This window comes from Streptomyces sp. NPDC002817 (assembly GCF_053592055.1).
Genome location: NZ_JBSFUY010000001.1, coordinates 1 through 57671, shown reverse-complemented (window position 1 = coordinate 57671; position 57671 = coordinate 1). Strand labels below are relative to the sequence as shown.

44 protein-coding genes, 1 rRNA gene and 2 pseudogenes (1 of these 47 running past the window's edge) are annotated in these 57671 nt (G+C 70.9%); 23 read left to right on the top strand and 24 right to left on the bottom strand.

The window, feature by feature from the left end; all coding sequences use genetic code 11:
• The 3 genes from ACWD3I_RS00235 to ftsE form a co-directional block, all read right to left on the bottom strand.
• Positions 1-943: the 5' portion of a S41 family peptidase gene (locus tag ACWD3I_RS00235; protein WP_365401947.1), read on the bottom strand. 227 nt of this gene lie to the left of the window's left edge; only the first 943 of its 1170 coding nucleotides appear in the window; its start codon is at positions 941-943; its stop codon lies off the left edge, out of view.
• Positions 944-1010: 67 nt separating this feature from the next.
• Positions 1011-1928 carry a permease-like cell division protein FtsX gene (gene ftsX, locus ACWD3I_RS00230; protein WP_365401950.1) on the bottom strand — a complete coding sequence of 306 codons (918 nt, stop codon included), beginning with the start codon at positions 1926-1928 and terminating at the stop codon, positions 1011-1013.
• A 34-nt stretch (positions 1929-1962) separates the two neighbouring features.
• Positions 1963-2652, bottom strand: a complete 690-nt coding sequence (ftsE, locus tag ACWD3I_RS00225; RefSeq protein ID WP_030780423.1) for a cell division ATP-binding protein FtsE — start codon at positions 2650-2652, stop codon at positions 1963-1965.
• A gap of 231 nt (positions 2653-2883) precedes the next feature.
• Here ftsE and ACWD3I_RS00220 point away from each other — a divergent pair, with 231 nt between their 5' ends.
• Positions 2884-3075, top strand: a complete 192-nt coding sequence (locus ACWD3I_RS00220; protein ID WP_046260948.1) for a hypothetical protein — start codon at positions 2884-2886, stop codon at positions 3073-3075.
• A gap of 97 nt (positions 3076-3172) precedes the next feature.
• On the opposite strand, the gene ACWD3I_RS00215 is transcribed toward ACWD3I_RS00220, so the two are convergent.
• From ACWD3I_RS00215 to ACWD3I_RS00200, 4 genes are all read right to left on the bottom strand, one after another.
• The gene (locus ACWD3I_RS00215; protein WP_365401954.1) at positions 3173-3778 is read right to left on the bottom strand and encodes a hypothetical protein; all 606 of its coding nucleotides are present in this window, start codon (positions 3776-3778) and stop codon (positions 3173-3175) included.
• A gap of 289 nt (positions 3779-4067) precedes the next feature.
• Complete coding sequence (gene prfB, locus ACWD3I_RS00210; protein ID WP_365401957.1) at positions 4068-5171, bottom strand: peptide chain release factor 2; 1104 nt, start codon at positions 5169-5171, stop codon at positions 4068-4070.
• Between the two features lie 81 nt (positions 5172-5252).
• Complete coding sequence (locus tag ACWD3I_RS00205) at positions 5253-6491, bottom strand: serine/threonine-protein kinase (protein ID WP_365401960.1); 1239 nt, start codon at positions 6489-6491, stop codon at positions 5253-5255.
• Between the two features lie 133 nt (positions 6492-6624).
• Positions 6625-8292 carry a serine/threonine-protein kinase gene (locus tag ACWD3I_RS00200; protein ID WP_365402059.1) on the bottom strand — a complete coding sequence of 556 codons (1668 nt, stop codon included), beginning with the start codon at positions 8290-8292 and terminating at the stop codon, positions 6625-6627.
• A gap of 330 nt (positions 8293-8622) precedes the next feature.
• Between ACWD3I_RS00200 and ACWD3I_RS00195 the strand changes: the two genes are divergently transcribed.
• The 6 genes from ACWD3I_RS00195 (at position 8623) to ACWD3I_RS00170 (ending at position 20215) form a co-directional block, all read left to right on the top strand.
• Positions 8623-12432 (top strand): FtsK/SpoIIIE domain-containing protein, encoded by a 3810-nt coding sequence (locus ACWD3I_RS00195; RefSeq protein ID WP_365402062.1) that lies wholly within the window; start codon positions 8623-8625, stop codon positions 12430-12432.
• Between the two features lie 173 nt (positions 12433-12605).
• Complete coding sequence (locus ACWD3I_RS00190; RefSeq protein ID WP_365401963.1) at positions 12606-13979, top strand: ABC transporter substrate-binding protein; 1374 nt, start codon at positions 12606-12608, stop codon at positions 13977-13979.
• A gap of 4 nt (positions 13980-13983) precedes the next feature.
• A complete protein-coding gene (locus tag ACWD3I_RS00185; protein ID WP_365401966.1) occupies positions 13984-15336 on the top strand; it encodes a carbohydrate ABC transporter permease in 1353 nt (450 codons plus the stop codon).
• The gene (locus tag ACWD3I_RS00180) at positions 15333-16214 is read left to right on the top strand and encodes a carbohydrate ABC transporter permease (protein ID WP_365401969.1); all 882 of its coding nucleotides are present in this window, start codon (positions 15333-15335) and stop codon (positions 16212-16214) included. Before ACWD3I_RS00185 ends, ACWD3I_RS00180 begins: the two co-directional genes overlap by 4 nt.
• Positions 16215-16378: 164 nt before the next feature.
• Entirely contained in the window at positions 16379-18643 is a 2265-nt protein-coding gene (locus tag ACWD3I_RS00175) for a bifunctional glycosyltransferase/CDP-glycerol:glycerophosphate glycerophosphotransferase (RefSeq protein WP_365401972.1), read from the top strand.
• A 183-nt stretch (positions 18644-18826) separates the two neighbouring features.
• Positions 18827-20215: a hypothetical protein gene (locus ACWD3I_RS00170; RefSeq protein WP_365401975.1), complete on the top strand. Its 1389-nt coding sequence runs from the start codon at positions 18827-18829 to the stop codon at positions 20213-20215.
• Here ACWD3I_RS00170 and ACWD3I_RS00165 read toward each other — a convergent pair.
• On the bottom strand, positions 20205-20618 hold the full coding sequence (locus tag ACWD3I_RS00165; protein WP_266891637.1) for an organic hydroperoxide resistance protein: 414 nt from the start codon (positions 20616-20618) through the stop codon (positions 20205-20207). The genes ACWD3I_RS00170 and ACWD3I_RS00165 overlap by 11 nt on opposite strands.
• A gap of 140 nt (positions 20619-20758) precedes the next feature.
• Between ACWD3I_RS00165 and ACWD3I_RS00160 the strand changes: the two genes are divergently transcribed.
• The 4 genes and pseudogenes from ACWD3I_RS00160 to ACWD3I_RS00145 all read left to right on the top strand — a co-directional run bounded on the left by ACWD3I_RS00160 (position 20759) and on the right by ACWD3I_RS00145 (position 24171).
• On the top strand, positions 20759-21226 hold the full coding sequence (locus ACWD3I_RS00160) for a MarR family winged helix-turn-helix transcriptional regulator (protein WP_365401978.1): 468 nt from the start codon (positions 20759-20761) through the stop codon (positions 21224-21226).
• Between the two features lie 155 nt (positions 21227-21381).
• A pseudogene (locus ACWD3I_RS00155) lies at positions 21382-22038 on the top strand (glycosyltransferase family 2 protein); the annotation flags it as partial.
• Between the two features lie 162 nt (positions 22039-22200).
• Positions 22201-23199, top strand: coding sequence for a UDP-glucose 4-epimerase GalE (gene galE, locus ACWD3I_RS00150; RefSeq protein ID WP_365401982.1), 999 nt, complete (start codon positions 22201-22203; stop codon positions 23197-23199).
• 39 nt (positions 23200-23238) lie between these two features.
• Entirely contained in the window at positions 23239-24171 is a 933-nt protein-coding gene (locus tag ACWD3I_RS00145) for an ADP-ribosylglycohydrolase family protein (RefSeq protein ID WP_365401985.1), read from the top strand.
• Here the strand turns inward: ACWD3I_RS00145 and ACWD3I_RS00140 are convergent.
• Positions 24156-24431 carry a YciI family protein gene (locus ACWD3I_RS00140; protein WP_365401988.1) on the bottom strand — a complete coding sequence of 92 codons (276 nt, stop codon included), beginning with the start codon at positions 24429-24431 and terminating at the stop codon, positions 24156-24158. The two genes, ACWD3I_RS00145 and ACWD3I_RS00140, sit on opposite strands and share 16 nt — an antisense overlap.
• 115 nt (positions 24432-24546) lie before the next feature.
• Here ACWD3I_RS00140 and ACWD3I_RS00135 point away from each other — a divergent pair, with 115 nt between their 5' ends.
• On the top strand, positions 24547-25263 hold the full coding sequence (locus ACWD3I_RS00135) for a Crp/Fnr family transcriptional regulator (protein ID WP_365401991.1): 717 nt from the start codon (positions 24547-24549) through the stop codon (positions 25261-25263).
• A 14-nt stretch (positions 25264-25277) separates the two neighbouring features.
• On the opposite strand, the gene ACWD3I_RS00130 is transcribed toward ACWD3I_RS00135, so the two are convergent.
• Positions 25278-25904, bottom strand: a complete 627-nt coding sequence (locus ACWD3I_RS00130) for a TetR/AcrR family transcriptional regulator (RefSeq protein WP_365401994.1) — start codon at positions 25902-25904, stop codon at positions 25278-25280.
• Between the two features lie 197 nt (positions 25905-26101).
• Between ACWD3I_RS00130 and ACWD3I_RS00125 the strand changes: the two genes are divergently transcribed.
• Positions 26102-27031 carry an ABC transporter permease gene (locus tag ACWD3I_RS00125; RefSeq protein ID WP_266891623.1) on the top strand — a complete coding sequence of 310 codons (930 nt, stop codon included), beginning with the start codon at positions 26102-26104 and terminating at the stop codon, positions 27029-27031.
• Positions 27024-27872, top strand: coding sequence for an ABC transporter ATP-binding protein (locus ACWD3I_RS00120; RefSeq protein WP_365401998.1), 849 nt, complete (start codon positions 27024-27026; stop codon positions 27870-27872). The genes ACWD3I_RS00125 and ACWD3I_RS00120 overlap by 8 nt, the downstream gene beginning before the upstream one ends.
• Here ACWD3I_RS00120 and ACWD3I_RS00115 read toward each other — a convergent pair.
• Positions 27869-28330, bottom strand: a complete 462-nt coding sequence (locus ACWD3I_RS00115) for a GtrA family protein (RefSeq protein WP_365402001.1) — start codon at positions 28328-28330, stop codon at positions 27869-27871. The two genes, ACWD3I_RS00120 and ACWD3I_RS00115, sit on opposite strands and share 4 nt — an antisense overlap.
• A 125-nt stretch (positions 28331-28455) precedes the next feature.
• Positions 28456-33387: an NAD-glutamate dehydrogenase gene (locus tag ACWD3I_RS00110; RefSeq protein ID WP_365402004.1), complete on the bottom strand. Its 4932-nt coding sequence runs from the start codon at positions 33385-33387 to the stop codon at positions 28456-28458.
• A 509-nt stretch (positions 33388-33896) separates the two neighbouring features.
• Between ACWD3I_RS00110 and ACWD3I_RS00105 the strand changes: the two genes are divergently transcribed.
• Positions 33897-34463 (top strand): DJ-1/PfpI family protein, encoded by a 567-nt coding sequence (locus ACWD3I_RS00105; protein WP_266826265.1) that lies wholly within the window; start codon positions 33897-33899, stop codon positions 34461-34463.
• Positions 34464-34595: 132 nt separating this feature from the next.
• Here the strand turns inward: ACWD3I_RS00105 and ACWD3I_RS00100 are convergent, their stop codons facing one another.
• Positions 34596-35270 carry an HAD family hydrolase gene (locus ACWD3I_RS00100; protein WP_365402008.1) on the bottom strand — a complete coding sequence of 225 codons (675 nt, stop codon included), beginning with the start codon at positions 35268-35270 and terminating at the stop codon, positions 34596-34598.
• A gap of 69 nt (positions 35271-35339) precedes the next feature.
• Complete coding sequence (locus ACWD3I_RS00095) at positions 35340-35855, bottom strand: DUF6912 family protein (protein ID WP_365402011.1); 516 nt, start codon at positions 35853-35855, stop codon at positions 35340-35342.
• Between the two features lie 320 nt (positions 35856-36175).
• Here ACWD3I_RS00095 and ACWD3I_RS00090 point away from each other — a divergent pair, with 320 nt between their 5' ends.
• The gene (locus ACWD3I_RS00090) at positions 36176-36793 is read left to right on the top strand and encodes an Rv3235 family protein (protein WP_365402014.1); all 618 of its coding nucleotides are present in this window, start codon (positions 36176-36178) and stop codon (positions 36791-36793) included.
• Positions 36794-36933: 140 nt separating this feature from the next.
• Here ACWD3I_RS00090 and secA read toward each other — a convergent pair whose 3' ends face one another.
• Positions 36934-39771: a preprotein translocase subunit SecA gene (gene secA, locus ACWD3I_RS00085; RefSeq protein WP_365402017.1), complete on the bottom strand. Its 2838-nt coding sequence runs from the start codon at positions 39769-39771 to the stop codon at positions 36934-36936.
• Between the two features lie 270 nt (positions 39772-40041).
• On the opposite strand from secA, the gene ACWD3I_RS00080 reads away from it, so the two are divergent.
• Together ACWD3I_RS00080 and ACWD3I_RS00075 are read left to right on the top strand one after the other, a co-directional pair.
• Positions 40042-40626: a GNAT family N-acetyltransferase gene (locus tag ACWD3I_RS00080; RefSeq protein WP_365402020.1), complete on the top strand. Its 585-nt coding sequence runs from the start codon at positions 40042-40044 to the stop codon at positions 40624-40626.
• 160 nt (positions 40627-40786) lie between these two features.
• Positions 40787-41959, top strand: a complete 1173-nt coding sequence (locus tag ACWD3I_RS00075) for a winged helix-turn-helix domain-containing protein (protein ID WP_365402023.1) — start codon at positions 40787-40789, stop codon at positions 41957-41959.
• A gap of 25 nt (positions 41960-41984) precedes the next feature.
• Here the strand turns inward: ACWD3I_RS00075 and ACWD3I_RS00070 are convergent, their stop codons facing one another.
• The 8 genes and pseudogenes from ACWD3I_RS00070 to mtnA form a co-directional block, all read right to left on the bottom strand.
• A complete protein-coding gene (locus tag ACWD3I_RS00070) occupies positions 41985-42731 on the bottom strand; it encodes a response regulator transcription factor (protein ID WP_365402026.1) in 747 nt (248 codons plus the stop codon).
• A 201-nt stretch (positions 42732-42932) separates the two neighbouring features.
• A complete protein-coding gene (hpf, locus tag ACWD3I_RS00065; protein WP_451083998.1) occupies positions 42933-43625 on the bottom strand; it encodes a ribosome hibernation-promoting factor, HPF/YfiA family in 693 nt (230 codons plus the stop codon).
• Between the two features lie 311 nt (positions 43626-43936).
• Positions 43937-44503: a ComF family protein gene (locus tag ACWD3I_RS00060; protein ID WP_451084018.1), complete on the bottom strand. Its 567-nt coding sequence runs from the start codon at positions 44501-44503 to the stop codon at positions 43937-43939.
• 675 nt (positions 44504-45178) lie between these two features.
• Positions 45179-45529, bottom strand: a pseudogene (locus tag ACWD3I_RS00055) (ComF family protein); the annotation flags it as partial.
• Positions 45530-45665: 136 nt separating this feature from the next.
• On the bottom strand, positions 45666-47510 hold the full coding sequence (locus ACWD3I_RS00050; protein WP_365402032.1) for an LpqB family beta-propeller domain-containing protein: 1845 nt from the start codon (positions 47508-47510) through the stop codon (positions 45666-45668).
• Complete coding sequence (gene mtrB / locus ACWD3I_RS00045; protein ID WP_365402035.1) at positions 47500-49545, bottom strand: MtrAB system histidine kinase MtrB; 2046 nt, start codon at positions 49543-49545, stop codon at positions 47500-47502. The genes ACWD3I_RS00050 and mtrB overlap by 11 nt, the downstream gene beginning before the upstream one ends.
• Position 49546: 1 nt before the next feature.
• The gene (gene mtrA, locus ACWD3I_RS00040) at positions 49547-50236 is read right to left on the bottom strand and encodes a two-component system response regulator MtrA (protein WP_199924729.1); all 690 of its coding nucleotides are present in this window, start codon (positions 50234-50236) and stop codon (positions 49547-49549) included.
• Positions 50237-50434: 198 nt separating this feature from the next.
• On the bottom strand, positions 50435-51577 hold the full coding sequence (mtnA, locus tag ACWD3I_RS00035; RefSeq protein WP_365402039.1) for an S-methyl-5-thioribose-1-phosphate isomerase: 1143 nt from the start codon (positions 51575-51577) through the stop codon (positions 50435-50437).
• Positions 51578-51717: 140 nt separating this feature from the next.
• Here mtnA and ACWD3I_RS00030 point away from each other — a divergent pair, with 140 nt between their 5' ends.
• From ACWD3I_RS00030 to ACWD3I_RS00010, 5 genes are read left to right on the top strand one after another with little or no spacing between them, the layout of a single operon-like run.
• On the top strand, positions 51718-53046 hold the full coding sequence (locus ACWD3I_RS00030; RefSeq protein WP_365402042.1) for a hypothetical protein: 1329 nt from the start codon (positions 51718-51720) through the stop codon (positions 53044-53046).
• Positions 53047-53089: 43 nt separating this feature from the next.
• On the top strand, positions 53090-53812 hold the full coding sequence (locus tag ACWD3I_RS00025; protein WP_365402045.1) for a DUF4129 domain-containing protein: 723 nt from the start codon (positions 53090-53092) through the stop codon (positions 53810-53812).
• Complete coding sequence (locus ACWD3I_RS00020) at positions 53809-54999, top strand: DUF4350 domain-containing protein (RefSeq protein ID WP_365402048.1); 1191 nt, start codon at positions 53809-53811, stop codon at positions 54997-54999. The genes ACWD3I_RS00025 and ACWD3I_RS00020 overlap by 4 nt, the downstream gene beginning before the upstream one ends.
• On the top strand, positions 54999-55988 hold the full coding sequence (locus ACWD3I_RS00015) for an AAA family ATPase (RefSeq protein ID WP_365402050.1): 990 nt from the start codon (positions 54999-55001) through the stop codon (positions 55986-55988). The genes ACWD3I_RS00020 and ACWD3I_RS00015 overlap by 1 nt, the downstream gene beginning before the upstream one ends.
• A complete protein-coding gene (locus ACWD3I_RS00010) occupies positions 55988-57298 on the top strand; it encodes a DUF58 domain-containing protein (protein ID WP_365402053.1) in 1311 nt (436 codons plus the stop codon). The genes ACWD3I_RS00015 and ACWD3I_RS00010 overlap by 1 nt, the downstream gene beginning before the upstream one ends.
• Before the next feature lie 92 nt (positions 57299-57390).
• Here the strand turns inward: ACWD3I_RS00010 and rrf are convergent.
• Positions 57391-57507: ribosomal RNA gene (gene rrf, locus ACWD3I_RS00005) — 5S ribosomal RNA — on the bottom strand.
• Positions 57508-57671: the final 164 nt, after the last annotated feature.

The following is a 57671-nucleotide window of genomic DNA, read 5'->3' as shown; positions in this document are numbered from 1 at the left end:
CCTGCAACGCACCCGTGAGCAGCTCGGCCGCGCTCATCGTGCCGCCGTCGACGAGCGCGACCAGGGGTCTGGTGGTGTCGCCGCCGAGGTCGGCGTGCAGGGCCTGCTGGGCGCCGTCGACGTCGTAGGTGGCGACGAGGCCGCCGTCGAGGAAGGCGGAGGCGGCGGTGACGGCCTCGGTGACCAGGCCGCCGGAGTTGCCGCGCAGGTCGAGGATGATGCCGGAGGCGGCGGGGGCCTGTCGTACGGCGGTGCGGACGGCGTCGCCGGAGCCCTTGGTGAACGAGTCGATCTTGATGACGGTGATCCCGCCGGCGAGCTCTCGAACGGTGACGGAGTCCGTGGACAGTCGGGCCCGCCGCACCGTCTCGTCCCACGCACGCGTGCCCCGCTCCAGCCCGAGTGTGACGGCCGTACCGGCCGCCGCGTCGGTGGCGTCACCGCGCAGTAAGGAGACCACCTCGGTGACGGGCCGCCCGTCGACCTTCCGCCCGTCGACGCTGCGCAGCCGGTCGCCGGCCCGGATCCCGGCGACGGCCGCGGGCGACCCGGCCCGCACCTTGGTCACCTCGATACGTCCGCCCCGCTCCCGCCGTGCCCACAGCCCGACGCCGGTGTACCGCCCGTCGAGGGCCTCTTCGAACTCCTCGTACTCCCCCGGCGAGTAGACGGCACCCCACCGGTCCCCACTACGGCTGACGGCCCGCTCAGCCGCCTCCACGGGCGACTTCCCGGCGGCCATGGCCTCGGCGGCGGCCTCGGCGACATTCTCCTGCCGCCCGGCCGGCACGGCCGAACCGCCCCTGTCCTGCGTGCCTTTCCGGTCGGCCTCGGGCAACGACCCGGTCGCGGCCCCCGCCACCAGCACACTCGCGAACACCAACGTCAGGGCCGCCCCGCGGCCGATGCGACGGGGCTGACAGAACAGGTCTCGGCCTGACATGCGGGTGAGTCTAGGACAACGCGAAGGGCCGCACGGGCGGTTGCCCGTACGGCCCTCTTGGCATGTGTCACACCTTCAGGTACTTGCGCAGCGCGAAGAACGCCGCCAGTGCCGGCATCAGCAGGCTTGTCGCCAGGATGAGGGGGAGTTTTGTCAGTACGGCGTCCCAGCCGATGAAGTTGATCAGGTTGAGCTTCTCGGACAGGGCCAGGCCGTGGTCGATGATGAAGTAGCGGGCGACCACCAGGAATCCGCAGGCGACCGTGCCTCCGATGAGCCCGGCGACCGCGGCCTCCATGATGAACGGGGCCTGGATGTAGAAGCCCGAGGCACCGACCAGGCGCATGATGCCGGTCTCGCGCCGTCGGCTGAACGCCGAGACGCGCACCGTGTTGACGATCAGCATCAGGGCGACGACCAGCATGAGCGCCATCACCGCTCGCGCGGCCCAGTTCATGCCGTTGAGAAGGCCGAAGAGGTTGTCCAGGATGCCCTTCTGGTCCTGCACGGACTGCACACCGTCCCGGCCGTCGAAGGCGGTCGCGACGACCTGGTACTTCTCCGGGTCCTTCAGCTTGATGCGGTACGACTCCTGCATCTGGTCCGGCGTGAGGGAGGCGGCCAGCGGGGAGTCGCCGAACTGCTCCTTGTAGTGCTTGTACGCCTGGTCCTGGGTCTCGTAGGTGACCTTCTCGACGACCGACATCTTTTTGATGTCGGAGAGGATCTCCGTCTTCTGGTCGTCGGTCACCGCACCCTTGGCGCAGTTGGGGTCGGACTCGGCGTCGCTCTTGTTGCAGAGGAAGACCGAGACGTTGACCTTGTCGTACCAGTAGCCCTTCATGGTGCTGACCTGGTCGCTCATGAGGAGCGACCCGCCGAACAGGGCGAGTGACAGGGCGACGGAGACGACGACGGCGAAGGTCATCGTCAGATTGCGACGGAGACCGACACCGATCTCGGACAGTACGAACTGGGCGCGCATGGCGTCTGGTTGGGCCTTTCCGTGGACTGTGCGGTCAGTGCTGGTAGCCGTAGACGCCGCGCGCCTGGTCGCGAACGAGGCGGCCCTGCTCCAGCTCGATGACGCGCTTGCGCATCTGGTCCACGATGTTCTGGTCGTGCGTCGCCATCAGCACGGTGGTGCCCGTCCGGTTGATCCGGTCGAGCAGCTTCATGATGCCGACGGAGGTCTGCGGGTCGAGGTTGCCGGTGGGCTCGTCGGCGATCAGCAGCTTGGGCCGGTTGACGAAGGCCCGCGCGATGGCCACGCGCTGCTGCTCACCACCGGACAGCTCGCCCGGCATCCGGTCCTCCTTGCCGCCGAGCCCGACGAGGTCGAGCACCTGCGGCACGGACTTGCGGATCTCGCCGCGCGACTTGCCGATGACCTCCTGCGCGAAGGCCACGTTCTCCGCGACCGTCTTGTTCGGCAGGAGCCGGAAGTCCTGGAACACCGTCCCCAGCTGGCGGCGCATCTGCGGCACCTTCCAGTTGGAGAGGCGTGCGAGATCCTTGCCCAGGACGTGCACCTGACCGTGGCTGGTCCGCTCCTCGCGGAGCACCAGCCGCAGGAAGGTGGACTTTCCGGAGCCGGAGGACCCCACGAGGAAGACGAACTCGCCCTTCTCCACTTCCAGGGACACATCCCTGAGTGCGGGGCGGGTCTGCTTGGGGTAGACCTTGGAGACGTTGTCGAATCGGATCACGGATGCACCACGGTTAGCCGGGGGTAGATGAGCGTGACCATACGCGACCGGGGTGTGCGGGCGCAGGCACCGGTTGCGGTTGCGTGCTGGATGTGCCTTTTGTGTACCTGCTCAGGGGGTCACTCCGAGAGCGCTCGAGCCGTTTCCGGAGGAACCTGGCACAGTGGAAGGGGAACGTTCCGGACCCGGGGAACGTTCTGTACAAGGAACCGGCACTAGGAGGGCGAGCGCATGACGTACGACCGGCTGGTGTGCGCGAACTGCGCCGCGCCCGTGAATGAGGGCCGCTGCCCCGTCTGCCGCGCGAACCGTGAGCGGCTCACCCAGGACAACCTGTTCGCCCAGCTCAACCCCATGACGCTGATCGCTCTGCTCGCCGTGCTGATCGCGGCGGTGGCCCTGCTGGCCCACCAGACCGCGTAGGCGGCCTCTACGGAACGCCCGAGGGGCCCGGAGCGATCACTCGCTCCGGGCCCCTCGTCGTACGACGTGCACACCTGTCGTGTGCGCGCGGCCACCGTCAGGCAGCGGCACCGCCGCGGCCGCCCACGAGGCGCGGCAGGATGCGGAAGCCGATACCGCCGGCGATCATCGTCGCGGCACCGATGACCAGGAACGTGGTCTTGTCGTTGGCACCGGTCTCGGCGAGCTCGGCGCCGCCGCCCTGGGCCGACGTGTCGGTGGAGGTCTCCGAGCCGGTGTCGGTCAGGGACGAGGAGCCCTGCTGCTGGGCGGAGGTGTCGGAGCCGCCGTCGGGGTTGGTGTTGTTGCCGTCACCGTTGTCCCCGTCGTCGTTGCCGCCGCCGTTGTCGCCGTCGTCGGTCGGGTCCGCGGTGGGCTCGTCCGTCGGGTCCTCGGTGGGCTCCTCCGTGGGCTCGGTGGGCTCGTCGGTGGGGTCCTCGGTGATCGGCGGCTCTTCCGTCGGAAGGTCCGTCGGGAGGTCGGTGGGGACCGTGTCCGTCGGCGTCGGGTCCGGGGACGGCGACTCCTCGCCGCACAGGATGCCGAGCAGGCAGTCGTCCGTCTCGGCCGCGGAGGCGGCACCGGCGGCGGTCAGGGAGGCGCCGGCCGCGATCACGGCACCGGCGGCTATGCGCGCGATCCGGATGCGCGTCTTCTTGGTCATAAGGTTGCTACCCCCAGTAGCTCATCGTCAGTGAGGCGGCGCTCGGGGGCCGTGATCGACGGGGGCGGCTGCGCTCGGGTCCCCCGGTTCACATGCGCCCCAGAGATACGCATGCCGCGCCTCACCATTCCCATTTTTCAAAGCAACGTCAAGGCCGTTGCGTACGCGATGTCCGGGTAAGGGTTCTTTGCGGGGAGACGGAGCCTGTGAGTGTGATGTAAAACCCAGACATCCGAGCACAGAAAAGGCAACTACCGCCGCGGGGGCAGTAGTTGCCTTGTCGACAAACTTACTTCTCCTGCTGCTTGCGCCAGCGAATTCCGGCTTCGAGGAAACCGTCGATCTCGCCGTCGAGCACGGCCTGCGGGTTGCCGACCTCGAACTCGGTGCGCAGGTCCTTGACCATCTGGTACGGGTGCAGGACGTACGAACGCATCTGGTTGCCCCAGGAGCTGCCGCCGTCCTTGAGGGCGTCCATCTTCGCCCGCTCCTCCTGGCGCTGCCGCTCGAGGAGCTTGGCCTGCAGCACGTTCATGGCCGTGGCCTTGTTCTGGATCTGCGAGCGCTCGTTCTGGCAGGAGACCACGATGCCGGTGGGGAGGTGCGTCAGCCGGACCGCGGAGTCCGTCGTGTTCACGCCCTGGCCGCCGGGGCCCGAGGAACGGTAGACGTCGACGCGCAGATCCGACTCGTCGATCTCGACGTGGTCGGTCTGCTCCACGACGGGAAGGATCTCCACACCCGCGAAGGAGGTCTGACGGCGACCCTGGTTGTCGAAGGGCGAGATCCGGACGAGCCGGTGGGTGCCCTGCTCGACGGAGAGCGTGCCGTAGGCGTACGGCACCTGCACGGCGAAGGTGGTCGACTTGATGCCGGCCTCTTCGGCGTACGACGTCTCGTAGACCTCGGTCTTGTAGCCGTGGCGCTCGGCCCAGCGCAGATACATGCGCTGGAGCTGCTCGGCGAAGTCGGCGGCGTCGACGCCACCGGCCTCGGCGCGGATGTTGACGAGCGCCTCACGGGCGTCGTACTCACCGCTCAGCAGCGTCCGGACCTCCATCTCGTCCAGCGCCTTCTTGACGGAGGTGAGCTCGGACTCGGCCTCCGCGAGCGTGTCCGGGTCGTCCTCCTCCTCGGCCATCTCGAAGAGCACGGAGAGATCGTCGATCCGCCCGCGCAGCGCCTCGGCCTTCCTGACCTCGGCCTGGAGGTGGCTCAGCTTGCTGGTGATCTTCTGCGCCTCGTCCGGGTTGTCCCACAGGGACGGCGCGGCCGCCTGCTCCTCGAGCACGGCGATGTCTGCCCTCAGCTTGTCGAGGTCCAGAACGGCCTCGATCGACTCCATGGTCGAGGAGAGGGACTTGAGCTCTTCGGATACATCGACGACTGCCACGCCTCCAGCCTAACGGCTGTGGCAACCGACCAGCGCCGAGCGGTATCGGGGCGGGAAACCCGGCACGTGCCCCACCCACCGTCACGGAGACGCCGGTGCCGAGTTCTTCGTGTCCTGGGGAGTCCCCGCGTCGTCCCCCGAGGTCGCCGCCCATGTGCCCACCCCGGCCGCCGCCACGAGCACCACCGCGGCGACGCCCACCACGATCCGGCGCCGACGGGTCGCGGCCCGGTTGCGCGCGGAACCAGGACGCGGCGCCCCGGCCGCCCGCGGCACCCGCGCCGTCCCCCGCGCGCCTCCCGCCAGTTCGTCCGGCGCCGGCACCCTCATCGACGTATGCGTGTCCCGGTTGGAGTCGGCCGGTTTTGCACCCGGCACCAACGGCACCGCACCGCGCCGTACCGGCGCCGAGGACGCGGGCTGCTCCGACGGCGCCTCGTACGGCTCCTCCTCGTCGTCCTCCGCGTCCGGCTCGTCCACGTCCAGCGGCGCCATCCCGGCCAGCAACGGCAGCAGCTCCCGCAACCGCGCCCCCAGCTCGGAGGCGCGCAGCCGGGAGGCCGGCGCCTTGGCGAGGCACTGCACGAGCAGCTGCCACAGCTCGTCGGGGATGCCGGGGAGCGGCGCCACGGTCTCGGTCACATGGCGGCGCAGCACCGCGCCCGGGTGTCCGCCGCCGAAGGGCGTGAAGCCCGCCAGCAGCTCGTACAACACCGTCGCCAGCGCGTAGATGTCCACGGCCGCGCGCGGCGGCAGCCCCTCCACGATCTCCGGCGCCAGATAGTCCGGCGTGCCGATGATCTTCGTGGCGCGGGTGCGGCGCGGGGTGTCGATGAGTTTCGCGACCCCGAAGTCCGTCAGCAGCGCGCGGTGCGAGCCGCCGGGCCCCAGGGGGCCCTGCATGTCGAGGAGTACGTTCTCCGGTTTGACGTCCCGGTGCACGACGCCCGCCGCGTGGGCGGCCGCCAGCCCGTCCGCGATGTCCGCGACGATCGCCACCGCGGCCTCGGGCGCCATCCGCTTGTCCCGGTCGAGCCGGGTGCGCAGATCGGTGCCGCGGACGAGGTCCATGACCAGCGCGAGGTCGTTGCCGTCCACCACGAGGTCGCGAACCGAGACGATGTTGGGGTGCTCGAGCCCGAGCAGTGCCGTGCGCTCCTGCACGAACCGCCCGACGAGCTCCTGGTCGGACGCGAGGTCCTCGCGCAGCAGCTTGACGGCGACGGGCCCCTCGGGCCCCTCACCCAGCCACACCGTGCCGGCACTGCCCCGCCCCAGGATCTGGTTGGCGGTGTACCGGCTGCCGATCTTCCGTGCCAAGGCTGCTCCTACAGACGCGTGTTGGCGATAAAACTACGCGTCCGACGAGCCCACCTTCACCGTGGAGGCGGAAATCACCCGCCAGGTGTCGACAAATCTCCAGAGTCGCCACGGATCCGGCGGCCCGCAGGGGCTACTGGCCGCCGGAGCTGCCGCCCAGGTCCCCGATCCACCCGGACACCGTGCCGATCATGTCGCCGATCTGGTCCCAGTAGCTCTTGCCCGTGCCGATCCAGTCCTGCAGCGGGCTCAGCTCCCAGATCAGCCAGCCCGCGACAAAGAGGATGACGATCGTGAACAGGCAGCCCTTGAGGCAGCCGAGACCCGGGATCCGCATCGGGCTGGAGCTGCGCTGCCGCGGCTGCCGGGGCTCGCGCTGGGGCTGCTGGGGCTGCTGGGGCGGTGCGTACCGCTGCGGCTGCGGCTGGGGCTGCGGCGGCGGTGCGTACCGCTGGGGCTGCTGTTGCTGCTGCGGATGACCGCCGTAGCCCTGCTGGGGCTGCTGGGGTTGCTGAGGCTGTGGACGCTGCTGACGCTGCTGCGGCTGCTGCGGGCGGGCGACCTGCCGCTGGGGGCGGCGGCGCAGCGGGTCCTGGTTCGGGTCGAGGTACTGGACCTGCGTCTGCTCGTTGCGGTCGCGGGCCGCGCGCAGCTGGTTCTGCCAGGGGTGCGGGTCCTCGGGGCCGCCCTGTCCCTGCTGGCCGGGCTGCCCGGGCGGCACCGGCGGCAGGACGGCCGTCGGGTCGGCCGCGCCGCGGTTCGGCAGTACGGCGGTGGGGTCGGCGGCGCCCATGTGCGGCAGGACGTTGGTCGCGGCGTTCGGGTCGTACGCGCCGGCGCCGTGCGGCAGCACCTGGGTGGGGTCGGCGGAGCCCGGTACGGCCGCGGGGGCCGGGTCGGGCGCGAGGAGGACCGCGACGTTCTCGGCGGCCGCGATCTGCGCGGAGTTCGCGTGCACGCCCACGCCCTCGGCGACGACCCGCAGACCGCGCGCGAGGTTCTCGGCGCTGGGCCGGTCGTCGGGGTTCTTGCGCAGACAGCGCTCGATGATCGTCCAGAGCGGGTCGGGGACCGTGGAGGGGCGCCTGGGCTCGGAGCTCAGGTGCTGGTGGAGCACCTCCAGGGCGGAGCCGCCGGAGAACGGCGGGCGGCCGGTGACCAGCTCGTACAGCAGGATGCCGGCGCCGTAGATGTCGACGGCGGAGGTCTGCGGGCGGCCCTCGGCGGACTCGGGGGCCACGTACGCGGGCGTGCCGACGAACTCGTGGGTGCGGGTCAGGCCCGGGGAGTCGGCGAGGCGCGCGATGCCGAAGTCGGTGAGCAGCGGGTGCATCTGGCCGCCGTGCTGCTTGAGCAGGACATTGGCGGGCTTCAGGTCGCGGTGGACGACGCCGTCGGCGTGGCTGGCGGCGAGCGCGTCGGCGATCTGCGCGGTGAGCAGGGCGGCGCCGACGGGGCTGAAGGGGCCGTTCTCACGGAGGTAGCGGTGCAGGTCGGGGCCCTCGACGAGGTCCATGACCAGGGCGAGCAGATCGCCCTCGACTACCAGGTCGCGCACCCGCACGATGTTCGGGTGGGTGAGGCGGAGCAGGACGGAGCGCTCCCGCAGGAACCGCATCACGATGTCCGGGTCGCTCGCGAGCTCCTCCTTGAGGACCTTGATCGCGACCGTCTCGCCGGCCTGCCCCTGCACGGCGGCCTCGGCGCCCGCGGCCTCACGCTGGCGGGCTCGCCAGACGGTCCCCGTGGCACCGCGTCCCAGCGGCTCCTCGAGGAAGTACTTGCTGCCTACCGGCCGCACGTCATGCGCTCCCTGCTGCTTGCCTGTGTTCCGGTCCACTGTAGTGCCGTCTCCCTGAGCACTACGTAGGCGTTGCGAAGCCTGTTCGGAGGAAAGACGCCCGACTCGGTCTCCTGGTTGCCGGAGGTTGACGTGACCGATCTCAAGTGATCGTCGACGAGGCACTGGTCAGGCACTTTTAGGGGCAGAGCTGACCAATCAAGATCACTTATCCTCGGGAGCGGGGCGCGTTGTCAGTGGCAGGTGCGAGGATGCCTTCAGTACTGGCCGATGTGCTCGTGTGGGGTGGGGGACAGTTCCGCGCCCGGGCAGAAGGGACCGCTGACGGCGATGCAGATCCGGCTGACCGTCGTAGACCCGCTGGGCCCGCCTGCCGAGGCCCATGTCCGCGCCGCGAGCTGCGACGTGCTGGTCACAGCACCCGCCGGTACGGCCCTGGCGGCGATAACGTCCGCACTGGCCTCGGCGATCTCCGGCGAAGGCGCGCTCGCCTCCGGCACCGGACAGCCCGTGCTGTACGCCGGTGCCGAGCGGCTCGACGCCCAGCGCTGCACCATCGGCGAGCCCCCGCTGACCGACGGGGCCGTGCTCTCCCTCGGCGCCCCCACCGACCCGGAGCCGCACCCCGAGGTGGACGACGCACCCACCCGCCTCGACGTGGTCGCCGGGCCGGACGCGGGCGGGGTCCATCTGCTGCACGGCGGCCGCATCGAGATCGGCCGCTCCGGCGACGCCGACGTCCCGCTCGACGACCCGGACGTCTCCCGGCTGCACTGCGCGGTGACGGTCGCCGCCGACGGCCGCGTCTCGGTCGCCGACCTCGACTCCACCAACGGCACGGTCCTGGACGGCATCCGCGTGGGCACCCGCCCCGTCCGCTTCGCACCGGGCGCGCTGCTGCGCGTCGGCGAGTCGGCCCTGCGACTGGCTCCGCCCGGCGGCCCGGGCGCGCGGCTGCGCACGGCGCCGGACGGCGAGGGGCACGTGCGCGTGGCGCCTCCGGCGGAGGCCGACACCGGTTCGGGGGCGCCTTCCGGACCGACGCGGTATGCGTACGGCACCGCCGACTTGAGCACCGCACCGGCGCAGGAGGACGTGGAACAGCCTGTCGTGCCCGGCCAGGGACAGGCGCCACGGATCGAGAGCAGAGGGGCGCGGGCGTACGAGGCGAAGGGCCCCGTGTCCCGTCGGCGGGTGTCCGGGGTCGCGGGGCTCTCCGGGGCGCCGGGCGCCGGGGGCGGTGGGGAGACCCATGGCGGCCGGTTCGGCGCGGGCGCCTCCGACGGGGGGTTCGGCGGTCCGGCGACCGCGGGCGGCGGCGCTGCCCCGTCCGGCCCGGCCTCCGACGACAGGGCAGCCGCGAGCGGCCACCCCGGCCCGGGCGGCATTCCGGCCTCCGGCGGACTTCCGCGCGGTGCGGCGACGCGCGGTGGCCCCGCCGACCCCCGTGACATCGCCGCGTCCGGCGGGACCTTCGGCTCCGGAGACACCCGCGCACCCGGCGGGACGACCGGTTCCCGGTCCACCCCGGGCCAGAGCGGGTCGACCGACTCCGCACAGGCCTCCGCCGCCACAGGCTCCGGCGACGAGCACACCCGCGCCGTGGACACCCCGGCAGGCAGCCGCCGCAAGGGCACCCCTCTGCGTGGCACCGACGTACCGCAGGGCGTGCGCAAACGCGGAGGCCTCGGCGCGTGGGCCCGGAAGCTGACCGGCGGACGCGGTGAGCAGAGCACGACCGCCGGGAGCGAGGCGTACGACGAGGAAGTGGCCGACACCCCGCCCGTCCCCTCGGCCGACACCCCGCAGCAGCCGGACACCTGGCCGGACCCCGCGGCACTGCTGCTGACCGCGCTGGGCCCCGGACCGCGCCTCTGGGAGCGCGGGCCGGACCACCCGGAGGCGCTCACGGTGCGGCTGGGCACGGCGGACCGGGCGGCACCCGACGGCTCGGGACTGCTGCCCGCGGTGCCGGTCACCGCCGATCTGCGCGAGGTGGGGGCGCTGGGGCTGGCGGGCCCGCGCGCGCGGCTGGCCGGGCTGGCCCGCGCGGTGGTCGCCCAACTCGCCGCGCTGCACTCCCCCGACACCCTCGAGATAGTCCTGATCAGCGCCGACCGCTCCCGCCCGCTGGCCGAGCGCACCGCCGAGTGGTCCTGGCTGGGCTGGCTCCCGCATCTGCGCCCGGCCCACGGCCAGGACTGCCGCCTCCTCCTCGCCTATGACCGCGAACAGGCGACGGCCCGCACGGAGGAGCTCCTGCGACGCCTGGACGAGACCCCGCAGGCTGCGGGATCGAAGCGCCGACCGGGGCGTCCGGCTCAGGGGCCCGGCGGCACGGGGCTCGCGGAGCAGGACCGGGGGCGCACCGCGACCCGCGGCGGCATCGAGAGCGACGGCCGAGGCGAGACCCCGGCCGAGGCCCGCGGCGCGACCCGGCGGCCCTCCTGGGCGCGGGACGACGACAGGGCACCCGGTTTCGAAGGGCCGTACACCGTCCTCCTCGTGGACAGCGACCCCGGCGGCGCCGATGTGCGCGAGGCCGTGGCGCGGCTGGCGCTGGAGGGCCCGCGGGCCGGGATACATGTGGTGTGTCTCGCCGAGACGGCACCGGCCTCGCCCGCGTCGCCGGTGACGGAGACGTACGAGACGGCGTGCGCGGCGTCCCCGGCGTTCCGGGAGTGCGGCGCGGTCGCGCTGCTCAGCGGGGACGTGGCGACGGCGTTGCGGCTGATGCGGGTGGCGCGGGGCGGCGCTCCCGGCTCCGACGGCACCGTCGTACTCAGCTCCGACAACGCGCTCGCACCCGGCCGGCCTTCCGGCCCCGTCGGCGAGACCCCCGCCGGTCACCCCAACCCCCAGGCCCACACCACCGGCCCCGTGGGCCATGGCACCGTCGCCGCCGTGGACGCCGTCTCCCCCGCCTGGGCCGAGCGGTTCGCGCGGGCGCTGGCACCGTTGCGCACCGACGGCGCGGGTGGTGAGCGGCAGCCGCGGGTGTCGGCGCCGTTGCCGCAGATGGCGCGGTTGCTGGACGAGTTGGGGCTGGCGCGGGCCACCCCGGCGTCGCTGATGACGCGTTGGGCGGACGCGGCGGACGACACGGAGGCGCTCGGCGGACGGGCCTGGGCCGTGCTCGGCGCCGGTCCGCGCGGACCGGTCTGCGCGGACCTCGTGGCCGACGGCCCGCATCTGCTGATCGAGGGCCCGGCGGGCAGCGGCCGTACGGAACTGCTGCGGGCGGTCGTCGCCTCGCTGGCCGCCGCAGAGCGGCCGGACCGGCTGAGCATCGTCCTGATGGACGGCCGGGACAGCGTGGGCACGGGCGGCGGCCACGGCGAGGGCCTGCGGGTCTGTACGGACGTACCGCATGTCACGACCCACCTCACCGCCAACGACCCGGTGCGGATGCGGGAGTTCGCCCAGTCCCTGAGCTCCGAGCTGAAGCGGCGGGCGGAGCTGCTGGGCCGCTCCGACTTCGCCGAGTGGCATACCGGACGGGAACTGTCGGGCCGCATGGTCGCCCAGCGGGGGTCCGCCGGCGGGGCCGGTGATCTCGACGCCCCGTCCAGCTCGACCATTCGGCTGCGCCCCGCCGCGGCCCGTCAGCAGACCGAGTCGGCACCGCCGTTGCCCCGCCTCGTCGTGGTCGTCGACGACCTGGACGCCCTGGTCTCCCCCGCGCTCGGCTCGCCGGGCCGGCCCTCCGCGGGCTCGGTGATGCGCGCGCTGGAGGCCGTGGCGAGGGAGGGCGACCGGCTCGGCGTCCACCTGGTGGCCGCGGCGGCCTCCGGCGGTCGTACGGCGGAGTCGGACGCGGCCAGGAGGGCGGCCCTGCGGGTCACCCTGGACACCCCGGCACCCGGCCCGGACGAACCCGCGCCGGGGCGCGGCCGCCTGACCTCCGCGGACGGAAGGGTCACACCCCTCCAGGGCGGGCGGGTCACCGGACGCATCCCCCGGACGGCCACACTGCGCCCGACAGTGGTCCCCCTGGACTGGCACCGCATGGGCGACCCGCCGACCCGCCGCCCGGTACGGGAACTGGGCAACGGGCCGACGGACCTGGCGCTGTTGGCGAGCGCGCTGGAGCGGGCGGCACGCGAGGTGGCGGCCACGGAGGTCCCGTCACTCCTCTAGTTCCGGTCCGGTTCCGGTCGGCGCACTCTGTCCAACTCCTGTGTCCCGTTACGACGCGACAACGATCCCCCGCTTGACACCGCACGCGGTCTTGCCGACCCCAGGCCCCCGGCGTAGACCAGAGCCACGGGACAGCGCTCGGCGTTCGACGACGAACGAAGAACGGGGCAGTGATGCGCAGCACGAGCACATACCGGACACGAAGGGTCACCGCGACAGCCGCCGCCCTCCTGGCGGGAGCCCTGACGCTCACCGCGTGCGGCGGGGACGACGACAACGGCAGCGACAACGCAACCAACGGCACGGAGACCGGCGGCACCTCCGTCACGCTCCCCAAGCTCGACGGCCAGACGCTGGAGGTCGCCGCCGTCTGGACCGGAGCCGAACAGGAGAACTTCACCAAGGTCCTGAACGAGTTCACCAAACGCACCGGCGCCAAGGTCAAGTTCGTACCGACCGGCAACAACACCTCCACCTTCCTCGCCGCCAAGATCGAGGGCGGTCAGCCCCCGGACGTGGCGTTCCTGCCGCAGGTCGGTGTGTTGCACCAGTTCGCGGAGAAGAAGTGGCTCAAGCCCCTCGGCACGGAAGCCAAGGCGCAGTTGGACAAGAACTTCTCCCAGGGATGGCGTGACCTCGGGGCGGTCGACGGCCAGCAGTACGGCGTCTACGCGAAGGCCGCCAACAAGTCCCTGATCTGGTACAACACCGCGGCCTTCGAGGCGGCCGGGATCACCGAGACGCCCAAGACGTGGAAGGAGTTCATCTCCACCGCGCAGACGCTGTCCGACGCCGGCTCCCCCGCCGTCTCCGTCGGCGGCGCGGACGGCTGGACGCTCACCGACTGGTTCGAGAACGTCTATCTGTCCCAGGCGGGGCCGGAGAAGTACGACCAGCTCGCCAAGCACGAGATCAAGTGGACGGACCCCTCCGTCAAGGACGCCCTCTCCACGCTCGCCGAGCTGTGGGGCAAGGACGAGCTGCTCGCGGGCGGCCGCAAGGGCGCGCTGGACACGGAGTTCCCGAAGTCGGTCACCCAGGCCTTCACCGGTGACACCCCGGCCGCGATGGTCTTCGAGGGCGACTTCGTCACCGCGAACATCAACGCCGACACCAAGGCGAAGGTGGGCACGGACGCCAAGGTCTTCCCGTTCCCGGCGGTGGGCGCCGAGTCCCCGGTGGTCAGCGGCGGCGACGTGGCCGTGGCGCTGAAGGACAGCAAGGGCGCCCAGGCGCTGCTGACCTTCCTCGCCTCGACGGACGCGGCCGAGGTCTGGGCGGCGCAGGGCGGCGTCCTCTCCCCGAACAAGGAGATGGACCAGAGCAAGTACAAGGACGACGTGACCCGGCAGATCGCCAAGGCGCTCATCGACGCGGGTGACGACTTCCGGTTCGACATGTCCGACCAGGCACCTGCGGCCTTCGGCGGCACACAGGGCACCGGCGAGTGGAAGGACCTGCAGGACTTCCTCAGCAACCCGAGCGATGTCGCGGGCGCCCAGCGGAAGCTGGAGGCCGACGCCGCCAAGGCGTACGGGGCCGGCTGACCCCATGGCCTCCGTGGCGAACTCGACGGGGGGCGCCGGCGCACTGCCGACGCCCCCCGTGTCTCCGCGCAAGAGTGTGACGAGGACGCGGTTGTGGGTGGCGGTGCTGTTCCTGCTGCCCGCGCTGATCCTTCTCGGCGCGCTCGTGGTCTATCCGATCGGATGGTCGGTCTGGCGCAGTCTCTACGACGCCGACGGCTCCGGCTTCGTCGGCCTGGACAACTACGGCGACATCTTCAGCAACGACGCGACGCTGACCGCGGTCAAGAACACCGCGATCTGGGTCGCGGTCGCCCCGGCCGTGGTCACGGCGCTCGGTCTGATCTTCGCGGTGCTCACCGAACGGGTGCGCTGGGGCACGGCGTTCAAGCTGATCGTCTTCATGCCGATGGCGATCTCGATGCTGGCCGCGGGCATCATCTTCCGGCTGGTGTACTCGGCGGACCCGGACCAGGGTGTCGCCAACGCGGTGGTGACGACCGTGCACGACACGTTCGTGGACTCCTCGGTCTATCCGAAGGCCCGGCCGAACGCCGCGGTGAGCGATCTGAAGGCCTCGGGCGGCGGCTCGTTCACCTCGACCGGCACGGTCCAGGCGGGCACGCCGGCGCTGCTCCCGCTCGTCGGCATCGCGCCCAACAAGCTCCCCGGCAGCCCCGAGGACGCCAAGGAGGCCACCGGTGACGGTGTCACCGGCACCGTCTGGCTGGACTTCAAACTGGGCGGCGGCGGCACGAAGGGCCAGATCGACCCCGGCGAGAAGGCGCTGAAGGGCGTCAAGGTCGAGGCCGTGAAGGACGGCAAGGTGGTCGCCTCCACCAAGAGCGGCGCCGACGGCACCTTCAATCTGCCCGGCGAGGCGGACGGGGCCCAACTGCGGCTGCCCGGCTCGAACTTCTCGGCGCCCTACAACGGCATCGACTGGCTCGGCCCGACGCTGATCACCCCGGCGATCATCGGGGCGTATGTGTGGATGTGGGCGGGCTTCGCGATGATCCTGATCGCGGCCGGCCTCGCGGGGGTGGACCGCAACCTCCTGGAGGCGGCCCGGGTCGACGGCGCCAACGAGTGGCAGGTGTTCAGAAAGGTCACGGTGCCCATGCTGGCGCCGGTCCTGGTCGTCGTCCTCGTCACGCTGATGATCAACGTGATGAAGATCTTCGACCTGGTCTACATCATCGCCCCGCAGCCCAGTCAGGACGACGCCAACGTGCTGGCGCTGCAACTGTTCCAGTCGTCGTTCGGCGGCGGCGCCAGTTACGGCATCGGCAGCGCGATCGGTGTCATCCTGCTGCTGCTCGTGCTGCCGGTGATGTGGGTCAACCTCCGACGGCTGCGTAAGGAGCGTGAGCGATGACCGCTCTCGACACGACCGTGCGCGCCAAGCGTTCGCTCGCCGCCCGGGTGGCGAGCGGGGCGGCCGGCGGGGTGATGCGGGTCTTCCTGATCGTCATCGCGCTGGTGTGGCTGGTGCCGACCTTCGGGCTGCTGGTCTCCTCGTTCCGCGACCCGACCGACATCGCCACCTCGGGCTGGTGGAAGGTGTTCACCGCACCGGGACAGCTGACCGCGAACAGCTACGAGACGATCCTGAAGAACGACACGATCACCAGCTCCCTGTTCAACACCATCTGGATCACCGTCCCCTCGACCCTGCTCGTCGTGATCATCGGGGCGATGGCGGGATACGCCTTCGCGTGGATGGACTTCAAGGGCCGTGACACGTGGTTCATGATCGTGGTGGGGCTGCTCGTGGTGCCGGTGCAGATCGCGCTGATCCCGCTGACGTTCCTCTTCCGCGACGTCGGGATCTTCGGCGACATCATCGCCGCCATCCTCTTCCATGTCGCCTTCGGACTGCCGTTCGCGATCTTCCTGCTGCGCAACTTCTTCGCGGAGATCCCCCGGGAGCTCCTGGAGGCGGCGCGCCTGGACGGGGCGGGCGAGGCCCGGCTGTTCGCGACGGTGGTGATGCCGCTGGCGGCACCCGCGCTGGCCTCGCTGGGCATCTTCCAGTTCCTGTGGGTGTGGAACGACATGCTGGTGGCGCTGGTGTTCACCAACGCCGACTCACAGCCGCTGACCGTCGCCCTGCAGCAGCAGGTACGGCAGTTCGGCAGCAACATCGAGATCCTGGCGACCGGTGCCTTCATCTCGATGGTGATCCCGCTGCTCGTGTTCTTCGCGTTCCAGCGGCAGTTCGTGACCGGGGTGATGGCGGGCGCGGTCAAGTAGCCCGTACGACAGCCCAATTGAAGGGGTGGACCGCGGCCGGTCCGCCCCTTCGTCCTCGCCGAGAATCCCCCGTATGCCGCACACCACGTAACCAAGTCACATCACCGGCAGTTCCCGGGCAAGGCCGACACGGCCCACCGCCCGCGCCGACTCTTGGATGTGCCTTGCCCAGGTTCAGTGTCATCGTCCCCGCATACCAGGTTCAGGCGTATCTGCACGAGTGCCTGGACTCGGTGCTCTCCCAGTCGTGTCCGGATCTGGAGCTGATCGCCGTCGACGACTGCTCGCCGGACGCCTGTGGGGCGATCGTCGACGAGTTCGCGGCCCGGGACCCGCGTGTGCGGCCGGTGCACCTGGCCGAGAACCGGGGCCCGGGCGGCGCGCGCAACGCCGGTCTGGCGGCGGCGACCGGTGACTACCTGGTGTTCCTGGACGGCGACGACACCCTCACCCCGGACGCGCTGCGGGCGGTCGCCGACCGGCTGAAGGAGACGGGCGACCCGGACGTCCTGGTCCACGACCACGCGCTGACCGACTGGACGGGCGAGGCGGTCCGCGACGGCTTCGCCACGCAGCTCACCGAGGAGGGCCCGGCGCCCTTCCGGCTGGAGGACCGCCCGGGGCTGCTGCGCCTGATGACGGTGGCCTGGAACAAGGTGTACCGCCGGGAGTTCGTGGAGCGCGCGGGCTTCTCCTTTCCGCCGGGCCACTACGAGGACACGTCCTGGACGTATCCGGCCCTGATGACGGCGGAGACCCTCGCGACCCTGGACCGGGTGTGCGTCCACCACCGCCTGCGCCGCCAGGGCACCGTCCTCGGCGCGGGCCGCGGCCACTTCGATGTCTTCGACCAGTACGACCGGGTCTTCGCGTACGTCGACCAGCACCCCCGACTCGCCCAGTGGCGCCCGGTGTTGTTCCGCCGCATGGTCGACCACCTGTCGACGCTCTTCACCGAGCGGCACCGGCTGCCGCGCGGCATCCGGGCCGAGTTCCTGCTCAAGGCTCGCGCCCACTACCGCCGTTACCGCACCCCGGGCCACCCCGTCCCGCTGCGCGCTCGCCTGCGCCACACCTTGGTCCGCCTGGGGCTGCATCGCACCTACCGCGCACTGGAGTTGGCCAAGAGGCTGAGCCGCCGGACCGCCCTCCGTGCCGCCCGCCTCGCGAAGGCCCTGCGCACCGCGGCCCTGCGGCTCCACTACCGCGTCCAGCTCCGCCTCCCCCTGCGCGCAGACCACGCCGTCTTCGCCGCCTACGGCAACCGCGGCCACAGCTGCAACCCGGGCGCCCTGGAGCAGGCGTTCCGCACCCACGCGCCGCACATCCGCACGGCGTGGATCGCCGGCGCCGAGCACCACCACACGATCCCCACCGCCGCCCGCCGGCTGCGCCCCGGCTCGGCCGCGTACTGGACGGCGCTCGCCCGCTCCAAGTACCTGGTCGACAACGTCGACTTCGACCGCCGTCTGGTCAAGCGTCCCGGCCAGATCCTCGTCCAGACCCAGCACGGCACGCCCCTCAAGCACATGGGCCTGGACCTCCAGGAACGCCCGGCGGCCGCCCGCGGCATGGACTTCACGGCCCTCCTCGACGGCGTCGACAAGTGGGACTACCTGCTGTCCGCCAACCGCCACACCACCCTGACCTGGGAGCGCGTCTACCCGGGCACGTACACCACGCTCGAGTACGGCTATCCCCGCAACGACGTGTTCCAGCAGGCGACTTCGCAGGACGTACGCCGGCTGCGCGAGTCGCTCGGCATCCCGGAGGGCACGGTGGCGATCCTGTACGCCCCCACCCACCGCGACTACCGCCGCACCCAGCGCCCCGCCCTCGACCTGGACCGTGTGCTGCGCCGTCTGGGCCCTCGTTTCGTCGTCCTGGCCCGCGCCCACCACCGGCACGGCGGCCCCCTCGCGACGAGCGCCGGCAGGATCATCGACGTCACCGACCACCCGAGCGTCGAGTCCCTGTGCCTGGCCTCGGACGCCCTGGTGACGGACTACTCGTCCCTGATGTTCGACTACGCCAACCTGGACCGCCCGATCGTGATCCACGCCACCGACGACGACCACGCGGCGTACGAGGCGGCCCGCGGCACCTACTTCGACCTGCGCGCCTTCCCGCCGGGCGCGGTCGCGCGCAGCGAGGACGAGCTGACCGACATCTTCGCCTCCGGCCACTGGCGGGGCTCCCGCTCCGCCCAGCTGCGCTCGGCGTTCCGCGAGCGCTTCTGTGCCTACGACGACGGACGCGCCGCCGAGCGGGTCGTCCGCCATGTGGTGCTGGGCCAGACCGAACCGGCGCCGTTCCTGCCGCTCGCCGAGCGCTTCCCGGTGCCGTCCGCGGCGGCGGCGCCGGAGCTGTCGCCGCAGGCGACCGTGCCACGGCCCGCGGCCCCGTCGGTCGTCGTCGAAACCGTCTGAACGCCGTCCTCATCCAGGGGAGTTCCCATGCCCTCCAGCCCGTCGCGGCCCACCCCGACCCGCCCCCACACCTGGCGCCCGGCCGGCCGCCCCGGCCGCTGACCCGGCGGCCGAGGAGAGCGTCGCTGCGCCAGGCGTGTGATGAGAGGCACGGCGGCCGGCTCCGACGGGAAGGCTGGTGCGGTGAGCAGCGGTCTCCGCAGCCGGCGGTCTCTTCGTGGCGCCACGGCGCTGCGCGGCGGCCGTGCCCGGCGTCCCGGCCCGTATCTGGTCTTCGGCTTCCTGTACTGGCTGGTGATGTCGCTGGCGTACTGGGCGGCGCCGCTGTGCTGCGACGCGGGGCTGCACGCGGCGGTGGTCGAGCGGCTGCGGGTGGATCTGTGGCATCCGCGGCATCCCCTGGCGGATCTGCCGGGTGCGGGCAGCCCGTACTACTCGCCGTACGCGGTGGCGCAGGGCGTGTTCGCGCGGCTGACGGGGCTGGGTGGCTGGGAGGTCGTGCGACTGGCCGGGCCACTGAACCTGTTGGTGCTGCTGACCGGCCTCGGCCGTCTGGTGCGAATGCTGACGCCTCGGCCGTGGGCACCGGTACTGGCACTGCCGGTCCTGCTGATGACCGGGGATCTCGGCTCCCCGGCGGCCTTCGCGGTCGGGCTGACCCTGTGGGCCTGGGCGCTGACAGGGGCGCGGGCACGCAATGTCGGGGCGCTTCGGTATGTGGGCCCGAGCGGGCTGCCGGGGATCGCCGGGTACGTGGGGCCGGGCGTGCTGTACGGGGCGGTCCTGCTGATCGATCCGGTCACCGCGGTGGGGGCGGCCGCGGGGGCCGTCGCCTTTGTCGCGGGGTGGCAGCGGGGGTGGGGGCGGGCCGTCGGGGTGCGCTGGGCGGTGACGGTCGGTGTGGCGGTGCTGGTCGCCGCGGGGTGGCCGTACTTCGACCTGGCCGCGCCGGAGCGGGTGCCGGTTCCCTGGCGGTTGTGGCCGGCGCTGGTGGGGCTGCCGGCGCTGTGGTCGCGAGGGCGGCGGGATCCGCTGACGCTGATGCTCGTCCTCGGCTGCCCGGTGGCGGCGTGCGGGTACGGCGGGATCGCCGGGCTCGTGGCGCTGGTGTGCGCGGCGGCCGTGGAACTGGCGGCGCCTCGGCCGTGGGGTGCCCGGCGGAGGGTGTACGCCGGGGTCGTGGCCGCGGTGGCCTGCCTCGGGCTTCTCACGGTGCCGAGGCCGGCGGCGCCGCCGACGTACGAGTGGGCGGCGCGGCACATCGGACGCGGTGAGGTGGTCCTCACGGCCGACCGCCACGCCGCCCTGGCGCTCGCGGGGTTCGGGGCGAATCTCGTTCCGCCCGGCCCTGTGACGAAGGGCCACGAGCCGGACGTACGGGCCTATCTCGCCCCGGCGTCGACCCGCGCCGACCGTGCCGCCGTGGTCCGGCGCCACCAGGTGCGCTGGCTGCTGCTGACGCGGCAGGACCGGGTGCCCGGGGAGGCGGTGGTGGTGGCGTGGAGCGCGCGTACGGGGGAGGTGCTGGCGCGGGTCGTCGGGCCGGTGCCGGCTCCGGTGACTACTCGATGACGAGCTCGACCTCGATGTTGCCGCGGGTGGCGTTGGAGTAGGGGCAGACCTGGTGGGCGGCCTCGACGAGCTTGCGGCCGGTCGTCTCGTCCAGGGTGTCGGGCAGCTCGACGCGGAGGACGACGGCGAGACCGAAGCCCTCGCCTTCCTTGCCTATGGAGACCTCGGCGGTCACCGCGGCGTCGCTGACGTCGACCTTGGCCTGGCGGCCGACGAGACCGAGGGCGCTGCCGAAACAGGCGGCGTAGCCGGCGGCGAACAGCTGCTCCGGGTTGGTGCCCTGACCGTTGCCGCCCAGCGCGGCCGGCGGGGCCAGCTGGAGGTCGATCTGACCGTCGTTGCTGACGGCGCGACCGTCGCGGCCGTGGGTGGCGGTGGCGACAGCGGTGTAGAGCGCGTCCATGGGTTCCATCCCTCTCAAAACGTGGTGCCGGGGGGGGTGGCCGGCCCGTTCTCTGCGGTCCGGGCCGTCTCACGACCACAAGTAGAGCACACAATTAAGTTGTGCACAACTAAATGGCGGACAAGCGCTACCCTGGAGGCATGAGCACGCCTCCGCCCACCACTGACTGGCTCCGCCTCGACCAGCAGATCTGCTTCTCCCTGAACGCCGCCTCGCGCGCCTTCGGCGGCGTCTACCGCGTGATCCTCAAGGATCTCGGGCTCACATATCCGCAGTACCTGGTGATGCTGGTGCTGTGGGAGCACGGCGACCTGCCCGTCAAGAAGCTCGGCGAGCACCTCCGCCTCGACTCCGGCACGCTCTCCCCGCTGCTCAAGCGGCTGGAGTCGGCCGGGCTGGTACGCCGCGAGCGCAGCGCCCGCGACGAGCGTTCCGTGGAGGTCCGGCTCACCGAGGAGGGCGTCGCCCTGCGCGAGCGTGCGCTGGAGGTGCCGCGCCGGATCGTCGCGGCGACCACCTTCGACGTGGACGAGATCCGCGAGCTGCGGGCACGGCTGGACGAGCTGACCACGGCGCTGGACTCGGCGCAGCTGGAGGAGAACTCCTGACGCCTCCGCCGTAGCGGCGGAGGGTCACACCGCCACGGTCGCACTCCCTCTGCGGCGTGGATTCCCGCCCCGCGCCCACGAATGAACCCGGCGCGGCTTCCCACCGTCTTCCGGATCGAGCGCTGACCACCCCCTGATCCCGGAACACGACCACCATGGACCCTCACGCCCCCCATGCCTGTGCCGTCGTGACCGGCTACGACGACGCCCCGCGCGTGCGGGCCACCGTGCGCTCCGTGCTCGCCCAGGGGCCCGGCGTCCGCGAGGTCCTCGTTGTCGACGACGGCTCGACGGACGGCGGCGCGGAACTGCTGGCCCGCCTCGCTTCGATCGACCCACGGGTGCGCGTGCTGCGGCGCCGGGTGCACAGCGGCGGCCGCGGCAGCCCGCGCAACACCGGGCTGGACCGGGTGACTTCGCCGTACGTGATGTTCCTGGACGGTGGTGACGCGCTGCTGCCCGGCGCGGTGGCCGCGCTGCTGGGGGCGCGCGCGGAGGTCGCGAGCGGGTTGTGCGCGCGTCCCGCGCAGCGCCCGCTCCTGGTGCACGACACGGCCTGCGGCAACAAGCTCTACCGCACCGACTTCCTGCACGACCACGGCATCCGCTTCCCCGAGGGCCGCTTCGCCCACGAGAACATCGTCTTCCACGCGCGCGTGCTGGCCGCGAACCCGGACATCGCGCTCGTGCCGCAGCGGGTGTACCGCCCCGCCCCGCAGGCCCCCGCCGACGGAGCGCTCACGGAGGCCTACCGGCTGGCGTACGACATCCTGCTGGCCGCCGGACGGGAGGAGCTGGCGCGGGCGGTGCGCGGCGGGCACGGGGCGGCGGAACCGGTACCTCACGTGGTGTCCCGCTCACGGGGAGTTGTCGCGGTTGTCCGCAGTGGGCTCCGGCGCCTGATTGACTGAAGCCGGTGTCCGACCGCGCACCACACGCACATCTCGCTCCATCTGACGAGGGGACGGCCGTACATGACCTGGCTGATCACCGGCGGCGCCGGCTACATCGGGGCGCACGTCGTACGCGCGATGACCGAGGCGGGCGAGCGCGCGGTGGTGTACGACGACCTGTCCACGGGGATCGCCGAGCGCGTCCCGGACGGGGTGCCGCTGGTCGTGGGCTCCACCCTGGACGCGGAGCGCGTGGCGCGCACCCTCGCGGACCACGCCGTCACCGGGGTCGTGCATCTGGCGGCGAAGAAGCAGGTGGGCGAGTCGGTCGATCTGCCGCTGCACTACTACCGGGAGAACGTCGAGGGCCTGCGCGTCCTGCTGGAGCAGGTGACCGGGGGCGGGGTGTCGGGAGCGTCCAGGGTGACCTCCTTCGTCTTCTCGTCCTCGGCCGCGGTGTACGGCATGCCGGACGTGGAGCTGGTCACGGAGGAGACGCCGTGCGTGCCCATGTCGCCCTACGGCGAGACGAAACTGGCCGGCGAGTGGCTGGTCCGCGCGACGGGCCGGGCGACGGGCCTGGCCACGGCGTCCCTGCGCTACTTCAACGTGGCGGGCGCGGCCACCCCGCGCCTCGCGGACACGGGTGTCTTCAACCTGATCCCCATGGTCTTCGAGAAGCTGACGGAGAACGCGCCCCCACGCATCTTCGGCGACGACTACGCCACGCCGGACGGCACCTGCGTCCGCGACTACATCCACGTGCTCGACCTGGCCGACGCCCACGTCGCCACGGCCCGCGCCCTCCGCTCCTCCCCCGGCCGTGACCTCACCCTCAACGTCGGCCGCGGCGAGGGCGTATCGGTCCGCGAAATGATCGACCACATCAACGCCGTCACGGGCTACGACCGCCCCCCGACGGTCACCCCCCGCCGCCCCGGCGACCCGTGCCGAGTCGTCGCCTCCGCCGACCGCATCACCGCGGAGCTCGGTTGGAAGGCCAAGCACGACATCCAGGACATGATCACCTCGGCCTGGGAGGGCTGGGTACGACTGCACCCGGAGGCGGCTCGGGGGTAAGGGGTACAGCCCGCCCCGGACAGGCCCTAGCCTGCCCCGATGACCGACCTCACCTCGCGCGCCCTGGGCGCCGTCATCGGTTCCGCCGTCGGCGACGCCCTGGGCGCCCCCTTCGAGTTCGGCCCCGAGGGCGCGTTCTCCGCCCGCTTTCCCCATCCGGGGCACGGCGGCGAGATGTGCGGGGGCGGCGGCTGGGACCCGGGCGAGGCGACCGACGACACGCAGATGGCGGTACTGGTCGCCGAGTCACTGCTGGAGCACGGCGGCCTCGAACTCCCGGACGTCTTCCGCCGGTTCCGGCGCTGGGCCGCCGCGGACCCCAAGGACATCGGCCTGCAGACGGAGGCCGTCCTGAGCAGCGGCGACCCCTGGGACCTGGCCGCCGCCCTGCACTTCCAGACCAGCCAACGGGCCGCAGGAAACGGCGCGTTGATGCGGGCGGCGCCCTCCGCGGTCTTCTTCGCGCCCCAGGGACGTGAGCCCACCATGGACGCCGCCCGCCGCCTCTCCGCCCTCACCCACGGCGACCGTGCGGCCTGGGAAGGCACCGCGATCCTCCATGAGCTGATCCGCGCAGCCCTCACCGGCGCCGACCCGCTCGCCGCCCTCCCCGCCGCCCTCGCCGCGGTACACCCCGACCACCGGCAGCGGTACGCCACCGTCCTCGCCCCCGACTGGCACCCCGACCGGGCGACGGAGTTCAACGGTGCCGTCTGGCCCTGCCTCGGCTCCGCCGTCTGGGCCCTGCGCACCACCTCCTCGTACGAGGAGGCCGTACGCGCAGCGATCGACCTCGGTGGCGACACGGACACCGTCGCCGCGGTCACCGGCGGCCTGGCGGGGGCAGTGCACGGCGTCGACGCCATTCCCGCCCGCTGGACGCAGGCACTGCGTGTCCCGCTCCCCGGCTTCGGCGAACGGGTCCTGCGCGCACCGGAGTTGGCGTACCTCGCGCGTCAACTGCTCGGCTGAAGGCCCACGATCGGCGCCCACTCCCGAACCGACCGCACCTCGACGCCGGGTGTGCGCCGGTAGTACGGGTCCTCATCCATGACCTCGTCCAACTCCGCCCGCTCCAGGGCGAACACGAGCAGCGCCCCCGCGTCGTCGGCCCACGGCCCCGCCGCGAGCAGCTTGCCCTCGGCGTGCAGACGGGTGAGCGCGGCACGATGGGCGGGGCGGGCGGCGAGGCGTTCGGGGGCGGGGGTGAAGGCGAGTTCCACGACGAGCACGACGGTTCCTTCCTACGGCCATGGCGTACCTGGCGTACGACGACGAACCCGAGGCTAGGCTCGGCCCGCGTCCGGCGCTGTATCGGCCGATACAGACGGCAGGGGGTGGGGCGCCATGGACGGACACGGGCACGGGCACGGGTACGGCTGGCGGCGGCTGCGGGACGTGCCGCTGTTCGGGCCACTGGCGGACAGCGACCTGCGCCGTCTGTGGGACGCCTCCGTCCCGCGCCGCTACGACAGCGGTGAGATCCTGCGCGCCGAGGGCGCCCCCGCCGATCACCTGCTCGTCCTGCTGGCGGGCCGCGCGGCGGCCGACGCGACCACCGCGGGCGGGCGCGTGGTGCGGTTCGGGACGTGGCGGGCGCCGTGCGCGCTGGACAAGGTGGCGCTGCTGGACGGCGCCGGTCACACGGCGACGTTCACCGCGCTCGCCCCGTGCGCCGTACGGGCGGTACCGCGGGCCCGCTTCACCGCGCTGCTGGACGACTCCGCCGCGGTCCGCGCCCATGTGTTCCGCCTCCTGGCGGCCCAGACCCGCGCCCAGCAGCACCGGCTGACGGACACCGCGACACTGCCGTGCGAGGCGCGGCTCGCGGCCTGGCTGCTGGACGCCTCGGCCGACGGCATCGGCTCCCCCGTACCCCTGCCCGGCGGACAGCGTGAACTCGCCGACCTGCTGGGCGTCACCCGCGTCACGGTCAACCGGGCCCTGTCCCGGCTCCGCCGCGACGGACTGATCCGGCCCGCCGACGGACGTATCGAGGTGCTCGCCCCGGAACTCCTCGCCCTGCGCGCGGCACCGGACAGCCGGCGGCACGACGCGGACTGAGCCCGGCCGCCCCGCTACAGCGCCTTGAGCGCCGCGGCCGTCCCGCGCGCCAGCGCGTCCAGATAGCCCTTCGGCAGCTTCGGACTCCGGATCACCACGGACCGCCAGTACAGCGGCCCGGAGATCAGATCGAGCGCCAGCTCGTCATCGAGCCCCACCCGGACCTCGCCCCGCTGCTCCGCCGCCACGAGGATCTTGCTGGCGACACCCTCCTGCCCGTCCCGCAGCGCCTTCTGCACCGCTTCGGCGATCTCGGGGTTACGGGCCGCCTCGGCCTGGAGGTCCGGGAGGATCTGCGAGGCGATGGGGTGGCGCAGCGCACGGGACGTCACCTCGTACAGCAGCCGCAGATCACTCTCCAGCGCACCGGTGTCCGGCGCGGGCAGCCCCTGCACGGCGAGGGCCGACACCACGTCGAGGACAAGGTGCAGCTTGGAGCGCCAGCGCCGGTAGACCGCGGTCTTGCCGACACCCGCCCGGCGCGCGATCCCCTCGATGGACATCCGCGCGTAGCCGACGGCCGCGAGCTCCTCGAAGACGGCCGCCCGGATGGCCTCCGTCACATCCTCCCGGAGCACGGCGGCTCCGGCGGGAGCCCGGCGGCGCGGACGGGTCTGCGGCTCGTCGGCGTTCGTCGTCATGCGGACCAGCATAGGGCGTTACGACGATACGGTCCCGTCCCCACGCAAGACGTGACGACGAAACGGTTGCGTTCCGACGCCGACTCGGCCTACGCTCACGTTGCGACGATACGGTCCCGTCCCGACGTAAGAGAACGTGAAGAGAAGCGTAAGGAAACGTCGGGTGCCGGACACACCCCCAACCGAAAGCAGCGGATGTGAGCCAGGTCCTCCACACACCGCCTCCGACGACGGCGACCCTCCCCCCGCCCGCCGAAGGAGACCTCGCGGCCCTCGCCGCCCGCCACGGCCTCTCCGTCAGCGGTGCCCGTCCGACCCTGTCCGAGTACATCCGCCAGCTGTGGGCCCGGCGCCACTTCATCACCGCGTTCTCGACCGCCAAGCTCACCGCCCAGTACAGCCAGGCGAAGCTCGGCCAGGTCTGGCAGGTGATGAACCCGCTGCTCAACGCGGCGGTGTACTTCTTCATCTTCGGCGTGCTGCTGGGCACCAAGAAGGGCGTGCCGGACTACATCCCGTTCCTGGTGACGGGCGTGTTCATCTGGACGTTCACCCAGAGCTCGATCCTCGCGGGCACCCGCGCCATCTCCGGCAACCTCGGCCTGGTCCGCGCCCTGCACTTCCCGCGGGCCGCGCTGCCGATCTCGTTCTGCCTCCAGCAGCTCCAGCAACTGCTGTTCTCGATGGCCGCCCTGGTCGTGATCCTGCTCTGCTTCGGCGTACCGGTCTCGGCGTCCTGGCTGCTGGCGATCCCGGCGCTGGTGCTGCAGTTCACCTTCAACGCCGGCGTCTCGATGGTCATGGCCCGGCTCGGCGCCAAGACCCCGGACATCGCCCAGCTGATGCCGTTCGTGCTGCGCACGTGGATGTACGTCTCCGGCGTGATGTGGAGCATCGACCACCTGCTCAGCAAGCACAACGACCTGCCGTCCTGGGTCGGCCCGGTCCTCCAGGCCAACCCGGCCGCGGTCTACATCGACCTGATGCGCTACGCCCTGATCGACAGCTTCCACTCCAGCCAGCTGCCGCACCACGTGTGGGCGATCGCCACGGGCTGGGCCCTGCTCGCCGGCGTCGGCGGCTTCATCTACTTCTGGAAGGCTGAGGAGACGTACGGCCGTGGCTGAGAACCTCGAGAACACCGCAACCCCGACCGACCTGATCCCCACCGTCGTCGCCGACAACGTCGACATCGTCTACCGCGTCAACGGCACCGGCGCCGGACGCGGCTCCGCGACCGCCGCCCTCAACCGCATCCTGCGCCGCGAGAAGACCGAACGGGCGTCAGGCGTACGCAAGGTGCACGCGGTGAAGAAGGTCTCCTTCGTCGCCTACCGCGGTGAGGCGATCGGCCTGATCGGTACCAACGGTTCCGGCAAGTCGACCCTGCTCAAGGCGGTGGCCGGTCTGCTGCCGGTGGAGAGCGGCGCCATCTACACCGACGGCCAGCCCTCCCTCCTCGGCGTGAACGCGGCCCTGATGGGCGACCTGACCGGCGAGCGCAACGTCTACCTCGGCGGCCTCGCGATGGGCATGTCCCGCGAGCAGGTCAAGGAGCGCTACCAGGAGATCGTCGACTTCTCCGGCATCAACGAGAAGGGCGACTTCATCACCCTGCCCATGCGCACGTACTCCTCCGGCATGGGCGCCCGCCTCCGCTTCTCCATCGCCGCCGCCAAGGACCACGACGTCCTCCTCATCGACGAGGCCCTCGCCACCGGCGACCGCTCCTTCCAGAAGCGCTCCGAGCAGCGCATCCGCGAGCTGCGCAAGCACGCCGGCACGGTGTTCCTGGTCAGCCACAACAACAAGTCGATCCGCGACACCTGCGACCGCGTGCTGTGGCTGGAACGCGGCGAACTGCGCATGGACGGCCCGACCGAGGACGTCCTGAAGGAGTACGAGGCCTTCACCGGCGACAGGACGACGAAGCCGAAGCCCAAGCCGAAGCCCAAGGTCGCCGTCTAGCGCACCTCGTGCTGGAACACCCACGTCCGGTAGACCAGGAACCGGAAGGCGGAGGCCAGCACGATCGACGTGGCCTTCACGGCGTTCGACGCGAGCGGACCGTGAAGGCCGAGGCCGTGATAGCCGACGTAGAAGAGGCCGCTCTCCATCGCCACGCCGATGGCGCTGAAGACGAAGAACAGCACGACCTGCTGACGTGTGCGCGCATCCCGGTCGCGATAGGTGAAGAAGCGGAAGCCGAGGTAGTTCGTGCCCATGGCGACGAGGCTGGCCAGCACCGTCGCCACCATCGCCCGCCGGCCGAGACCGTGCAGCAGCACGTTGAAGACGAGGAAGTTCACCACGACACCGCTGCCTCCGACGACCCCGAAGTTCACCACTTCACGGACGATCCGTCGGACCCGCTCGAGCGGCACGGCGGGAGCGGCCACTCGCTCCTCGGAGAGGTTCACAGTCACCGCACAAGGCTTAGCCGCCCTGGGTAAGCCGCCCGCCGGATTTTCCCTAAGCCAGACCAAAAGCCGGGCCAAGAAAGAGGCGCCCCGAGCCATGACGGCCCGGGGCGCCCCTCTCGTCGTATCGCCTACGAATGCGTCCGCAGCAGCGTCCGCATGGTCCGCATCGCCACCGACAGGTTGGCGAGGTCGAACGCCTCCGAGCCCTGGATCTCCTCCAGGGTCGAGCGCGCCCGGCCCAGGATCGCCGCGTTCTTCTCCTCCCACGCCTTGAAGCGCTGCTCGGGAGTCGAGGTGCCGTTGCCCACCGCGAGCACATCGGCGGTCAGCGCCGCGTGGGCCGCGTAGAGGTCCTCGCGGATGGAGGCGCGGGCCATGGACTGCCAGCGGTCGGCGCGCGGCAGCTCGATGATGCGGTCCATGAGCTGGGTGATCCGCAGCCGGTCGCCGAGGTCGTAGAAGACCTCCGCGACATCCAGCGGCTCCCGGCCCATGCGGTCGGCCACCGAGACGATGTCGAGCGTCGGGAAGGCGGAGGAGAACCCGGCCACGCGCGTGGCGAGTTCGTCCGGGACGCCGGCGCCGGTCAGCTCGTCGTAGATCTGCTGGTACCACTCCAGATCCGCGCCCCGCAGCAGCTTCGGCAGCTGGGACCAGACCTGCTCGACGCGCTCGGAGAAGAACTCGACGGTCTCGGCGAGCTGCAGCGGCTGCGGCCGGTTGTTGAGCAGCCAGCGCGTGCCGCGCTCGACGAGCCGGCGCGAGTGCAGCCGGATCCGGGTCTGCACGGCGGCCTCGACCTGGTTGTCGAGCGCCTCCACCCCGTCCCACACCACGGCCGAGCGGAAGATCGCGCGGGCCGCGGTCTGCGCCCGGACGATCTCCTCCAGCGAGGCACCGGTCTCCTCGCGCAGCCGGTGCAGATAGGTCGTACCGCCCGTGTTGACCGTGTCGTTGACCAGCACCGTCGTGATGATCTCGCGGCGCAGCGGGTGGCTGTCGATGTGCTCGGCGAACTTCTCGCGCAGCGCGCTCGGGAAGTACGCGTCGAGGAGACCGCGCAGATACGGATCGTCCGGGAGCGAGGTGTGCAGCAGCTCGTCGGAGACCGTGATCTTGGTGTACGCCAGGAGGACGGCCGTCTCCGGGCCGGTCAGGCCCTGTGCGGCGCCCAGGCGTTCACGGATCTGGCGGTCGGTGGGCAGGAACTCCAGGGCCCGGTCCAGCAGACCCGCGCGCACCAGGTGGCGCAGGTAGCGCTGCTGGGCGTGGAGCATGTCCTTGGACTGCGCCAGCGCGTTGGCGATGGCCGTGTTCTGCGCGTAGTTGTTGCGCAGCACCAGCCGGCCGACCTCGTCGGTCATCTCGGCGAGCTGCTTGTTGCGCTGCTTGACGGTCATGTCGCCGTCCGCGACCAGGCCGTTGAGCAGGATCTTGATGTTCACCTCGTGGTCGGAGGTGTCCACGCCCGCGCTGTTGTCGATGGCGTCGGTGTTGATCTTCCCGCCGGTGAGCGAGAACTCGATCCGGCCGAGCTGGGTGAGCCCCAGGTTGCCGCCCTCGCCGACGACCTTGACCCGCAGGTCGGCGCCGTCGACACGGATCGGGTCGTTGGCCTTGTCGCCGACGTCGGCGTGGGTCTCGGTGGAGGCCTTGACGTACGTGCCGATGCCGCCGTTCCACAGCAGGTCCACCGGCGCCTTGAGGATGGCCTTCATCAGGTCGGCCGGCGTCATCTTGGCGACCTTGCCCTCGATCCCGAGGGCCTCGCGGATGTGCGCGTTGACCGGGATGGCCTTGGCGCTACGGGGGTACACGCCGCCACCGGTCGAGATGAGCTCGGAGTCGTAGTCGGCCCAGCTGGAGCGCGGCAGCTCGAAGACGCGGCGGCGCTCGGCGTAGGAGGTGGCCGCGTCCGGCTTCGGGTCGATGAAGATGTGCCGGTGGTCGAAGGCGGCGACCAGGCGGATGTGCTCGCTGAGCAGCATGCCGTTGCCGAACACGTCACCGGACATGTCGCCGATGCCGACGACCGTGAAGTCCTCGGCCTGCGTGTTCACATCCAGTTCCTGGAAGTGCCGCTTGACGGACTCCCAGGCACCGCGCGCGGTGATGCCCATGCCCTTGTGGTCGTAGCCCGCGGAGCCGCCGGAGGCGAAGGCGTCGCCGAGCCAGAAGTTGTACGACTCGGCGACCCCGTTGGCGATGTCCGAGAAGGTCGCGGTGCCCTTGTCCGCGGCGACCACGAGGTAGGTGTCGTCCTCGTCGTGCCGGACGACGTCGGCGGGCGGCACGACCTCGCCGGCCACCATGTTGTCGGTGATGTCGAGCAGCGCCGAGATGAACGTCTTGTAGCTGGCGATGCCCTCGGCCAGCCACGCGTCCCGGTCCACGCCCGGGTCGGGCAGCTGCTTGGCGACGAAGCCGCCCTTGGCGCCGACCGGCACGATGACGGTGTTCTTGACCATCTGCGCCTTGACCAGGCCGAGGATCTCGGTCCGGAAGTCCTCACGCCGGTCGGACCAGCGCAGACCGCCGCGAGCGACCTTGCCGAACCTGAGGTGCACGCCCTCGACGCGCGGCGAGTAGACCCAGATCTCGAACGCCGGGCGCGGCGCCGGCAGGTCCGGGATCATCTGCGGGTCGAACTTCATGGACACGTACTCGTGCGGCTTGCCGCCGAGCGCCTCCTGGAAGAAGTTCGTGCGCAGGGTCGCCTTGATGACGGTCAGGAAGGAGCGCAGGATCCGGTCCTCGTCGAGCGAGGCGACCTGGTCGAGAGCCGCGTCGACCTCTTCGAGGAGGGCGTCCACGATCTCGTGCCCGGCGCGCTGCCGGTCCGGCGACATCCGCGCCTCGAACAGGGAGACGAGCAGTCGGGTGGTGTGGACGTTGTTGCGGAGGGTGTCCTCCATGTAGTCCTGCGAGAAGGTGGAGCCCGCCTGCCGCAGGTACTTGGCGTACGCCCGCAGCACCGTCGCCTGCCGCCAGTTCAGCCCGGCGCTCAGTACAAGGGCGTTGAAGCCGTCGTTCTCCGCCAGGCCGGTCCAGGTCGCCGCGAAGGCCTCCTGGAAGCGCTCGCGGCCGTCGTCGCCCAGGTAGTCCCCGGCGCCGTTCTGCGACTTGGGCATGCGCAGCCCGAAGTCGTAGATCCAGGCGACGCTGCGGTCCGAGCAGCGCAGTTCGTAGGGCCGCTCGTCGATGACCTCGACGCCGAGCCGGTTGAGGACCGGCAGTACGGCGGACAGGGTGATCGCGGCACCCTTGCGGTAGATCTTGAAGCGGCGCTCCTCGGGGGCGGCGCCGACCGGCTCGTACAGGCTCAGCGCGAAGTTGTTCTCCTCGGTGAGCTTCTCCAGGTGGACGAGGTCGGCGACCGCGGAGCGCGAGGTGTGGTCGGCCTTGTAGCCCTCGGGGAAGGCGTTGCCGTACCGGCGCAGCAGCTCGGCGGCGCGCTCCTCGCCGAGTTCGGCGTTGAGGGCCTCGGCGAATCCGTCGGCCCACGACCGCGCGGCCTCGACCAGCCGCGCCTCGATGCGCTCCTTGTCGAGGTCGGAGAGCTGCGGCAGCTCGGTGCCCTGCGGGACCCGGACCACGAAGTGCAGCCGGGACAGGATCGACTCGGTGTTCCAGGCCGTGAAGTCGACGCTGGTGCCGCCGAGCTCCTCCTTCAGGATGTCGATGATCCTGAGGCGCACCCCGGTCGTGTACCGGTCGCGCGGCAGGTAGACGAGGGCGGAGTAGTAGCGCCCGTACTCGTCCTGGCGCAGGTAGAGCCGCAGCCGCCGCCGCTCCTGGAGGTACAGCACGGAGGTGACGATCGACTGGAGCTCGTCGGGCGGGGTCTGGAAGAGCTCGTCGCGCGGGTAGGTCTCCAGGATCTGGAGCAGGTCGCGCCCGTCGTGGCTGTTGGGCGAGAAGCCCGCGCGCTGGAGCACCTCGTCGACCTTGCGGCGGATGACGGGGACCCGGCGGACGGACTCGGTGTAGGCGGCGGAGGAGAAGAGCCCGAGGAAGCGGCGCTCACCGACGACATTGCCCTCGGCGTCGAACTTCTTCACACCGATGTAGTCCAGGTACGACGGCCGGTGCACGGTCGCCCGGCTGTTGGCCTTGGTCAGCACCAGGAGCTTGTGCTCGCGCGCCTTGGCACGGGCGTCGGCGGGCAGCCGCTCGAAGGAGGGGCTGACGGGGTGGCTCTCGTCCTCGGCGTGATGCGGGTCGGAGCGCAGGATGCCGAGGCCGGTGCCCGGCACGGCGACGAGGGAGTCGTCCTCGCGGAGCTGGTACTCGCGGTAGCCGAGGAAGGTGAAGTGATCGGCGGCCAGCCAGCGCAGCAGCTCGCGGGCCTCCTCGATCTCCTGCTCACGCAGGTCGGAGGCGACGGGCTCGGCGGGCAGCTCCTCGGCCATCCGCAGCGCCGCCTCCCGCATCTTCTCCCAGTCCTCGACGGTCTCGCGGACGTCCGACAGGACGCGCAGCAGATCGGCGGTGATCTGCTTCAGGTCCGCGCGGTCGGTCTCGCGGTCGATCTCGACGTGGATCCAGGACTCGGTGTGCGCGTCGTGCGGAAGCTCGCCGCTGGGGCGCTGTGCGAGCACCTCGATGAGCTTGCCGGTGACGTCCCGCCGGACGACGACCTGCGGGTGGATGACGACATGGATGCCGCGCCCCTGCCGGGTCAGCTCATTGGTGACGGAGTCGACGAGGAAGGGCATGTCGTCGGTGACGACCTCGACGATCGAATGTGTGCACGCCCATCCGTTCTCTTCCACGGTGGGCGTCAGGACCCGCACACTGGCGGTGCCCTGCGGCCGGTTCTCGGCCAGCCGATAGTGCGAGTAAGCGGCTCCGAAGACATCGATCGGGTCACGACCGGTGAGATCCTCCGGGGCGGTGTGCAGGTAGTAGCGCTGGAGGAACGCGAGCACGGTCTCCCGGTCAGGGGTGCTCCCGTCCGTCGTCCCGGTCGGTAGGTGCCCCCCGACCGGGCTGTTCTCAGCTACCCGGGCGGCCCTCTCGAGCAGCTCGGCCTTGGCTTCGTCCAGCTTGGTCTGCATTGTCCTCTGGCTCCTGTCGCGCGCCGTTGCGTGACGTTGAAGGAAGTACGGTCTCTTCCCTTGCGACGTGACGCCGTGACGCGGGGTGTCCGGTCTGCTCCGACGCTATGCCGCAAGGTGAGATGAGCGGGGGGTTATCAGCCATTCTTGGCACGCCCGACGGATGTGACGCTGCTCTCTGCGACGCCGTTCCAGGGGATGTGCGCGGCGCCCCGGGGGCCCATGTGCCCCCGCCCCGCCCGCGAAGACCAGCGACCGCCGCCCGGTCACGGATGTGGTCCGTGCTCTCCGGGCGCAGGGCAGGGGCAACGATGCCCCCGCGAGCTATCGCGCTGATCACGCCACTAAGGCTATCGCTCCTTACAGGGGGCCCGTCATGAGCCGTATGTGTACAAAACCGGGGGTCGAACTTTGACGTTCTGCACAGGGGCAGGGAGCGGCACACCATGCGGTGGTCGTCATCGACCGGCCCCCTTGGCAAGGGCCTGTTCCGGATGCACATTGCCGACATGACAGCCAAAATCCTGATCGTCACCGGCGACGCAGCGGAGTCACTGGAGGTCCTGTACCCCTACCAGCGCCTCCGCGAAGAGGGCTACGACGTCCATATCGCGGCCCCCACCCGCAAGAAGCTCCGGTTCGTGGTCCACGACTTCGAACCCGGCTTCGACACCTACACCGAGAAGCCCGGCTACACCTGGCCCGCCGACCTCGCCTTCGCCGAGGTCGACCCCGGTCAGTACGCCGCGATCGTCATCCCCGGCGGCCGCGCCCCCGAGTACCTGCGCAACGACCCCGAACTCCGCAAGATCCTCAAGTCCTTCTTCGACGCGGACAAGCCGGTCGCCCAGATCTGCCACGGTCCCCTGCTCACCGCCGCGATCGACGGCCTCCGCGGCCGCCGCGTCACGGCCTACCCCGCCCTGGAACTCGACATGCAGGCGGCCGGGGCCACCTTCCAGGACGCCGAGGCGGTCGTGGACGGCACGCTGGTCTCCGCCCGGGCCTGGCCGGACCACTCCCGCTGGATGCGCGAGTTCCTGACGATCCTGCGGGCGAAGGCGCCGGTGACGTGAGAGGCATGCCGGTGAGGTAGTCGTCCGGCGGCGGCTGGGTGGAGGCCGGTCGCGCGGATCCCACCGACCCACGCACCGCCACTGCTCAGCCCTCGCCCCCGCGCCCGGGAACCTGACGAGCCGGCCCCTCCGCTACGCCGCGAGCCGCTCCGCCTCCACAACCGCTTCCGCCAGGGTGTCCACCACAGGCACCCCGACCTCCTCCAGGCTGGCCCGGCTGTGCGAACCCCCCGTGTACAGCACGGCCCGCGCCCCCACATGCCGCGCCGCCACCGCGTCGTCGGCCGCGTCCCCGATCACCACGGTCCGCGCAGGGTCCACTCCCACCGCCCCCGTCAGTGCCGCGAGGTGTCGTGTCATGTGCTCGGCCTTGCTGCCCCCGGAGGGCCCGGTCCGTCCGTCGACGCGTATGAAGTGCGCCTCGATCCCGAACCCCCGGACCAGCGGAAGCAGTTCCTCGTGCCCGTACATGCTGAGGATCGACTGGCTGCGCCCCGCCGACCGCCACCCCTCGAGCAGCTCGGCCGCACCCACCGTGAGCCCGCAGCCGACCCGATGCTCGGTGTAGTACCGATGGAAGGTCTCGTCCATGACGACCCACTCGGCATCGGTCGGCAGCCGTCCCAACAGCCGCTCGTAGAACTTCGGCACCGGCACGCAGTACAGCGCCCGATACCGCTCCATCGTGATCGGCGCGAGTCCCAGCTCGGCGAACGCCGCGTTCGTCGCCCCGATGATCGCGTCATTGTCGTGGAACAGCGTCCCGTTCCAGTCCCACACAATGTGCGCGCCCGTTTGCTTCCCCATGTCAAAAAAATGTACCCGCCGCCACTGACAATCAAGTGACCAGCAGGTCACAGAGGCACGGCCGGCCCCTCAGTTCCCCAGCCCGACCAGGTTCGGGATCTCCTGCGTGGCGAACCAGAGCAGTTCGTGGTCGCCGGCTCCGTCCACGACGAACTGCGCGTCGTCGTCCCCGCCGTCCGCCGCCGCGAGCGCCTGCGCGGCCGCGGTGACGTCCGTCTCGGCGTCACTCGCGTCGACGTGCACGGCTGCCGCCTTGGCCAGCGGCACGGTCCGGTCGACCCGCACCTCGCCCAGCGCGGCCGGGTCGAGCCCTCGGTCGGGGTCGGAGGCCGCCGCGCCGTCGGGCACGTCGACGGCGACCACGACCCGGCGCCGCGCCGCCTCGGGGTCGGCCACCAGCAGCCGCAGCGAGGCGAGCGCGGCCCGGTTCAGCGCCGCGTACTCCAGCTCCTCGATGTCGTCGGAGAGGTACCACTCGCGCAACGCGGGCGTCACGGCGTAGGCGACGAGCGGTCCGGACCCCAGCTCGCCCGTCTTGTACGCCTCGGCGAGACCGGAGAGGGTCAGGGGGACGTAGACGCGCATGGGCTGCCGCTTTCGTGGTCGGAGGGCGGGGTCTGAATGCTCCGCAGGGGCCTCGGTGAGGGCCTTCAGGATACGTGCGGGCGTCCCCTTTCGAGTCCCTGCCCCTGCGTCCGGAGGCGTCCACCCCGGTCCGGGAACTCACCCGGTGCGCCCCCGCGGTCATGGCCTTCAGCCCGCCTCGCTCACTCGGATAAGTGAACATCCCGGCCGCTCGACCCGGCCCCCGGCTTCCTTGCCGCTGCCACCCGCGGCCCCGTACAAGATCCCCAAGACAAAAGTTACCGCCCGGTACAACTCCGGGCTCACCGAACGGGGACCCCATGAACAAGGTCATGACCAGGGCACAGAACCGTCCGGGCACCCGCCCCCCGGGCCGCCGTGACGCACGCCGCCCGGGCACCACCCCGCCCCGCACCCCGACCGGCGGCACGCTCCGCACCGCCGCGGACGACAGCCGCCCGCCGGGCTCACGGACCGGCACCGGCCCGCGCACCGCCCCCGCAGACAACCGTCCGCCGACGACTCGCCCAGAGGCCCGCGAAAGGCCCCTCGTCGCCCCTGTCGTCCCCTCCCAGTCGCCTCGCAGGCCCATCCCCCAGCCCCGCCCCACCGACCTCTTCGCCGACCTCCTCCTCGCGGTCCTCAGCGGCCGGCGCCCCGTCCACTCGATGCTCCGGCACACCATCGGCCAGGCCTACGACGAACTCGCCGTGCTCGCCGAACGCGGCCCCCTCCGCACCCACGGCACCCGCCCCGTCGTCCGTGACATCGGCTACTACGTCCCCCGCGACGGCGCGGTCGAGGCCTTCGCCCGCATCGGCGCCGGCGACCAGCTCCGCGCCATGGCCTTCCGCCTGGAACAGGGCCGGGACCGCCGCTGGCGCTGCGCAGCGGTGGAACTGGGCGGCCCCAGGGGCAGCCGCACGGACGACGCCTGACACCAGGAGCCCTCGCAGGGCGGACCCGCACGGGCGGTGCGGGTGCCCCCGCGCACTCACACACCCGTAGACGAACGCCGAAGGGCCGGGCCACCCCAGGTGACCCGGCCCTTCACACCGCTACAACGTCGCGGACGCCGTCACTTCTTGCGACGCCGCCCACGCGACTGCTTGCGCCGCTCCGCCCGCGTCAGGCCATCCGCCTCGGACCGCACCGGCTCTTCGTCGTCGGCGAACTCGCCCTCGACGACACCACCCTCGCCGTCCACGGTCGGCGCGGAGAAGTGCAGATCCCGACGCTGCGGAGCGTCGAGGCCCTTGGCACGGATCTCCGGACGCGCACCCGCCTGCGCCGGCACCGAGTCCTGCTTGTCGAGCGACGGCTTGTCGTCCTCGACCGGGACCTCCTCGACCTGCTGCTCGACCTGGACCTCCAGGTTGAACAGGTAGCCGACGGACTCCTCCTTGATGCCCTCCATCATGGCGGTGAACATGTCGAAGCCCTCGCGCTGGTACTCGACCAGCGGGTCCTTCTGCGCCATCGCGCGCAGGCCGATGCCCTCCTGGAGGTAGTCCATCTCGTAGAGGTGCTCGCGCCACTTGCGGTCCAGGACCGACAGCACGACCCGGCGCTCCAGCTCACGCATGATCTCGGAGCCGAGCTGCGCCTCGCGCCCCTCGTACTGGTCGTGGATGTCGTCCTTGATGGACTCGGAGATGAAGTCGGCGGTCAGCCCGGCCCGGTCGCCGGCCGCGTCCTCCAGCTCCTCGACGGTGATCTTCACCGGGTAGAGCTGCTTGAACGCGCCCCACAGCCGGTCGAGGTCCCAGTCCTCCGCGAAGCCCTCGGCGGTCTCCGCGCCGATGTACGCGTCGATCGTGTCGTTCATGAAGTGCTGCACCTGCTCGTGCAGGTCCTCGCCCTCCAGGACGCGGCGCCGCTCGCCGTAGATGACCTCGCGCTGGCGGTTGAGGACCTCGTCGTACTTCAGGACGTTCTTACGCGTCTCGAAGTTCTGCTGCTCGACCTGCGACTGGGCGGACGCGATCGCGCGCGTCACCATCTTGTTCTCGATCGGCACGTCGTCCGGGACGTTCGCCATCGACATCACGCGCTCGACCATCTGGGCCTTGAACAGACGCATCAGGTCGTCGCCGAGCGACAGGTAGAAGCGGGACTCACCCGGGTCGCCCTGACGGCCGGAACGACCGCGCAGCTGGTTGTCGATACGACGCGACTCGTGCCGCTCGGTACCGAGGACGTAGAGCCCGCCGAGGTCCTTGACCTCCTCGAACTCCGCCTTGACCGCCTGCTCGGCACGCTCCAGGGCGGCGGGCAGTGCCTGCGCCCACTCCTCGATGTGCTCCTCGGGGTCGAGGCCGCGCTGGCGCAGCTCGGCCTCGGCGAGGTCCTCGGGGTTGCCGCCGAGCTTGATGTCGGTACCGCGGCCGGCCATGTTGGTGGCCACGGTCACGGCACCCTTGCGGCCGGCCTGGGCGACGATCGTCGCCTCCCGGTCGTGCTGCTTGGCGTTCAGCACCTCGTGCTGGACTCCGCGCTTGCTGAGCTGCTGGGAGAGGTACTCGGACTTCTCGACCGACGTCGTACCGACGAGGATCGGCTGGCCCTTCTCGTGCTTCTCGACGATGTCGTCGACGACCGCCTCGAACTTCGCGACCTCGGTGCGGTAGATCAGGTCCGACTGGTCCTTGCGGACCATGGGCCGGTTGGTCGGGATCGGGACGACGCCGAGCTTGTAGATCTGGTGGAACTCGGCGGCCTCGGTCATCGCCGTACCGGTCATGCCGCAGAGGCCGGGCTGTTCCTTGTCGTTGTGGTCGTGACGCTTGTAGAGGCGGAAGAAATTCTGGAGGGTGATCGTGGCGAGCGTCTGGTTCTCGTCCTTGATGTCCACCCCTTCCTTCGCCTCGATCGCCTGGTGCATGCCCTCGTTGTAGCGGCGGCCGGCGAGGATACGGCCGGTGTGCTCGTCGACGATCATGACTTCGCCGTCCATGACGACGTAGTCCTTGTCCTTCTTGAAGAGCTCCTTCGCCTTGATGGCGTTGTTCAGGTAGCCCACCAGAGGGGTGTTCACCGACTCGTAGAGGTTGTCGATGCCCAGCCAGTCCTCGACCTTGGCGACACCGGGCTCGTGGATGGCGACCGTGCGCTTCTTCTCGTCGACCTCGTAGTCGCCGGTCTCCTCGATGCCCTTGAGCTGGTTGCCGGCCTCGCCCCTCTTCAGGCGCGTGACCAGCTTGGCGAAGTCGCCGTACCACTTGGTGGCCTGGTCGGCCGGGCCGGAGATGATCAGCGGCGTACGGGCCTCGTCGACCAGGATGGAGTCGACCTCGTCGACGATCGCGAAGTTGTGGCCGCGCTGGACGAGCTCGTCCTTGGACCACGCCATGTTGTCGCGCAGGTAGTCGAAGCCGAACTCGTTGTTCGTGCCGTACGTGATGTCGCACGCGTACTGCTCACGGCGCTGGGCGGGCGTCATGTTGGCGAGGATGCAACCGACGTCCAGGCCCAGGAACTTGTGGACGCGGCCCATCATCTCGGAGTCGCGCTCGGCCAGATAGTCGTTGACCGTGATCAGGTGGACGCCCTTGCCGGACAGCGCGTTCAGATACGCGGGCAGGGTGCCGACGAGGGTCTTGCCCTCGCCGGTCTTCATCTCGGCCACGTAGCCGAGGTGGAGGGCGGCGCCACCCATGATCTGCACGTCGTAATGACGCTGACCGAGCGCGCGCTTGGCACCCTCGCGCACGGTGGCGAACGCCTCGGGCAGCAGGTCGTCCAGCGTCTCACCATCGATGTACCGCTGCTTGTACTCATCAGTGAGGGCCCGCAGCTCGGCGTCGGAGAGGTCGACGAAGTCCTCTTCGATGGAGTTGACCTGGTCCGCGATGCGGTGCAGCTTGCGCAGGATCTTGCCTTCGCCTGCACGCATGATCTTCGAGAGGACGGACACGGGGGTAAGTCTCCTTGCCGGTCGGGCCTGGGACGGTCGGTTTCCATTTGACTTGACTGAGCAACGGCCATCGTATGCGAGGACCCGGCCACGCCGGGAGCCTGCCGAGGACGCCGACCGTCCGCTGCTTCAAATCTCCGTCAAAGGGGACAACGGACGCAGGTTGCGGATGGTGCCGCGCTCCCCCGACGATTTGCGCGAAGTGTGATCACCCGCTCACACAGAGCAAAAAGATGGCGTCCGTGCCCGCATCCCGAGCAGAATCGGCCGATGGAACCCGTCACGCTCACCACCGGCCGCCTGGTTCTGCGCACCGTCGGTCCCGACGACACCGACGACGTGTACGTCGCCGCCCAGGACCCCGAGATGCAGCGCTGGCTCTCCCAGTTCCCCTCGCCGTATCTCCACGAGCACGCGCAGGCCTTCACGGAACAGTTCGCCCCCGACGGCTGGGCCAACGACTCCATGTTCACCTTCGGCGTCTTCCTTCCCTCCGGCGAACTCGTCGGCATGCTCGGCATCACCATGCGCTCCCTCGGCGTCGCCGAAATCGGCTTCTGGGCCACGAAGGAACACCGCGGCAACGGCTACATCACCGAGGCCACCACCACAACCGCCCGCTGGGCCTTCACAGCCCTCTCCGTCGACCGCATCGAATGGCGCGCGGAAGTAGGCAACACCCCCTCCCGCGCGGTGGCGGAACGCGCCGGCTTCACCCTCGAAGGCACCCTCCGCTCAGCGGTCAACAACAAGGGCGTACGACGAGACTGCTGGGTCGGTTCCCTGCTGCCCTCGGACCTGGGTCTGCCGTCGACGGCGCCCTATCTGCCGGCACACACACCTTCCACCTCCTGACAGGCCCCGTGCTTTCAGCCCGTCCGGCGTTCGAGGACGAGGCCCCTTCAGCGACGAAGCGGGCGTCTGAGGGCGCAGCCCCTCAGGGTCGGGAGCGCACTCCCCGAAGAACCCCCAGGTCACCTCCCACTGTCAGTCCCACCTCCTATCGTGCGGAAGCATGACGACCCCGCGCCCCACCGCAGCGCTCTCCGCAGACGAGGCCCGCCGCATCGCCCTCCACGCCCAGGGCTTCCTCGGCACCCCCAACCGCAAGGCCGGCGTCCGCGGCACCCTCCGCCACCTCGGCGCGGTCCAACTCGACACCATCTCGGTCCTGGCCCGCTCCCACGAACTCATCCCGTACGCCCGACTGGGAGCCGTAGGCCGCAAAACGGTCGAGGACGCCTATTGGACGGACACACACGCCTTCGAGTACTGGTCCCACGCCGCCTGCATCCTCCCCATCGAGGAATGGCCCCACTTCGCCTTCCGCCGCCGCGCCTACCGCAGCCGCCCGCACTGGAATCACACCCTCCCGGACGGCACCTACGACCAGGTCATCAAGCAACTCCGTGCCGAAGGCCCCCTCACCGCCACGGAGTTGGGCGGCGCGAAGAAGACCAGCGAGTGGTGGGACTGGTCCGGCACGAAGGTCGCCGTGGAGCGCGCGCTGATGTACGGCGAGGTGGTCTGCGTGGAGCGCCGTGGCTGGAAGCGCGTGTACGACCTGGCAGAACGCGCCGTCCCAGCGGCCCTGCTGCACGACGACCTGGACGACACCGAGTGCCTGCGCACCCTCGTCCGCCTCGCCGGCCAGTCCCTCGGAGTCGGCACCCGCGCGGACATCGCCGACTACCACCGCCTCAAGGGCGACCAGGTCGACGCGGTGATCGACGACTCGGGCCTGGTCCCGGTCACCGTCGAAGGCTGGTCCAAGCCGGCCTGGGCAGACCCCGCGGCCCTGGAGACACCCCCGCGCGGCCGCCACCGTACGACCCTCCTGTCGCCCTTCGACTCCCTGATCTGGGAGCGCGCGCGCACGGAGCGGATCTTCGGCTTCACCCACCGCCTGGAGGCCTACGTCCCCAAGCCGAAGCGGGTGTACGGCTACTTCGCGATGCCGGTCCTGGCCGGCGGCCGTCTCGTCGGCCGTGTGGACCCGGCGCGCGAGGGCCGCACCCTCGTCGCCAGGCAGGTCACCCTGGACGGCCCGAAGGCGGTCCCGGCGGTGGCCCAGGCGCTGGTCGAGGCGGCGAGCTGGGTGGACTGCACGGACGTACGCGTCGAAAGAGTGGACGCGCCGGAACTCCGCGAGCCCCTGACCAGTGAACTCACCCGAGCACTGGCTTGACGGAACCGCCGGGCCTCAACGGACCTCAGCGGATCTCGAGGATCTTCTCCCGCATCGCATAGACGACGGCCTCCATCCTGGAGTGCAGCTGCAGCTTCTCCAGGATGTTGCGCACATGGTTCTTCACGGTGTTCTCGGAGATGAACAACTCCTTGGCGATATCGCGGTTGTTCATACCCGTGGCGACGAGTTTGAGAACCTCCAGCTCCCGGTCCGTCAGCCGCGGCGCGGGCACAAGTCGGCGTTCATCCGTCCGCTGGATCATCGATTTGAACTCGGTGAGCAGTTTCGACGCCATGGACGGGCTGATCTGCGACTGCCCGTCGGCCACCGCACGAATGGCGGTGGCCACCTCGTCCGTGGAGATCTCCTTGAGGAGATAACCGGTCGCGCCCGCCTTGATCGCCTCGTAGAGGTCGGCTTCCTCATCACTGATCGTCAACATGATGATCTTGGCGCTGGGTGCCACCTCCTTGATGGAGGTGCACGCCTCGATACCACCCCGCTTGGGCATCCGAACGTCCATCAGGACGATGTCGGGCAGCAGATCGGCGGCCTTGTCGACGGCCTCGGCGCCGTCGCCCGCCTCGCCCACGACCTGGATGTCCTCCTCGGCCGCGAGCACGATCTCGAGTCCCCGCCGGAAGAGGGCATGGTCGTCGACGACCAGGACACGGATGGGCTCCTTGCGTGGTGAGCCCGTGTCCGATCCCATGCCGACGACGCCGTCGCCGGCGTCCCCGTCATGCATCGGTCCGAAGCTGTCCGCCATCGTTCCTCCCCCTGAAGGCTGTGGCTGGTCATGTGCCATCGCCAACCCAAGGCAACGACCCACCGGTTGGGCCGATGCGGCCATGATTTCATGCCCGGACGACACTGCGGTGACAGAGCCGGGCGCGAAGTGGTCGCACGCCGGTGCCCCTGGGGGCGCACACGCGCTCCAGGGGCACCGCTCAGCCGTCAGCCGGGCGTGTCAGCCACCCAGCGTGCCGCCGGCCGCGGGAGGCTGCGCCTGGGCGACCATCGGGTCCGTGCTGAGGTGGATGACGCCGTAGTCGTAGGCGTGCCGCCGGTAGACGACACTCGGTTCCTTGGTCTCGGAGTCGACGAACAGATAGAAGTCGTGCCCGACCAGCTCCATCTCGTAAAGAGCCTGGTCAAGGGTCATCGGGGAGGCGACGTGGGTCTTCTCGCGGACGATGAGGGGGCCTTCGCCCTTCACTTCCAGCGAGCCGATCTTCTTGGTGGGTACGCCGTCCGGCTCCTGCTCATGGACCGGGCTGCCGTTCCCGTTGAGCGTCGCCGCGCCCGGGACGTGGTCGGGGACCTCGGCCGCCGTGAGCCGGCGTGAGCCGCGACGGGAGTAACGCTTGTCGTGCTGCTTGCGCAGCCGGGCGTCGAGCTTTTCCGCCGCCAGGTCGAGCGCCGCGTACGGATCACTTGCCGCCGCCTCCGCCCGGATGACCGGACCGCGGGAGCGGAGCGTGATCTCCACTCGGTCACAGCGGTCGGCCTGTCGGGGGTTCGGCTCCTTGGACACCTCGACGTCGAGGCTGATCACCTTGCCGTCGAGCTTCTGGATCTTCTCCAGCTTCAGCTTCTCGGCCACGTGCTTGCGGAACCGCTCGGGCACCTCGGTCTTGCGGCCCTTGACGACGATGTCCACGCAGAACTCCGTTCCCGGATCACTCCGCGCCACTGGCGGAGCATCTCCCTTTTGCACCAGGTCCCGGTGAGCCCCGGAACCTCGGACTCGGTGACGTCCACCTCCTCCCCCGTGGGCAAGATCTCCACTCCACCGGGACGGGTGATTGTGAAAAACCCGCGGCACGGCAATCGGATATGAGAGGTGTGGCCTGCGCCTTTCCTCACAACCGAACATATCTCGCCCGGACGGATGTCGTCACCCTCTACCGCGGCGTACCTCCGTTCAGGTGAATTGGTCCTCTCATTACCTGCAACGATGCAAGTTCGCAGTCAGTTCCGGTTTATTTCGAAAGAACCTGGCGACGCCGCGACCACAGCCGCGCAGATGACGTCACCGGCACGGTAGGTCCGCACCATTCCGGGCCCACCGCCCATGTCTGCCTCCGCCAATCGATTCCTCCGTCCCCCTGTGCCTTCCCGAGCAGCCGCGCCGTACACAGCCGTTACGGCTGAGCCGTACGCGACCGAGCCGCCCTCACGCCCCCGCGCAACCTCCTCCGCAGCCACAGCCGTAGCTGCCCGCACGGCACGCGCCGCCTCCGTCAGGGACGCACCCGTCGTCATCAGATCGTCGACGAGCACGACCGGACCATCGAGAAGCAACCGCCCACCACCGGGAACGACCTCGAGCGCACCCGCGAGATTCTCCAGCCGCTCCTGCGAATCGAGCCCCGCCTGATCAGCCACGGCACGCCGCTGCCGCAACACCCCGACCACCCGCGCCGCGACCCCACCACGCCGCAGCTCCCCCGCCGCCGCAAGCGCGATCCGCCGCGCCGGATCATGCCCCCGAGCCCCCACCACCCGCCGCGCGGACGGCACAGGAACAAGCAGCACGACCCCGTCGTCCGCTCCTGAACCGCTGACTCCCGCTACCGGCGCAAACCCGGAACCGTCTCCCGCCGACCCCGCCCCAGGCCCCACAGCAGCCCCAGCAAACCCCGCAGCACCATCCACAGGCGGCCCCGCCCCGACACCCACCGCTCCCCGACCACCGACCCCCGCAGAACCGCCACCACACCCAGCCCCGGCCCCCGCCGAACCGCCACCACGCTCCGTGCCCGTGCCCCCACTCGCGCCTACGCGCACGCCCACGCTCGGCAAACCACCACCACGCCCCTCGGCGGCACTCAGGGAACCTCGACCACCCGCCCCCGCCAAACCACCACCACGCCCCGCGCCGGCACTCAAGGAACCTCGACCACCCGCCCCCACCCGGCCGCCTCCACGCCCCATCAAGGCACCCTCCGACCCCCAGCCGGCACCTGCCCCGGGATCGCCCGTCCGCCCCTCCACGGGCTCCACCAGACCCCGGCCCTCGGCCCCCGCAGCACGTCCGGCCCACCCAGCTCCCACGGCCCCCCGACCACCACCCCGTGTCAGGCCTCCGAACGCGCCACCGGCCACCACAGGCCCCTGCCCGGGACACCCCGGCCCATCGACACGACGCCCCCGCTCAGCCCCCTCAGAGCCCCGCCCAGGCCCCGCAGAACCCCACCCAGCCCTCGTCGGTCCCGCGCCAGGCCCCGTCACCGCACCGCAGGCCCCCGCCGCACCCCCGGTCCACGCCTCCCGCAGTCCCGCCCGCACAGCCTCCGCCAGAGCCGCGCCCAGCGGTGCCGCCAAGGTCAGTGCGCCACGTTCCTTGTGCGCCAGCAGCACCGCCCGCACCTCGTCGGCGTACCGCGCAGCCGCATGCACCGCCGGCAGCCCCGCCGGCTCAGGCTCCGGTCGCACCCGGCACGGCACGGTCCCGCTCAGGGCGGCACGGCACTCCGGACAGAGCACCGTGCGAGCCCTCCCGCAGCCACCGCACTCGGCCGGCAGCACCAGATCGGTCAGGTCCTGCCACCACCCCCGCATGCCCACCACTGTGCCAACGCCCGCGGCGCCCGACCACCCCTGTGGACAACCCCCTGTGGACAACTCCCCGCACCGCTCGTGACCCGGTCCGAAACCGCCCACCGCACCGACCGGGCCTCATCGACCCCCGCCGCTCCTACCCGGGATAGACCGGCGCCGTCCCGTCCTTCACCACCTGCTGCCACTTCGCCCCGGACAGCAGCCGGACGATGCCGTCCTCCTCCGAGTACGCCATCAACGGCAGCTGCTCGTCCTCGGACGAAGCCAGGGCCTTCACGCCCGTCAGCGCGGCAGGCGCCGACCCCACCGGAGTGGAGCCGTCGACCTGGACGTACGCCATCTGCTGCACGCCACCGTCCTCGCGCCCCACCACCACGAGCCGGCTGTCCCCAGCCCAAGACATGGCGGTGACCTCCACCAACTGCGGTGCCACCGAGCGAGGTTCGACGACCGCGATGGGCTTCTGCCCGCTCGCCTTGTCACCCCGCTCGATCCGCCCGACGTAGAGGGACTTCTTGCCGCCCTTCTCCACGATGAGCGCGATCCGCACTCCGTCGGCGGCCATCCGCACCGCGTCGATGCGTCCGTCGAGCCCCGTGGTGTCGACCTCGATGGGCTCGCCCGCACCCTTCTTCAGAAGAAGGAGCCGAGGGTGGTCGGGATCGCGGTCGGCCACCCACAGGTCGCCCTCGCCGTCCCAACTGGGCGTGGTGAGACGGTCGTTCTGGGTCTTGCCGTCGCTGTGCAGGACCGGCTCGCCGAGCGAGGCCCCCGACACCAGCGACCCGACGTACAGGTCTCTGCCGTCGAGGGACACCCCGGCCGCCTTGCGCTCGTCCCGGGACACCGCGGCCGACCGCAGCTCCTTCTCGCCCTCACCGAGCGCACCCGGCACCGCCGCGAAGGACTCCGGGTTGACACTCGCGCTCGCCAGTCTGACGAGGCGGTGCTTGTTGTCGATGAAGTACTGGTAGCCGTCCTTCGTGACCTCGTGCTTCACCGCGTTCTCGGCGTCGCTCTCGTCGAGGGGGTCGCACAGCTGTGTGCCGTCGGAACGCTGCAGTTCGACCGAGCTCACCCCGGTGGGGGTCAGGTCCCGCAGCGTGAACAGGAGCTGGGCGGCCATCTCGCGGCACTTCTTCGAACCGACCCGGTCCGCCTTGGCATTCAGCGGCACCGTCAGCCGGTTCTGGTCGTCGGGCGTCAGCTGCGTGACGTCCTTCTTCAGCGCCGTACCGGTGGGGAAGCTCGACCTGACGACCGGGTTCAGCCAGCGAGAGGGCCCGGCGAGCAGCAGACTCACGGTCTGCGTCATCGGGTCGACCTTCTTGCGCACATAGACGGGGTCGGCGACGGCCACCGGCTGACCGTCCGACTCGGTCGAGGAGTTCGAGGCGAAGTAGTACCTGTTGACCGACGTGTAGTTACGCAGGAAGTCCGACTTGCCCATGACCACGCCAAGCGGCGGCGAGTCGATGCGCCACTGCTTGGACTTCTTCTCACGCACGAGGTGCAGCGTCTTGTCGTACTGGCCGTCGGCGGGCGAGTACACCTGCTGTCCGTCGACGGTGGCGACCTTCTCGCCGGTCAGCGAGAACACGGCGTCGGACGAGTCCTTCCCGCCGCTCGAAAGCTTCTCGGACGAGTCCGGCCCGTCCGCGAGCACCGTGAGCGACGCCTCGGGCTTCCACGTGCGCGCGACGTTGGCGGTCAGATACTTTCGCGCCGTCTCAAAATCGGAGTCATCGCTGGTCAGCGCTTCGAGAAAGCCGTCCACGATCTCCGGCGCCTCGGCGTTCTCACGGGGCGGCAGTGCGTAGACCCGTACCTGCGGGTCCTGGCGCGGCGTGGACTCCACCCCGCGCAGATCCCCGCTGTCCGGCATCGAGGCGCACCCCGCCAGCAGTACGGCGCCGCAGGCGACCGACACCACCGTGCGCACCGGCCCCCGCCGGCCGCCCCCCACGCGGTCAGCGCCCACGACTTGCCTCCCCTTGCTTGTTCCGGTCCTCAGGACCGACGTTCCGGGCATCCGAGGACTGCGAGTCCGCGACGCCCGTGTCGTCCGCCTGCCTCGCTCCCCCGGTGGGCCGCGGGACCACGCGCGCGCCGTTGCCGGGCAGCGCCGTCGGATCCGCGGTGGGGGCGGCGGACATCCTCGGCGCGAGCGGCGCCGGCTCGCTCGATGTCTGCACCGGCACGGTGGCGCGCTTCTCCCCGTCCCCCGCGCGCGGCAAGCCGGCGTCATTAAGTCCACGATTACGGCGCGAGTCCTTGGGCTCCAGCGGTATCGGCGAGCCCCGCAACGGCTCGTCCGCCGTCCTGGGCAGCGTCAGCCGGAACTGCGAGCCACCACCCGGCTCACCCCACGCCTGCAGCCAGCCGCCGTGCAGCCGCGCGTCCTCCAGGGCGATGGACAACCCCAGACCCGTACCACCGGTGGTACGCGCGCGTGCCGGGTCGGCCCGCCAGAAGCGGCTGAAGACCCGGGTCGCCTCACCGGGCTTGAGCCCTACGCCGTAGTCGCGCACCGCGACCGCGACCGCCCCGCCCGCCGAGGCCAGCTTGACCACGACATCCTTGCCCTCGCCATGCTCCACGGCGTTGACCACGAGATTGCGCAGCACCCGCTCCACACGCCGGGCGTCGGCCTCGGCGACCACGGGCTGCTGGTCTCCCAGGACCCGTATCCGCGTGCCCTTGCGCTCGGCGAGCGGCGCGGCCCCACTGACGACCCGCTGCACGACCACCCGCAGATCGATCGGCTCCGCCTCCAGCGCCGCCGCCCCCGCGTCGAACCGGCTGATCTCCAACAGGTCGGCGAGCAGCGACTCGAACCGGTCCAACTGGTCGGCGAGCAGCTCCGCCGACCGCGCGGTCACCGGATCGAAGTCCTCCCGCGCGTCATGGATGACGTCAGCGGCCATACGTACGGTCGTCAGCGGCGTCCGCAGCTCGTGCGACACGTCGGACACGAACCGCCGCTGCATCCGCGACAGGTCCTCCAGCTGCTGGATCTTCAACTGAAGGTTCTGCGCCATCTTGTTGAAGGCCTCACCGAGCCGGGCGATGTCGTCCTCACCGGTGACCTTCATACGTTCCTGCAGACGCCCCGCGGACAGCCGCTCGGCGATCCCGGCCGCCATCCGCACCGGCGTGACGACCTGACGCACCACCAGCCAGGCGATGGCCCCGAGGAGTACGACGACGAAGAGCCCGGCCGTCGCCAGCGTCCCCTTGACCAGGCTCAGCGACTTCTCCTCCTGGGTGAGCGGGAAGAGGTAGTAGAGCTGGTACGGCTCGTTGTTCGGGTCGTTGACCTGCTTGCCGATGATCAGCGCGGGCTGCGACTCCTGACCGTCGGTGTACACGATCCGGGTGTAGCTCTGGGCCGGGAGCAGGCTGCTGTCGACGCGGTCCCTCAGGTCCTGGGGCACGCTCGTCGTCGGAAAGACGTTGCCGGAGGCACGCGGACCGCGCCCACCGCTGTCTCCACCCGCAGGCAGCGTGACGACGTCGAAGGCGCCCTGGCCACCACTGGAGAGGGACTCCACGAGGTCGCCCATCCACTGGCTGACGTTCTGGTTGGCGCGCCCGTCCGCGCCCGCGGCGTCCTCGCCGCCCGCGCTCACCGCCGCGTCGGCCTTCTGCTTCGCCACCGAGAAACCACCCGTGGCCTGGCTCTGCGACGCCTTCACCTTGGCGTCGAGCAACCCGTTGCGCACCTGTCCGATGACGACGAAGCCGAGCAGCAGCACCACGCCCAGCGACATCAGCAGCGTGGTGACGACGACCTTGAGCTGGATGTTGCGCCGCCACAGCCGCATGACGGGCAGCAGCGGCCGACGCACCCAGCGCATGAACAGCCTCAGGACCGGGCTACCCTGGACTCCGCCCTGCAGCAGCCCGCCCTCGAAGAAACGTCCCCAGCGGGAGCCCGACGTCTTCCGGCCGACAGGCCGCTCCGCACGGGCCCCGGTCCGCCCGGGCGACGAAGCGGCACTGTCTCCGGACATGTCAGCTGGGTCCTGCCTTGTATCCCACACCACGAACGGTCACCACGATCTCGGGCCGCTCCGGGTCCTTCTCGACCTTGGAGCGCAGCCGCTGCACATGCACGTTGACCAGACGGGTGTCAGCGGCATGCCGGTAACCCCACACCTGCTCGAGCAGCACCTCACGGGTGAACACCTGCCACGGCTTGCGCGCCAGCGCGACCAGCAGGTCGAACTCCAGCGGCGTCAGCGCGATCGACTGCCCGTCCCGCTTCACGGAGTGACCGGCCACGTCGATGACGAGGTCGCCGATGGAGAGCTGCTCGGGTGCCGGCTCCTCCGACCTCCGCAGCCGCGCCCGGATACGGGCGACGAGCTCCTTCGGCTTGAACGGCTTCACGATGTAGTCATCGGCACCCGACTCCAGGCCCACGACGACATCGACGGTGTCGCTCTTCGCCGTGAGCATCACGATCGGCACCCCGGACTCCGCCCTGATCAGGCGGCACACCTCGATGCCGTCCCGACCGGGCAGCATCAGGTCCAGGAGCACCAGGTCGGGTTTGGTCTCACGGAATGCGGCCAGCGCCTTGTCGCCGTCGGCTACGAAAGACGGCTCAAAACCTTCACCACGCAGCACAATGCCGAGCATCTCGGCCAGTGCGGTGTCGTCGTCGACGACAAGGACTCGTCCCTTCATAAACGCCATCATCCCATTCTCATAACAGTGACAGAGGCGCTGGTGAGCAGGGTCACTGGCCCGTGACGATAGTCGTACCAGGTCATCACTGTCTGCCCCCGTCCGGCGACGTCGATGTCAGTAACGGCTGTCAGCCACCCAGCGTAGGCGCACCTTCACCCCATGGTCGGCCCTACGGCTTTCGGCCGGGCATCGCCCGCCATCGGAGCGCTAGCCGATCGTCACCTCACGCGACCTGGCGCACAGCTCCTCCAGCGCCTCGGCCGTCACCGGCGAGACAACGCCCTCCTCCGTGACGATCGCCGTGACCAGCTCGGGCGGCGTCACATCGAACGCCGGGTTGTACGCCTGGGTCCCCAGCGGCGCCACCGGCATCCCACCCCCCGCTCCCGTCACCGGCACCTGCGGCGCGGCGACCTCGGTCACCTCGAACCCGGGACGCTGCTCGACCTCGATGGACGCCCCGTCCGGCGTGTCCGGATCCACCGTCGTCACCGGCGCCACCACGATGAACGGCACATGGTGATACCGCGCGAGCACCGCGAGCGGATAGCTCCCCACCTTGTTCGCCACCGACCCGTCGGCCGCGATCCGGTCCGCCCCGATCAGCACCGCGTCCACCTCACCCGCCGCGAACAGCGACCCCGCCGCGTTGTCGGTGAGCAGGGTGTACGCCATCCCGCTGCGCGCCGCCTCGTACGCCGTCAGCCGAGCACCCTGCAGCAACGGACGCGTCTCGTCCACCCACAGGCGCCTCAACCGCCCCACCCGATGCGCCGCGAGCGCGACCGCGAACGCCGTCCCCTCGCCACCCGACACCAGCGAACCGGTGTTGCAGTGCGTGAGGATCCGATGCCCACCGCCGGGCAACAACTCGTCAAGCAGCACCAGCCCGCGCTCCGCCATCCGAGCACTGGCCTCGGCGTCCTCCCGGTGCAACGCCCGCGCCGCGACCAGCGCCGCCACCGCGGCCTGCCCCGCGTCTCCGCTCCTGGCGAGCTCGGCCCGATACGCGGTCTGCGCCCGCCGCACGCCGACAGAGAGGTTCACCGCGGTGGGCCGGGCACCCGCGAGCCCGGTAGCGGCCTCGTCCACGTCGAAGCCGCGCGCGGCGGCGAGCGCGACGCCGTACGCCCCCGCGATGCCGAGCACCGGCGCCCCGCGCACGGCGAGCGAACGGATCGCCTCCACCAGCGCGGGCGCGTCCGTACAGACCAGCTCGACCTCCTCGGCCGGCAGCCTCGTCTGGTCCAGAAGGACCACGACGGGACCTTCGGGTGGCTCTTCCCAGCGGATCGTCGGTATCTCGGTCGGCCTGCTGTCCTCGCCGGATTGCGCGTACTGATCAGCCATGCGGTCAGTCTGCCCCGTATCCGGCGGACAATTGAAGGTGTGCAGCCGATACCGTGCCCGGTCCCCCGACGACCACCCCATGGCACGATGGCTGCCAACCTGCCACCGCGACCGCGGACGGGCACCGTGAAGGAGCGACGATGAAAGACACTCCGGGCTGGGCCTCGCCCGGATCTGCCCCGTCCGACGGGCAGGAGCCCGGTGCGTCCGGCCCTGCCGAGCCCGCAGACCGTCCCGACCCCTCGAACCAGCCCGGCACTGAACCGCAGGGCCCCGGCTCGAAGTGGTCCAAGGAGCAGCCGCCACCCGCCCAGTGGTCCGCACCGACCGGACCGGCGAACCCCGGCCAGACCCCGCCGCCCCCACCGCCCGGCCCGGGCTGGGGCGCCCGTCCCCCGGCCGGCCCCGGCGGACCCGGTGCCGGCCAAGGCGGACATGGCGGGTACGGCGGCTGGGGGAGCGGCTGGGGCGGCCCCCCGCCGGCGGCCAAACCCGGTGTGATCCCGCTGCGCCCGCTCGGCGTGGGCGAGATCCTCGACGGCGCGGTCTCCACCATGCGCACCTACTGGCGCACGGTCCTGGGCATCTCCCTGACCGTGGCGGTCGTCACGCAGATCGTCGTCATCCTCCTCGAGGGCCTGGTCCTCAACGACGCCAGCACCGCGGCTCTCGACGACCCCAGTGCCAGCGTCGACGAACTGACCCGCGCCCTGGGCGACGCCATGCTCAGCACCGGTGTCGTCTTCCTGATCTCGCTGATCGGCACGATCGTGGCGACCGCCCTGCTCACGACGGTCACCAGCCGCGCGGTCCTCGGCAAATCGGTGACCACCGGCGAGGCCTGGCGCGACGCCCGGCCTCAGGTGCCCAAGCTCTTCGGCCTGATCTTCCTGCTGATCCTCATCGCCGTCGCCGTCGCCGCCGTCGGTGCCCTGCCGGGCATCCTCGCCGTCGTCGCGGGAGCCGGCGACGCGGGAGCAGCCCTCGCCGTCCTCGGCAGCCTCGCCACCGGCGTCGTCGCCCTGTGGCTGATGGTCCGCTTCTCCCTCGCCTCGCCCGCGCTGATGCTGGAGAAGCAGAGCATCCTCAAGTCGCTGAGCCGCTCCGCGAAGCTGGTCCGCGGCTCCTGGTGGCGCGTCTTCGGCATCCAGCTGCTCGCCACGCTCATCGCCAACATCGTCGCCTCGATCGTCGTCCTCCCCTTCGCCTTCATCGCCTCCGCCCTGGACGGCGAGGGCTTCACCGGCCTCGTGAACAGCGGAAGCGATCTCGGCTGGACGTACCTCATCGTCAGCGGCATCGGCTCGGTGATCGGCGCCATGATCACCTTCCCGATCACCGCGGGCGTCACCGTGCTCCTCTACATCGACCAGCGCATCCGCCGCGAGGCCCTCGACCTCGAACTCTCCCGCGCGGCCGGCATCCAGGACTCCGGCTCCGGCACACCCGGCCCCACGCCCGGAGGCTGATGCGGTGAGCCTGACGGGGGGAGTTCTGGCATCGCTGCCGGCGATGCCGAGCGCAGTCGTGCGCGCCGGCGACACCTTCGTGCTGTCACTGTCGCGCTCCGACGGCGAACCGCCGATCACCGTCCCGCGTGATCCCGCGCGCGAGGCGGCGCGACGCGAGCTGTCCAAGCGCCTGTACCACGAGAACGACCCCAGCTGGTTCCAGCGTGCCCTCGACGCCTTCTGGGACTGGGTCGGCAAACTGTTCGACACAGCCGCGACCGCGACCCCCGGCGGCGCGCTCGGCCTGGTCGTCATCATCCTGGCCGTCCTCGCGGTCCTCGGCGCCCTGTGGTGGCGCCTCGGCACCCCTCGCCGCGAACCCGCCTCCTCCGCCGCCCTGTTCGACGACCGCCCCCGCAGCGCCGCCGAACACCGCGCGGCCGCCGAGGCACACGCCGCCCAGGGCCACTGGAACCAGGCCGTCCAGGAACGCATGCGGGCCATCGTCCGCTCCCTGGAGGAACGCGCCCTCCTCGACATCCGCCCCGGCCGCACCGCCGACGAGGCCGCCGCGGAAGCCGCCCGCGCCCTGCCCTCCCGCGCCGACCGGCTGCACACCGCCGCCCGCGACTTCGACGACGTCACATACGGCGGCCGCAGGGCGAGCCAGCAGTCGTACCAACGCATCGCCGAACTCGACCGCGACCTGGAACGCACCAAGCCCCAGCTCGCGAGCAGCACCCACAGCGCGGCCCCCAACACCCGCCAGGGAGCCGCCGAATGACCACCGGGGCCACCCTCCAGCCCACCCCGGCCTCGCCCACCGCACGCCAGGTATGGACCCGCACACGAGGCATCGCTCTCGCCCTCGTCGCCCTCCTGGCGGCGGCCGTCACGATCGCCGTGATGCGCTCCGACGCCCGGCACGGCGACCTCGACCCGCGCTCCGCCGACCCCTACGGCAGCCGCGCCGTCGCCGAACTCCTCGCCGACCGGGGGGTGTCCACGCGCGTGGTCGCCACCCTGGACGAGGCACGCGCCGCCACCGGCCCGGACACCACCCTCCTGGTCGCCCTCCCCGACCTGCTGACGCACCGTCAACAGACCCGTCTGCACTCCACGACCGCCGAATCCGGCGGCCGCACCCTCCTCGTCGCCCCCGGCAGCGCCTCCGTCGAACGGCTCGCCCCCGACGTCACGGCAGACCCCGCCACCAGCGCCGACTCCATGCTCGAACCCGACTGCGACCTGCCCGCCGCCCGGCGCGCGGGCTCCGCCGACACCGGCGGCATCCGCTACACCACCACCCACCTCGACGCGGACTCCTGCTACCCCAGCCAGCGCCTGGCCACCCTGCTGCGAGTCCCGGCGACCGGGGGCGGCGACACCGTCGTACTCGGCGCGCCCGACATCCTCCGCAACGACCGCCTCGACGAGCAGGGCAACGCCTCCCTCGCCCTCCAACTCCTCGGCTCCCGCCCCCATCTGGTCTGGTACCTCCCCTCGCTCTCCGACGCGTCGGCCGCCGACGACGACGAACGCAGCTTCTTCGACCTGCTCCCCTCGGGCTGGCGCTGGGGCACCTTGCAACTCTTCGTCGCCGCAGCCCTGGCCGCCCTCTGGCGGGCACGCCGGCTCGGCCCCCTCGTACCCGAAAGACTCCCCGTGGCGATCCGCGCCTCCGAAACCGTCGAAGGCCGAGCCCGCCTCTACCGCAAGGCCAACGCCCGCGACCGCGCCGGCGCCGCTCTCCGCTCCACCACCCGCACCCGCCTCGCCCCCCTCGTAGGCGTCCCCGTCACCCAGGCACACGCGCCCGAAGCCCTGCTCCCCGCTCTGTCCGCGCATCTCCACAGCGACGGACAGACCCTGCCCACCCTGCTCTTCGGCCCGCCACCCGGTGACGACGCAGCCCTCGTCTCTCTCGCCGACCAACTCGACGCCCTCGAAAGAGAGGTACGCCGTTCATGATGGCCCCGACCACTGACAACGCCGGGTACACCGGGGATCCGGACACCGCCCGGGCCTCCCTGGAAGCCCTGCGCGCCGAGATCGCCAAAGCCGTGGTCGGCCAGGACCCCGCCGTGACCGGCCTTGTCGTCGCCCTCCTCTGCCGCGGACACGTCCTACTGGAAGGAGTCCCTGGGGTCGCCAAAACGTTGCTCGTCCGCGCCCTCGCATCCGCACTCGAACTCGACACCAAGCGCATCCAGTTCACCCCGGACCTCATGCCGAGCGACGTGACGGGCTCCCTCGTCTACGACACCCGATCCGCCGAGTTCTCCTTCCAGCCCGGCCCGGTCTTCACCAACCTCCTCCTCGCGGACGAGATCAACCGCACGCCCCCCAAGACCCAGTCGTCCCTCCTCGAAGCGATGGAGGAACGCCAGGTCACGGTCGACGGCACCCCGCGCCCGCTCCCGGACCCGTTCCTGGTCGCCGCGACCCAGAACCCGGTGGAATACGAGGGCACCTACCCCCTCCCCGAAGCCCAACTGGACCGTTTCCTCCTCAAACTCACCATCCCCCTCCCCTCCCGCCAGGACGAGATCGACGTCCTCACCCGCCACGCCGAAGGCTTCAACCCCCGCGACCTGCACGCCGCCGGCATCCGCCCGGTAGCAGGCCCCGCAGACCTGGAAGCCGCCCGGGCAGCGGTCGCGAAGACGACCATCTCCCCCGAGATCACGGGCTACGTCGTCGACATCTGCCGCGCCACCCGCGAATCCCCGTCCCTCACCCTCGGCGTGTCTCCCCGAGGCGCCACGGCCCTCCTCGCGACCTCCCGCGCCTGGGCCTGGCTGACGGGCCGCGACTACGTCATCCCCGACGACGTGAAGGCCCTCGCGCTCCCCACCCTCCGGCACCGCGTACAACTCCGCCCGGAGGCCGAAATGGAGGGCGTGACAGCCGACTCCGTCATCCACGCGATCCTCGCCCACGTCCCTGTCCCCCGCTGATGGCACTCACCGGACGCGCCGCACTCCTCGCGGCCCTGGGCTCGATCCCCGTCGGCATCTGGGAACCCGGCCTGACGGGCCTCCTCGCCGTGAATGCCCCCCTGGCCCTGGCCTGCGCCTGCGACTTCGCCCTCGCGGCCCCCGTACGCCGCCTGCGCCTGACCCGCTCCGGCGACACCTCCGTACGCCTGGGAGAGACGGCCGACGTCACTCTGACGGTCACCAACCCGTCCAACCGCCCGCTCCGGGCCCATCTCCGCGACGCCTGGCCCCCCAGCAGTTGGCTCCCCGGCACAGAGACGACCGCCTCCCGCCACCGCCTCACGGTCCCCGCCGGTGAACGCCGCCGCCTCACGACCCGTCTACGCCCCACCCGCCGAGGCGACCGCCAGGCCGACCGCGTGACGATCCGCTCCTACGGCCCCCTCGGCCTCTTCACCCGCCAAGGCACCCACAACGCCCCCTGGACGGTACGCGTCCTGCCCCCGTTCACCAGCCGCAAGCACCTCCCGTCCAAGCTCGCCCGACTACGCGAACTCGACGGCCGCACCAGCGTGCTCACCCGCGGCGAGGGCACAGAATTCGACAGCCTTCGCGAATACGTCCCCGGCGACGACACACGCTCCATCGACTGGCGCGCCACAGCCCGCCAGTCCGCGGTCGCCGTACGTACCTGGCGCCCCGAACGCGACCGCCACATCCTCGTCGTCCTCGACACCGGCCGTACGTCAGCCGGCCGTGTGGACGACGCCCCACGCCTCGACGCCTCCATGGACGCGGCACTACTCCTGGCAGCACTCGCCTCCCGCGCCGGCGACCGCGTCGACCTCCTCGCGTACGACCGCCGGCTACGCGCCCTGGTCCAGGGCCGCACAGCAAGTGACGTCCTACCGTCCCTGGTCAACGCAATGGCGACACTCGAACCGGAACTCGTCGAAACAGACGCACGCGGTCTTACGGCCACTGCGCTCAGGACGGCCCCACGCCGCTCCCTGATCGTGCTCCTGACGACCCTCGACGCCGCCCCGGTCGAAGAAGGACTGCTTCCCGTCCTCTCCCAGCTCACCCAGCGCCACACCGTCCTCGTGGCGTCCGTGGCCGACCCCCATGTCTCCCGCATGGCGAAAGCCCGCGGAAACACCGACGCCGTCTACGAGGCCGCATCAGCCGCACAAGCACAGAGCGAACGTCATCGCACCGCGGAACAGCTCCGACGTCACGGTGTCACCGTCGTCGACGCAACACCGGATGAGCTGGCGCCGGCTCTGGCGGACGCGTATCTGGCTCTGAAAACGGCGGGACGTCTGTAATTCAGCACTCAGAAAAGCAGATCGGAAAGAAAAGAAAGGTCTTGAAATAGAAAAAGGCCCACGCCTGATGGCGTGGGCCTTTTCTAAAATTTGTTCGGCGGTGTCCTACTCTCCCACAGGGTCCCCCCTGCAGTACCATCGGCGCTGTAAGGCTTAGCTTCCGGGTTCGGAATGTAACCGGGCGTTTCCCTCACGCTATGACCACCGAAACACTATGAAACTGTCAGCCGCACCATACCCGTGACCATGGATATGGGGCTGTTCGTGGTTTCAGAACCAACACAGTGGACGCGAGCAACTGAGGACAAGCCCTCGGCCTATTAGTACCGGTCACCTCCGCACGTTACCGTGCTTCCAGATCCGGCCTATCAAC

Coding starts and splice junctions, on each gene's coding strand:
- ftsX (WP_365401950.1), bottom strand. CDS start 1,928: ATGCGCGCCCAGTTCGTACTGTCCGAGATCGGTGTCGGTCTCCGTCGC.
- ACWD3I_RS00220 (WP_046260948.1), top strand. CDS start 2,884: ATGACGTACGACCGGCTGGTGTGCGCGAACTGCGCCGCGCCCGTGAAT.
- ACWD3I_RS00215 (WP_365401954.1), bottom strand. CDS start 3,778: ATGACCAAGAAGACGCGCATCCGGATCGCGCGCATAGCCGCCGGTGCC.
- ACWD3I_RS00195 (WP_365402062.1), top strand. CDS start 8,623: ATGCAGATCCGGCTGACCGTCGTAGACCCGCTGGGCCCGCCTGCCGAG.
- ACWD3I_RS00190 (WP_365401963.1), top strand. CDS start 12,606: ATGCGCAGCACGAGCACATACCGGACACGAAGGGTCACCGCGACAGCC.
- ACWD3I_RS00185 (WP_365401966.1), top strand. CDS start 13,984: ATGGCCTCCGTGGCGAACTCGACGGGGGGCGCCGGCGCACTGCCGACG.
- ACWD3I_RS00180 (WP_365401969.1), top strand. CDS start 15,333: ATGACCGCTCTCGACACGACCGTGCGCGCCAAGCGTTCGCTCGCCGCC.
- ACWD3I_RS00165 (WP_266891637.1), bottom strand. CDS start 20,618: ATGGACGCGCTCTACACCGCTGTCGCCACCGCCACCCACGGCCGCGAC.
- ACWD3I_RS00160 (WP_365401978.1), top strand. CDS start 20,759: ATGAGCACGCCTCCGCCCACCACTGACTGGCTCCGCCTCGACCAGCAG.
- galE (WP_365401982.1), top strand. CDS start 22,201: ATGACCTGGCTGATCACCGGCGGCGCCGGCTACATCGGGGCGCACGTC.
- ACWD3I_RS00145 (WP_365401985.1), top strand. CDS start 23,239: ATGACCGACCTCACCTCGCGCGCCCTGGGCGCCGTCATCGGTTCCGCC.
- ACWD3I_RS00135 (WP_365401991.1), top strand. CDS start 24,547: ATGGACGGACACGGGCACGGGCACGGGTACGGCTGGCGGCGGCTGCGG.
- ACWD3I_RS00130 (WP_365401994.1), bottom strand. CDS start 25,904: ATGACGACGAACGCCGACGAGCCGCAGACCCGTCCGCGCCGCCGGGCT.
- ACWD3I_RS00110 (WP_365402004.1), bottom strand. CDS start 33,387: ATGCAGACCAAGCTGGACGAAGCCAAGGCCGAGCTGCTCGAGAGGGCC.
- ACWD3I_RS00105 (WP_266826265.1), top strand. CDS start 33,897: ATGACAGCCAAAATCCTGATCGTCACCGGCGACGCAGCGGAGTCACTG.
- ACWD3I_RS00100 (WP_365402008.1), bottom strand. CDS start 35,270: ATGGGGAAGCAAACGGGCGCGCACATTGTGTGGGACTGGAACGGGACG.
- ACWD3I_RS00095 (WP_365402011.1), bottom strand. CDS start 35,855: ATGCGCGTCTACGTCCCCCTGACCCTCTCCGGTCTCGCCGAGGCGTAC.
- ACWD3I_RS00090 (WP_365402014.1), top strand. CDS start 36,176: ATGAACAAGGTCATGACCAGGGCACAGAACCGTCCGGGCACCCGCCCC.
- ACWD3I_RS00080 (WP_365402020.1), top strand. CDS start 40,042: ATGGAACCCGTCACGCTCACCACCGGCCGCCTGGTTCTGCGCACCGTC.
- ACWD3I_RS00075 (WP_365402023.1), top strand. CDS start 40,787: ATGACGACCCCGCGCCCCACCGCAGCGCTCTCCGCAGACGAGGCCCGC.
- ACWD3I_RS00070 (WP_365402026.1), bottom strand. CDS start 42,731: ATGGCGGACAGCTTCGGACCGATGCATGACGGGGACGCCGGCGACGGC.
- mtrB (WP_365402035.1), bottom strand. CDS start 49,545: ATGTCCGGAGACAGTGCCGCTTCGTCGCCCGGGCGGACCGGGGCCCGT.
- mtrA (WP_199924729.1), bottom strand. CDS start 50,236: ATGATGGCGTTTATGAAGGGACGAGTCCTTGTCGTCGACGACGACACC.
- mtnA (WP_365402039.1), bottom strand. CDS start 51,577: ATGGCTGATCAGTACGCGCAATCCGGCGAGGACAGCAGGCCGACCGAG.
- ACWD3I_RS00030 (WP_365402042.1), top strand. CDS start 51,718: ATGAAAGACACTCCGGGCTGGGCCTCGCCCGGATCTGCCCCGTCCGAC.
- ACWD3I_RS00025 (WP_365402045.1), top strand. CDS start 53,090: ATGCCGAGCGCAGTCGTGCGCGCCGGCGACACCTTCGTGCTGTCACTG.
- ACWD3I_RS00020 (WP_365402048.1), top strand. CDS start 53,809: ATGACCACCGGGGCCACCCTCCAGCCCACCCCGGCCTCGCCCACCGCA.
- ACWD3I_RS00015 (WP_365402050.1), top strand. CDS start 54,999: ATGGCCCCGACCACTGACAACGCCGGGTACACCGGGGATCCGGACACC.
- ACWD3I_RS00010 (WP_365402053.1), top strand. CDS start 55,988: ATGGCACTCACCGGACGCGCCGCACTCCTCGCGGCCCTGGGCTCGATC.